This is a genomic window from Citrobacter sedlakii NBRC 105722, from assembly GCF_000759835.1.
In the GTDB taxonomy this organism is placed as follows: Bacteria; Pseudomonadota; Gammaproteobacteria; order Enterobacterales; family Enterobacteriaceae; genus Citrobacter_A; species Citrobacter_A sedlakii.
In genome coordinates, this window is sequence record NZ_BBNB01000009.1 from 112,490 (window position 1) to 170,160 (window position 57,671).

Sequence of the window (57,671 nt, forward strand, 5' to 3'; positions counted from 1 at the left end):
GGTGAAACGCTACATCGCCAAGTACACCATTAACCCGGCGCTGACTCACGGTATCGCCCATGAGGTCGGCTCCATTGAGGCCGGAAAACTGGCGGATCTGGCGCTGTGGTCGCCGGCGTTTTTCGGTGTCAAACCCGCCGCCATTATCAAGGGGGGAATGATCGCCTGCGCGCCGATGGGCGATATTAACGCCTCGATCCCCACGCCGCAGCCGGTGCACTACCGGATGATGTTCGGCGCATTGGGCGCTGCGCGTCATCACACCCGGTTAACCTTTTTATCCCAGGCCGCCCACGACAGCGGCGTCGCTCAGCAGTTGAATTTACACAGCGCCACCGCGGTGGTGAAAGGCTGCCGGACGGTGAAAAAAGCCGACATGATCCACAACAGCCTGCAACCCGATATCACCGTCGACGCCCAGACCTACGAGGTGCGCATTGACGGCGAACGCATTACCAGCGAGCCGGCAGACGTGCTGCCGATGGCGCAACGTTACTTTTTATTTTAAGGAGCCGACATGCTGCTATTAACGCAACGGGTTGAGACGACAGCGCAAGCCACCGCCACCCTGACGCTGCCGATTGATATCCGCGTAAAAAGCCGGGCCAAAGTGCGACTGAACGACGGGCGCGAGGCGGGATTGATGCTGCCACGCGGCCTGCTGTTACGCGGCGGCGACCGCCTGCGTAGCGAAGACGGGATGGAAGTGGTGGAGATCATCGCCGCCCATGAAGCGGTTTCGGTGGTGCGCTGCGCCAACCCGTTTCTGCTCGCCAAAGCGTGCTATCACCTCGGCAATCGCCACGTACCGCTGCAAATTTTGCCGGATGAACTGCGCTATCATCACGATCATGTGCTGGACGCCATGCTGCGCCAGTTCGATCTTGACGTGACCTTTGCGCATTTACCGTTTGAGCCGGAAGCGGGCGCCTACGCCAGCGAGTCCCACGGGCATAACCATCATCACGGTCATGCGCACTGATGCGTGACGCCCGCCAGCAGTTGCGCCTGCTGCAGCTCGCCAGCAGCAGCCTTCCGGTGGGATCGTTTACCTGGTCTCAGGGGCTGGAGTGGGCGGTGGAGAGCGGTTGGGTCAACAGCGTCGATGCCTTCGCCCGCTGGCAGCGACAGCAAATGGAGCACAATTTTTTCACCGTCGACCTGCCGTTGTTCGCCCGGCTTTATCGCGCCTGCGAGCAGGACGATATCACCGCCGCCCGCCGCTGGACGACGTACCTGCTGGCCTGTCGGGAAACCCGCGAACTGCGTGAAGAAGAGCGCAGCAGAGGCGCGGCGTTTACGCGGCTGGTGGTGGACTGGGAACCGGAAAGCCCGCCCGCGTGGCGCGCGCTGTTCGCTGACAGCCAGCTCTGCGGGATGGCCTGGCTTGGCGTACAGTGGCGGCTGCCGCTCGCCGATCTGGCCTTAACGCTGGGCTACAGCTGGATCGAAAGCGCCGTGATGGCGGGCGTCAAGCTGGTACCTTTTGGTCAGCAGGCGGCGCAGCGGCTGATGATAACCCTCAGCGAACATTACGCACAGGGTATAACGCAGGCGTTGTGCTGTCCGGATGAACACCTCGGCTCTGCTACGCCGCTGGCGGCTATCGCCTCTGCCCGTCACGAAACCCAATACTGCCGATTATTCCGCTCCTGAGGAGAGACAATGAGTGAGTACAAACATCCCCTGCGCGTCGGCGTGGGCGGCCCGGTAGGATCGGGCAAAACCGCCCTGCTGGAAGCGTTATGCAAAGCCATGCGCGACACCTGGCAACTGGCGGTGGTCACGAACGACATTTACACCAAAGAGGATCAGCGCATCCTGACAGAAGCGGGCGCGCTTGAGCCGGAACGCATCGTCGGCGTCGAAACCGGCGGCTGTCCACACACCGCCATCCGTGAAGACGCCTCAATGAATCTGGCGGCAGTGGATGCATTAAGCGCGAAATTCGGTAATCTGGATCTGATCTTCGTCGAAAGCGGCGGTGACAACCTGAGCGCCACGTTCAGTCCGGAGCTGGCGGATCTGACGATCTACGTGATCGATGTAGCTGAAGGAGAGAAGATCCCACGCAAAGGCGGCCCGGGGATCACTAAATCTGACTTTCTGGTGATCAACAAAACCGATCTGGCCCCTTACGTCGGGGCGTCGCTGGAGGTGATGGCGCGCGACACCAACCGCATGCGCGGCGCGCGTCCGTGGACCTTTACTAACCTGAAGACGGGCGACGGTTTGGAGACGATTATTGCGTTTCTGAAAGAGAAAGGGATGCTGCGAATCTGACTAAAAGGGCCTGGCGATAAGCCAGGCCTTCATGGTTATTTGCAGCTGTTATTGGATGTGCCCTGTTCACGCCATGCGCCCCACTGGCCGCCCGTTCCCGGTGTTTCCTGTCCCGGGTTGACATACCACTGGTTGAACCAAATTTTACCGTTGTAAGATACTTTGGTGCATTTGGTCGGATAGGCTATTTTGCCGTTATAGGCTGGCGCCGTATTGGTCGCCGGCACGTCATCATTTGCCGGCGCGTCGTCATTCGCCGGCGTATCGTCTTTTGTCGGCGTGTCTTCCTTCGCTGGCGTCGCAGGTTTACTTACCATGATGGTCATGCTGTCCTGCGCGGTACGGCCATCCGCCCCTGTTGTTGTCAGCGTAAAGGTAGCCTGCCCTTCCGTATTGGCAGGAATCACCGCATAGGCATGAGCATTGTCGATGCTGTTCACCTGCACGCCGTTCAGTTTTTCCTCCAGGAAGAAGGTGCCCACACCTTTTGTTACGCTCCAGTTATACGATGTCGCGTTCAGGCTCTTGCTGCCGTCCAGAGGATAGGTGCTTACGCCAGTGGTTGGGGAAACCATAGTGTAGTCTGCTCCTGCGGCAGCGGTAGGAGCAGGAATAGCAGGAATATCGCTGCCATTCTTCAACGCCAGGATCCGGGCGACAGCACGCGCCATATCGGGTTGCGTGCCGACCTTCGCCGAGTCGCCATTCGCAATTGGCGTGCCGGTCTCAGCCAGGATTTGACGCATCTGGCGCGGTGTTACGGTGATCCCGTTCGCTTTGGCAATACCTGACAGGCTGGCCACCACGCCTGCCACAATAGGCGTTGCTGAAGATGTCCCGCCAAAACTTCCGGTATAATTTGCATTGGTTCTGTTATAGAGATTGCCATAGCCCGTCGTTGTGACATCACTACAGCCTCTTGATGAACTGGTGACACGCGACCCATAGGTGCTAAAGTTCGCTTTTTTACCGTCTTTTGAACAGAATGCCCCGGCGATAATCGCGCCTGAATCACGCACTTGCGTATCCCAACGACCATTAAAGGCGGGAGAGTCCAGATTAATATTGCCATTCCCTGCGGAAGTAATCACAAACACGCCTTTATCCGTGAGCGCCTTGATGACGTTGAAATAACTGTCCAGATATTCAATGGGAATATAACAGGCTGATTTACAGGTCCCGGTAATTTCTCCGCCATACGTCTGCATATTTAACGAGACAACATCACCCGCTTTTAATAACGGAATAACATTAAAGAGATTCGACGCAGGCCAGGCCGCATAGCCCACTTTGCTTTTATAACTTAGACCACGAACACCAGAACCAATATCGCGCGCAGCTAAAATACCAACAGAAGCCGTATTATGTTCCCGCTCATTGCAGGTATCTTTATTTGGTCCCTGAACGAATGAAGCAGGTGGTAAATTCACATGATTTGCATTCCAGCCGCAGTTCTCAGAAGAAACAATAGTGATATCCTCACCCTCGTTCCCTATATACTGATTAACGCTGTCGCGGTTCACCCCGCCAATATAATAACCAGAACGCTTGTCATCCGGGGCTTTTAAATAATCCTGCTGCTGTCGATAATCGGGCACAGACACGGCCGACAGGCCGCTGTTCACTGTCGATTTTAATAGGGTTGAAGACTGACCCGCTTCTTGCTTTTCTGCCTGAAAACCTACGGGCATAGCTTCAGGATAAACAGTCTCAACATCCTGATTTTGTTGAATAGTGTTGATCACATGTTCGATATAATTTCGATCTTGCTTTTTATTTTCTGGCAGCTCAATACGCAGATAACGATCGAATCCATACCGTGCGTTTAGCTCCGCAATTTCAGCTGCGCGTTCGCGGCTCAGGTTGTCCGCGTGGTACATGCGGGTGGCGACGAGTGCGGGATCGTCAAGTTTTAACGGGGAGGTTTGAGATTTACCCGGTTTTAGCTTAACGACAATAGCGTCATACGAAACGCCTTCCTGAACCTCTTGCGCCTGATGTACGTGCTGTAAGGCGGTGCCGGTTTGAGCGTAAGCCGCACAGGTTACTGCTGCGCAAATTAACATTGATAAAATGCTTTTTTTCATGTTAGCCGATATTCCTTTATGACATGATCTGTGTTGTTCCTTTTTTCAGCCTAAAATAGTCATTACCCAACGGCCAAGTAGAGCTTTCTTTTAAATAATAAGAAAATTCTTTTTCTTTCGCGCCGAGCTAAAAAACAGAGGCGTTACACAAGTCAACTCATAAAAAAGATAAAAACGGTCAAAATAAAAAAATCGCATATCGACATTAATGCAAGCACATTTTTATATGAAAGTGTTCTTTTAATTTTACTCACCAACGTATGGTGCTTATAAAATATTCGCCTTCTTATGCTGGAGAACGTGATGTCAGTAAAAATAGCGATTGCCGATGAGCACCCCCTGATCCGCCGGGGTATACGTGCAATGATTGAAGGGTTAGACAGATCCTGCGCAAGCTCTGGTTCCCATTTCTCGCTGCTGGAAGACGTCGGATCGACCTCTTCCTTGCTTACGTTGCTGGCAGGAGAAACTCCCGACATCCTGCTGTTGGGATATATGCTTAACACCGCACAACACCTTCATCCGCACTGTGATTTGGACGGACTGGCGCTGATTAAAAAATTGCACCAGAAATACCCTGCGTTAAAAGTGGTGCTGATAGCCCCGTTTAAAAGCCCGCAGCTTATCCGGCTGACGCTTGAAGCCGGGGCAAAAGCCTATGTCAGTCACGCCCTCAGTGAGACAGTCCTGCGCGATACGCTTAATTGCGTCATAAAAGATGAGGTCTACATCGAACCGTCGCTAATGAAAGGCTTCCTTCAAAGCGAGGAGTCGCTCTCCGCCAGAGAAATAGACGTGTTGCGTTTTCTGTGCAAAGGGGGAAATCTGACGGATGTCTCTCGTCAGATGCACCTGAGTATTAAAACCGTAAGCGCGCATAAAATACGGGCAATGGAGAAATTGCGGGTGAAAAATGACAGTCAGCTCTATTGCCTGCTGGCCAGATCCCGGATATTAGATATTATGACCTGACATCCGGGATGACACGCCGCCTCAGGCGGCAGGCAACTCCGCCAGCGGCCAGCGCGGACGCACGCTGACGCCCAGGTCGGCCAGCGCGCCCGCTTTAAAACGCACCATACCGGCATAGGCGATCATCGCGCCATTGTCAGTGCAAAATTCCGGGCGGGCGTAAAAGACTTCGCCACGGCGTTTTTGCATCATCTCTGCCAGCTTCGCGCGCAGGGTGCGGTTAGCGCTGACGCCCCCCGCCATCACCAGACGTTTGAAACCGGTTTGATCCAGCGCGCGTTTGCATTTGATCATCAGCGTATCGACGACCGCGTCTTCAAATGCGCGGGCGATATCGGCGCGGGTCTGATCGTCATCGCCATTGCTGCGAATGGTGTTAGCAGCAAAGGTTTTCAGGCCGGAAAAGCTGAAGTCCAGCCCAGGGCGATCGGTCATCGGGCGTGGGAAGACAAAACGCCCGGCGGTACCCTGTGCGGCCATTTTCGACAGCATCGGACCACCAGGATAGTCCAGCCCCAGCAGCTTCGCGGTTTTATCAAACGCTTCGCCAGCGGCATCGTCAATCGACTCGCCCAGCAGGGTATACTGACCGACGCCGGTCACGCTGATAAGCTGCGTATGGCCGCCGGAAACCAGCAGCGCCACAAACGGAAATTCTGGCGGGTTATCTTCCAGCATCGGCGCCAGCAGATGCCCTTCCATATGGTGTACAGGAATGGCCGGCACGTTCCAGGCGAATGCCAACGAACGTCCAACCGTTGCGCCCACCAGCAGCGCGCCAACCAGACCCGGACCGGCGGTATACGCCACCGCGTCAATCTCTTTGGCGTTCAATCCGGCTTCTTTCAGCGCCGCCTGGATCAACGGTACCGTTTTGCGGACGTGATCGCGTGAAGCCAGCTCAGGCACCACGCCGCCGTAGTCAGCGTGTAATTTCACCTGACTATACAATTGGTTGGCTAACAGACCTTTTTCGTCGTCGTAAATGGCGATGCCGGTTTCATCGCAGGATGTTTCAATTCCCAGTACACGCATGACTTGTTTTACCTCACTCTGATACCGCGCAGTTTAGGTCGAATGCGGGTCGATGTATACCCTGCGACCTGACTTCGTGTATACTCTGGCCCCTTACAAAAGTCCCTTTCAAAAAAGGCCGCGGTGCTTTACAAAGCAGCAGCAATTGCAGTAAAATTCCGCACCATTTTGAAATAAGCTGGCGTTGATGCCAGCGGCAAACCGATTTAATCAAAGGTGAGAGGCACATGCCGGTAATTAAAGTACGTGAAAACGAGCCGTTCGACGTAGCTCTGCGTCGCTTCAAGCGTTCCTGCGAAAAAGCAGGTGTTCTGGCGGAAGTTCGTCGTCGTGAGTTCTATGAAAAACCGACTACCGAACGTAAGCGCGCTAAAGCTTCTGCAGTGAAACGTCACGCGAAGAAACTGGCTCGCGAAAACGCACGCCGTACTCGTCTGTACTAATCTGTTGAGGGCCAGGGCTCTCAATTCAGACAGAGTTGTAGTTGTAAGGCCGTGCTTCCGAAAGGAATGCGCGGCTTGTTTTCGTTTATGAATCAGCAATTACACAACATCATTCACCCTGTATCAAAGCGGCAAGTGAGTGAATCCCCGGAGCTTAGAGAAGTCAGTAACTGGGGGTGAACGAGCGCAGCCAACGCAGAGACAGTTTGAAGGATGAAGTTTACTAACGGGGCTTATGGCTGGACGAATCCCACGCGTATTTATTAATGACCTGCTGGCGCGCACCGACATCGTCGATCTGATCGACGCGCGGGTGAAGCTCAAAAAGCAGGGCAAGAATTATCATGCGTGCTGTCCGTTCCATAACGAAAAAACCCCCTCTTTCACCGTAAACGGTGAAAAACAGTTTTATCACTGCTTTGGATGCGGCGCGCACGGCAACGCGATCGATTTCCTGATGAACTACGACAAGCTCGAGTTCGTGGAAACCGTCGAAGAGCTGGCGGCAATGCACAATCTTGAGGTTCCATTTGAAGCAGGCACTGGCCCCAGTCAGATAGAGCGCCATCAACGGCAAAGCCTTTATCAATTGATGGACGGTCTGAACACGTTTTATCAGCAATCTCTGATGCAACCCGCCGCTACCCCTGCGCGCCAGTATCTGGAAAAGCGAGGACTCAGTAGCGAAGTGATCGCGCGTTTTGCTATTGGTTTTGCGCCCCCCGGCTGGGACAACGTCCTGAAACGGTTTGGCGGCAATAGCGAAAATCGCCAGTCACTGGTCGACGCGGGCATGTTGGTCACCAACGATCAGGGACGCAGCTATGACCGCTTCCGCGAACGGGTGATGTTCCCCATTCGCGACAAGCGTGGCCGGGTGATTGGCTTTGGTGGTCGGGTGCTGGGCGATGCCCTGCCGAAGTACCTCAACTCCCCGGAAACCGATATTTTTCATAAAGGCCGTCAGTTGTATGGTCTGTATGAAGCGCAGCAGGATAACGCCGATCCACAGCGACTGCTGGTTGTGGAAGGTTATATGGATGTGGTGGCGCTGGCGCAATACGGCATTAACTACGCCGTGGCGTCGTTGGGCACCTCGACCACCGCCGATCACATTCAGCTCCTGTTTCGCGCGACCAACACGGTGATTTGCTGTTATGACGGCGACCGGGCAGGACGAGACGCCGCCTGGCGCGCGCTGGAAACCGCGCTGCCGTATATGACCGATGGTCGTCAGCTACGCTTTATGTTCCTGCCTGACGGCGAAGACCCGGATACGCTGGTGCGTAAAGAGGGTAAAGAAGCGTTTGAAACCCGGATGGAGCAGGCGTTACCGCTCTCCGCGTTTTTGTTTAACAGCCTGCTGCCGCAGGTCGATTTGAGCACCCCGGACGGACGCGCGCAGCTCAGTACGCTGGCATTACCGTTAATCACTCAGGTGCCGGGCGAAACGCTGCGCATTTACCTGCGCCAGGAGTTGGGCAACAAGCTGGGCATCCTTGACGACAGCCAGCTTGAACGATTAATGCCAAAATTGTCTGAAAATGGCCCTTCCCGGCCCGCTCCACAGCTAAAACGCACGACCATGCGTATACTGATAGGACTGCTGGTGCAAAATCCGGAACTGGCGCCACTGGTCCCACCGTTGAACGGTCTGGATCATAATAAGCTGCCCGGACTTGGCTTATTTGCAGAACTGGTCAACACTTGTTTGTCCCAACCAGGTCTGACCACCGGGCAACTTTTAGAACACTATCGTGGCACAAATGATGCGGCCACCCTTGAAAAACTGTCGATGTGGGACGATATAGCAGATAAGGACATTGCTGAAAAAACCTTCACCGACTCACTCAACCATATGTTTGATTCGATGCTTGAGCTGCGCCAGGAAGAGTTGATTGCTCGTGAGCGCACACATGGTTTAAGCAGCGAAGAACGCCGGGAGCTCTGGACTCTGAACCAGGAGCTGGCGAAGAGATAACTGAAAGACAACATCATTCGCGTTGTATCAAGGGCAGCATGAAATGCATCCCGGGAGTGTAAAGCTCGGGAACTCAGCGCCCCCAGGGACAATGTAAATGAGGAAGTATTTAACGGCTTAAGTGCCGAATAGCGATCGGGGAGACCCCGACAGCCGCACTGAGAGGCAGCGGCAAAAAAACAAATACGCCCTCGCTTTAAATGTTGGCGGCAACGCTGGCTGACACCAATCAAACGAATTAAGTGTGGATACCGTCTTATGGAGCAAAACCCGCAGTCACAGCTGAAGCTTCTTGTTACCCGTGGTAAGGAGCAAGGCTATCTGACCTATGCCGAGGTCAATGACCATCTGCCGGAAGATATCGTCGATTCAGATCAGATCGAAGATATCATCCAAATGATCAACGACATGGGTATTCAGGTGATGGAAGAAGCACCGGATGCCGATGATCTGCTGCTTGCTGAAAACACGACCAGTACCGATGAAGACGCAGAAGAAGCGGCTGCGCAGGTTCTCTCCAGCGTAGAGTCGGAAATCGGTCGCACCACCGATCCGGTGCGCATGTACATGCGCGAAATGGGCACCGTTGAACTGTTGACCCGCGAAGGCGAAATCGACATCGCAAAACGCATTGAAGACGGGATCAACCAGGTTCAGTGTTCTGTTGCGGAATACCCGGAAGCCATTACCTATCTTCTGGAACAATACGATCGCGTTGAAGCAGAAGAAGCGCGTCTGTCCGATCTGATCACCGGTTTCGTTGATCCAAACGCGGAAGAAGATCTGGCGCCTACCGCCACCCACGTCGGCTCAGAACTGTCTCAGGAAGACATGGACGACGATGAGGATGAAGATGAGGAAGACGGCGACGACGACAGCGCGGATGACGACAACAGCATCGACCCGGAACTGGCGCGCGAGAAATTCGCTGAACTGCGTACGCAGTATGAAGTGACGCGTGACACCATCAAAGCGAAAGGCCGTAGTCATGCGGATGCGCAGACCGAGATCCTCAAGCTTTCTGAAGTGTTCAAGCAGTTCCGTCTGGTACCGAAGCAGTTCGACTACCTCGTGAACAGCATGCGCGTGATGATGGACCGTGTGCGTACTCAGGAACGCCTGATCATGAAGCTCTGCGTTGAGCAGTGTAAAATGCCGAAGAAGAACTTCATCACCCTGTTCACCGGCAACGAGACCAGCGAAACCTGGTTCAACGCGGCTATCGCGATGAACAAACCGTGGTCTGAAAAGCTGCACGACGTGGCCGATGACGTTCACCGCGGCCTGCAAAAACTGCAGCAGATTGAAGAAGAGACCGGCCTGACCATCGAGCAGGTGAAAGACATCAACCGTCGTATGTCCATCGGCGAAGCAAAAGCCCGCCGTGCGAAGAAAGAGATGGTTGAAGCGAACTTACGTCTGGTTATCTCTATCGCCAAGAAATACACCAACCGTGGCCTGCAGTTCCTGGATCTGATTCAGGAAGGCAACATCGGTCTGATGAAAGCGGTAGACAAGTTTGAATACCGTCGTGGTTACAAGTTCTCCACTTATGCGACCTGGTGGATCCGTCAGGCGATCACCCGCTCTATCGCAGACCAGGCGCGCACCATCCGTATCCCGGTGCATATGATTGAGACCATCAACAAGCTCAACCGTATATCCCGCCAGATGCTGCAAGAGATGGGGCGTGAACCGACGCCGGAAGAACTGGCCGAACGTATGCTGATGCCGGAAGACAAGATCCGTAAAGTGCTGAAGATCGCCAAAGAGCCGATCTCCATGGAAACCCCGATCGGTGACGATGAAGATTCGCATCTGGGTGATTTCATTGAGGATACCACCCTCGAGCTGCCGCTGGACTCTGCCACTACCGAGAGCCTGCGTGCCGCCACGCACGACGTTCTGGCTGGCCTGACCGCCCGTGAAGCCAAAGTGCTGCGTATGCGTTTCGGTATCGATATGAACACCGACCACACGCTGGAAGAAGTGGGTAAACAGTTTGACGTTACCCGCGAACGTATCCGTCAGATCGAAGCGAAGGCGCTGCGTAAACTACGCCACCCGAGCCGCTCTGAAGTGTTGCGTAGCTTCCTCGACGATTAATTTCGTCGTCTGTATCACTGACGCCACCTTCGGGTGGCGTTTTTTTTACTGCTCGGTAGATCCTGCATCGGGGCAATACTATCCCGCGCTACAATCCGCGGGTGATCAGCGCCTCGTCCAGCTCCCTGAATGCCTCGACCAGTTTATCCAGCGTAATGCGGCTCAGCCCGCTGGTATTGGGTAACACCCACACCTCGGTGGCGCCAATGGTGATGCCCTGTTTTCCCCATTGGACGCCCCGCTGGCTGAATCCCTGTTCAAACGCCTGCTTACCTAAAATGGCCAGCGCCTGCGGCTGATAATCTTCGATCTTCGCGATCAGATTACGCCCACCGTCATGCAGTTCTTTGCGCGTCACTTCATTCGCCTGAACCGTAGGCCTGTCGACCAGTTTAGTGACGCCGCAGCGAAAGTCTAACAGCCGTTCCGCCTCTTCCGGCTTAAGCTGGCGGTCGGTAAATCCGGCCTGATGAATCACTTTCCAGAAACGATTTGCCGGATGCGCAAACGGAAACCCCGTTCCCGCCGACGAAAGCCCGGGATTGATGCCACAGAACACCACCCGCAGCCCCGGGGCCAAAATATCCTTAACCATATTTTCTCCAGAACAATACAACACGAGAAAAGTATAACGGATTGAAAATACGTTGTTTAATAAAACAGCACCTGTGCGGTTATGGCTGGATTGCAGGAGGGAGTTACTTTATAATTCACCGCCACGGCCCCTTAGCTCAGTGGTTAGAGCAGGCGACTCATAATCGCTTGGTCGCTGGTTCAAGTCCAGCAGGGGCCACCAAATTTTAGCTATAAAATCATTAAGTTAAGCCACTCGAAAGAGTGGCTTTTTTGTTTGTATAAGTCAGCGTCCCCTTTTTGCCCCCCATTGGTGCGCATTCTCTGATGCTTCAGAACATCCCCTGCGACACCGTTTATAAAAACACGATCACGCCGGTGTATACGTCCAAACTACCGCAGACGGAATACGTGGAAAAGCAGCCTTTGGTTACGGGTAATGCGAAAAAGAAAGCGCCCCGTGCCGCAGAAGCTGTGCTGTGATTTCGAAGTACGAATTTCAGTTCTCCGCAAAGCAGTCAGTGCCCCATCAATCTCAACGCCTTGTTCACTGTGTTCTCGCTAATGGATTAAGCGACGCGTGACCGCCAACGAAAATCTGTGCACGTTCTCTAACCATGTTTTTGAAATTTTCTACAAGGGTTAGAGCCTGTTGTGTCAAAGGCATGAGAATGAGTGCGAAGGCCGGACTGACGATTGCTGTCAGCACATCTGACGCCTGTCTGTTAAAGCATTACTTTCTCGCCATTTCAGCGGGATGAAAAAATACATTAGCCTCAGTTATCATATGCACAAAATTAATAATGTTATTTACAAAATCTTACTAATGCCTTATTTTCACGATCAATTTTCATACAATCTTTACTTAAGGACAAGCAATGGGCAGGAAGCCAGTTCGCGGATTTTCCGTCGTGACGCGCCTCTTCTGTATCTCCATTCTGGCGGTAGCGTGCGTGCCACAGCGGCACCGCTCTCTCCGGCTGACCGCGATACTATTCAACAGCAACAACAACAGTTACTTGAGCAGAACCAGCGTCAGCGTGATGAACTGGAGCGCAGCACACCGCTACCCCGCTCGTCTGCGCCTGTCGTGCCGCCGACCACTGAAGGCCCATGTTTCACTATTTCCCGTATTGAGGTGCATGGCGCCACCCTTCTCTCTTCACGCGATGCGAATACCGTTACCGCACCCTGGCTGAATCAGTGCCTGGATATGACCCGCCTGACGCAGGTCACTAACGCCGTCTCCGACTGGTACATCAGCCGCGGATATATCACCAGCCGCGCCTTTTTGACTGAGCAGGATCTCTCTTCCGGCGTGCTGCATCTGACTGTGCTGGAAGGCCGGTTACAGCAAATCCGCCTGGAAGGCGTACCGCAGCGGACGCTCGCCATGACCTTTACCGGGCTGGAAGGAAAAATCCTTAACCTGCGCGACATCGAACAGGGTATGGAGCAATTAAACCGCGTGCGGCAGGTTCCGGTGGAGATTGAAATCCAGCCAGGCGACAAACAGGGCTGGTCAATGGTCAATCTCACCGCCGCCCCGGAATTTCCGCTCAGCGGTTCGGTAAATTTCGACAACAGCGGGCAGAAAAGTACCGGCACCGGGCAGTTCAGCGGCGCCCTGACCGGCAATAACCTGCTCGGGCTGGCGGATAAATGGTTTATCAGCGGCGGACGCAGCAGTGATTTTTCAAAGTCGCATGATGCGCAGAATTTTGCCGCAGGTGTCAGCGTGCCTTACGGCTACGGTCTGCTCGATTACAGCTACAACTGGAGCAATTACCTCAACACCATTGATAACAACGGCTGGCCGTGGCGCTCGACCGGTGACAGCGAAACACACCGGCTTACCGGTTCGTGGGTGGTGTTCCGCAACGGCGATATCAAAACCGGTCTTACCACCGGCATGACGCACCGCATCAGCCGCAATTATCTTGATGACGTGCTGCTGGAGTCCAGCAGCCGCAAGCTCTCCAGCGTGATGCTCGGCATCAATCACACGCAAAAAATGTTCGGCGGTGTGGCGACCTTCAACCCGTCTTTTACCCACGGCGTGCCGTGGCTGGGCGCGGAAGACGATCACGATAAATACGGCGATGTGCCAAAAGCGGAGTTCCGCAAATGGAGCCTCAACGGCAGTTTCCAGCGCCCCGTCGCGGCCGATCTCTGGTGGCTCAGCAGCGTTTACTTTCAGTGGTCACCGGACCGGCTTTACGGTGCCGAACAGCTCACTCTGGGGGGAGAAAGCTCTGTCCGCGGTTTTAAAGAACAGTATCTCTCCGGCAACAATGGCGGTTATCTGCGAAATGAGCTGAATTACTCGCTGTTTACCCTGCCATGGATGGGGCAAATCAGCGTGATGGCAGCGCTGGATGGCGGCTGGCTGAAACAGGACGACCAGGATCCGTACGCCAGCGGCACGCTGTGGGGAGCGGCTGCCGGGCTGACCAGCGCGAACCGCTGGTTTTCGACACAGTTTACCGTGGGAACTCCCGTGAAATACCCGGACTGGCTGGCACCGGATCATCTCATTATTTATTACCGCATGGCGGTGGCGTTTTAAGGGACAAAAACGATGGATAACAATCAGACCCGTTTTTCTCAGCGTGTACTGAGCTGGCTGTTAAGTACCCTGCTGGCAACGCAACCGCTGCTGCCCGCGGTGGCAGCGACCGTCACCCCCACCGGTAACACGACGATGGACAAGGCCGGAAACGGTGTGCCGGTGGTAAATATTGCCACGCCGAACGGGGCCGGGATATCCCATAACAAATACGGTGAGTATAACGTCGGGAAGGAAGGTTTAATCCTTAACAACGCCACCGGTAAGCTGAACCAGACGCAACTGGGTGGGCTCATTCAGAGTAACCCGAACCTGAAAGCCGGGCAGGAAGCCAGGGGCATCATTAACGAAGTCACCGGCGCTAACCGTTCACAGCTTCAGGGGTATACCGAAGTGGCGGGAAAAGCGGCGAACGTGATGGTTGCCAACCCGTACGGTATTACCTGTAACGGCTGCGGATTTATCAATACCCCAAACGTGACGCTGACCACCGGGAAACCGGTACTGGATGCCAGCGGCAACCTGCAGTCATTTGATGTTACTAAAGGCAGCATTACCATTGAAGGTAAGGGGCTCGACGGCAGTCTCAGCGACTCGGTATCCATTCTTACCCGCGCCACGGACATTAACGCTGCCCTGCACGCGAAAAACCTGACGGTGATTACCGGGGCCAACCGCGTAACCGCGGACGGACGTGTCAGCGCGCTGAAAGGCGAAGGTGAAGTGCCGAAAGTTGCTGTTGATACCGGCGCACTGGGCGGGATGTACGCCAACCGTATCCGACTGGTCTCCAGTGATAGTGGGGTCGGGGTGAACCTCGGTAACCTCAACGCCCGCAGCGGCGATATTACGCTGGATGCGAACGGCAGACTGACCGTCAATAACAGCCTTGCCACCGGCGCCATCAGCGCAAAAGGCCAGAACGTCACCTTAACCGGCGACCATAAAGCAGGTGGTAACCTGACTGTCAGCAGCCAGAGCGACATAGCGCTCAGTAACGGAACGCTCAACACTGACAACGACCTCAGTCTGACTGCCAGCGGTAAAATCACTCAACAGAATGAAAAACTGATGGCCGGGCGGGATGCCACGTTGCGGGCAACCACCCTTTCTCAGGACGGCAACAGCCAGACCGATGCCGCCCGGAACATTGCCCTGAATGCCAGCGAAAGTGCGGCAACACAGGGGCGCGTGACCGCCGGGCAGAACCTGAGCGTCACTACCGGCACACTCAGCCACAACGGCGAACTGGTCGCCGGTAATGCCCTGTCGCTGAATGCTGCCAGCCAGACGCTGAACGGTGCGATAAACGCGACTGGTGATATCACGGTGCAGGGACAGAATCTCAACACCACAACCGCCTCGCAGATGCAGGGGCGCAACGTCACCATCAACGCCAAACAGGCCACGCTGGCCGGAACCCAGGCGGCAAAAAGTCAGCTAAACATCACCGCCAGCGAACGCCTGACCCACAGCGGTAAAAGCAGTGCGGCAGCCCTGAACATCACCGCCCCGACACTCGTTAACCAGGGGGTGATGACAGCCGACGCGCTGAACACACAGTCGCAGACGCTGACCAACAGCGGTTTGTTACAGGGTGATTCGCAGCTGCTGCTGAACACACATCAGCTCGACAACCAGCAAACCGGCACGCTGTACAGCGCCGCGAACCTGACGCTGACCGTTCCTGGTATCGTCAACAATGGCCTTATCGTCAGCGATACCGGACTGACCGTGCAGACAACAACTCTCTCCGGCGACGGTCTGTTGCAGGGAACCGGGGCTCTGACGCTGCGTGGTGACACGCTGGCCCAGGGCAGTGCAGGACGCTGGTTAACTGCGGGCGTACTGGATATCACCGCCGGGCAGCTCGCCACTGCCGGTACAGTACAGGGTGATAACGCCACGCTGACCGGCACGGACTGGAACCACAGCGGCAGCCTGCTGGCGACCGGCACACTCGTGACGAACACTGGTTCGCTTGTCAGCACCGGCGATATCATGAGCCAGGGCAGTGCCACACTGACGGCGCAGAAGACAGACAACCGGGGCAGACTGTTGTCAACTGAGAGTCTCAACCTCACGGGAAACACGCTCAGCAACAGCGGCACGATTCAGGGTAAAACGCTGACAGTGCGCCAGGACAGCATCACCAACAGCGGCACGCTCACCGGGATCGCTGCGCTGACGCTTGCCGCCCGTATGGAGATGGCATCACCTCAACTTGCGCTGATGAATAACGGGGGATCACTGCTGACCACCGGTGATTTGACGATCACCGCAGGCGGTATTACCAGTTCAGGACAATGGCAGGGCAAACGGGTTCTGCTCACCGCAGACAGTCTGACAAACAGCGGTGCGATCCAGGCGGCGGACAGACTGACTGCACGTCTGACAGGTAATCTCGCCAGTACCGCGGGCAGCAAAATCACCTCGAACGGTGAGATGGCGCTCATTGCACTGAATTTAAGCAACAGCGGACAATGGATCGCGCAGAACCTGACGCTGTCGGGCGACACGCTGACCAACGCGGGTGACATCACCGGCGTCAGTGGTCTGGCGGTTTCGCTGAACGGCATGCTGACCAACCAGACTGGCGGCAAAATGCTCAGCGCCGGTGCGCTGACACTGCAATCCGCAGGCACCAGTAACGCCGGGCAACTGCAGGGCAAAACCACAACCGTCAATACCGCGTCGCTCGCCAACAGCGGTCGCGTGCAGGGGGAATCGCTCGACCTGAACATCAGCAACGAGCTGAACAACGCCGTGAATGGCGTGTTGCTGAGTCAGAATGCGCTCAGCCTGTCCACCGCGACACTTGATAATAAAGGTATGCTGCAGGGCGGTGGCGCAACCACGCTTAATGCTACCACGCGTGCACAGAACGACGGCAACATCCTCTCCGGCGGTAAACTCACGCTGACCACACCGCAACTGACCACCGGCAGCAACGGTCTGATCCAGGCGCTGACGCTGCTGGTGAATGTCGTGCAGACTGTTAACGGCGGGAAGATGGTGGCGACCGGTAATGCCGAACTGCGTGGAACAAGCCTGACCAACACCGGCACGCTGCAGGGTGCAAACCTGCAGGTGCAGAATAATACACTCACCAATAGCGGCACTGTACTGGGTACCGCCGCACTCACCGTGAAAGGCAATACCGTTAATAACCAGGCTGGTGGCAGACTGTTCAGTTCCGGAAATCTGTTGCTCGACAGCAACACGCTCACCAGCGCTGGCCAGGTAGTGGCGCTCGGCGATACCACCCTGAAACTGGTTAACGTCCTCACCCACAGCGGCACCCTGGCAGCGGGCAATCTGCTCTCCGTGACCTCTCAGGCAGCCATTGCCAATAACGGTGTGATGCAGGGTAATGGCCTGTTGCTCAGCGCAGGCGGAACCTTAACGAACAATGGACAACTGACCACCGGCACGGCTGGCAGCACGTTCAGCGCGCAGAGCATTCTGTTTAACGGGGCCGGAAGCCTCTCGGCGGGCGGTGACGTACAGATGACCTCACGCGGCGATATCACGGTAAATGGTTTTCTCGGTACGGCAGGCAACATGACGATGAACGCCGCCGGAACGCTGTTGAACACCGCACTGATTTATGCCGGTAACAATCTCAACCTTTTTGCTGCCCGGCTTCACAACGTTTATGGCGATATCCTGGCAGGCAACAATCTGGTGATGCAGAAAAATGCGGCGGGTGCGGCGAACACAGAGATTATCAATACATCAGGAAATATCGAGACCCTCAGGGGCGATATGACAATGAAGACGGGTCATCTGCTGAATCAGCGGGATGGTCTGAAAGTTACAGAAACACATATTAATGGCGGACAAACCCTCCCGGGCGTGGGAGACGCCACTCTGTCTGTGGATATCAGTCTGCTGCCAGAGGGCAGTTACGGCATATTAAAGAGAATTCGTGATTACGAAACAGGCCCATGTGGAACACACAGTGCCTGTAACTACTTCCATGTTATGCAGTATTACTATGCAGCTTTTGAGGATACTGCCGATCAACGGTTTATTACCAACCAGACAGGGACGACGGTCACAAGCAGCGGTGGTGCTGCACGTATCGCTTCAGGAAAGAACCTTGTAATCGAAGCTGGAAACCTGAGTAATCTTGCCAGTAATATCCTTGCCAGTAAGGATATTTCACTGACAGGGAATGTACTCAATAATCAGAGCTGGCAGTCAGGTATATCAACGGAGTATTTAGTTTATAGTTATGATCCCGGTTATATCGGTTACGCCACCGATACAACAGATCATCTCCCTGAAAAATACTCAGAAGATGCAGAAACTGGTCGGGAAAATCGGTTACCGGAAAGCACTACGCTGAATTATATCCTGAAGGGTCACGAAACTGAGGTGACGGAAGGTGAGCATTTCCGTTCTGTTATCCAGGCAGGCGGCAATGTTAATGCCACTTTCACCAGTGATATCAGCAATACCAGTGCCACCGCCAGTGCCGGACAGATTAGTAACACTATCACCACCCCGTCACTGACACCGCTGAGTCAACAGACCGTAAGTGATGCGGAAAAAACGCAATCGCTCACAAACGCGGACATTGTCGCAGTCAATTCCCCTGAATGGCGCGATGAAGTCAATGATGCACTGCAAAACCTGAGTGGTGGCAATTCGCTGGATAATTCAGATACCAGCGCTTATCCCCTCCCCTCGGGCAATAACGGCTATTTTGTCACGTCCACCGACCCGGACAGCCCGTATCTTATTACCGTTAACCCGAAACTCGACGGACTCGGTCAGCTTGACCCCAGCCTGTATGGCGATCTTTATGCACTGCTGGGCATACACCCGGGCGATGCTCCACATGAAACGAACCGGGCATTTACTGATCAGAACCAGTTCCTGGGTTCGTCGTACTTCCTTGACCGACTCGGTCTCAGGCCGGACCACGACTATCGTTTCCTTGGCGATGCGGCATTTGATACCCGTTACGTCAGCAACTATGTTCTGAATCAGACTGGCAGCCGCTATATCAACGGTCTCGGCTCTGACCTCGACCAGATGCGATACCTGATGGATAACGCCGCCACCACGCAGAACTCCCTCGGCCTGCAGTTTGGCGTCGCACTGACGGCTGCGCAGATCGCCGCGCTCGATCAGAGCATCCTGTGGTGGGAATCCGCGACTGTCAATGGTCAGACGGTGATGATCCCGAAAGTCTATCTGTCACCGAAAGACGTTGCCGTGCAGAACGGCAGCGTCATCAGCGGTAACAACGTTCAGCTGGCAGGTGGTCGCGTTATCAACGATGGCAGTACCCTCACTGCGCAAAACGCCCTTGCTATCGACAGCAGCAACAGTCTCGACAACCTGAATGCGGGGCTCATAAGTGCGGGCGGCAGCCTGGACCTGAGCGCCATCGGCGATATCAGTAATATCGGCTCAGTCATCAGCGGTCAGACCGTTGCTCTGGAGAGCATCAGCGGCAGCATCAATAACATCACCCGGACTCAGCAGTGGAGTGCGGGCAGTGACAGTCGCTATGGCAGTGTGCATGTCAGCGGTACGGACACCGGTCCGGTGGCGACCATTAAAGGCACTGATTCACTCTCACTGGATGCAGGGAAAAACATTAACATTACCGGGGCAACTGTCTCGTCTGGTGGCATCCTTGGAATGTCTGCGGGTAATGATATCAACATTGCCGCAAACCAGATAAGCGGGAGCAAAAGTCAGTCCGGTTTCTGGCGCACTGAAGACAACAGTTCATCATCCACCACTTCACAGGGCAGCAACATCAGTTCTGGCGGTAACATGGTGATGGTGGCAGACAACGATCTGAATGTTACCGCCTCATCCGTCTCCGCCGGTAACAGCGCCCTGCTCTCTGCGGGTAACGACCTGAACCTGAACGCAGCGAGCAACGGAAAAACCAGCCGCACGGGCGGCAGCGAAAGCCATCAGAGTAGCGCAGACAGAACCACCGTTTCAGCGGGCAACAATGTGACGCTGGTAGCCGGGCGGGACGTTACCAGCCAGGCGGCAGGCATTGCGGCGGAAGGGAATGTTGGTATCCAGGCCGGACGTGACGTCAGTCTTCTGGCAGAAGAGTCCGTGACCGGCAGCAGCTCACACTCGAAAAAGAAAACCGTTATCGACGAATCCGTACGCCAGCAGAGCACAGAAATAGCCAGCGGCGGCAACACCACGATTATCGCCGGACGTGACGTGAACAGCGAAGCCGCACAGGTGACCGCCAGCGGCGATATCGGCGTGGCGGCTGGTCGTGATGTGAACCTGACCACTGCGACGGAAAGCGATTATCACTACAAGGAAGAGACGAAGACCAAAAAAGGATTCCTCAAAAAAACCACTACGCACACTATCGACGAAGAGAGTGCGACGTACGAGAAAGGATCGTCACTCAGCGGAAATAACGTCTCTGTCACTGCCGGAAATGATGTGACGGTGAAGGGATCCTCGATCATTGGTGATGGTGATGTTGCCCTGAAAGCGGGTCATGATGTCAACGTCGTGGCCGCGACCGACGAGCAGTCTTCGTATCATCTGAAAGAGAAGAAAAAGAGCGGCCTGATGGGGAGTGGTGGTATTGGCTTTACCATCGGAACAAACTCCACCCGCCACCAGGTTAACGAAGATGGCACCACGCAAAGTCAGAGTGTCAGTACCGTCGGCTCCACGGGCGGCAATGTCAGCATTATTGCGGACAGCAAAGCGCATATCAGTGGCGCAGATGTTATCGCGGACAAAAACCTGAACGTGATTGCTGGGGAAATTGTCGTTGACCCGGGTAATGATCTGGTTCGCCGAAAAGAAACGTATGAACAGAAGCAAAGCGGCCTGACGCTGTCGGTTTCGTCTGCCATTACTGATGCGGCAATGGCGGCGAATAACGCTATCAAGCGTGGCAGCGAAGTCAGCGACAATCGTCTGAAGACACTTTATGGCGTAAAAGCCGCGCAGGATATGTGGGTGGCCGGTTCTGGTGCGGCTTCTGTGGCGGGTGGTGCTGCCGGCGGAGACATGAATGCCGTTCGCGTGGAACTGAATATCGGCTCCAGCAAAAGCACGTCCACTTCTGAACTGAAACAGAATGAAGTCCGCGGCAGTACCCTGACAGCGGGGGGCGACGTGAATATGGTCGCTACCGGACAAAAAGGAACCAGCGGTGATTTACACATTGTTGGCAGTGGCGTCACGGGAAATAACGTTACGTTAGTGGCACAGAACGATCTGTTGCTTGATGCCGCCTCCAACACTAGCGAGCAAAAAAGCTCAAACAACAGCAGCGGTTGGGCAGCGGGTGTCCATGTTTCTGTCGGGAACGAAACCGGTATTGGTGTTCAGGCAAGTGGCTACCAGTCTAAAGGTGGCGATAACGGCAAAACGACCGAGTACGTAAATACCCGCGTTAACGCCCGCAATGAACTGAGCATGAGCAGCGGACGCGACACAGTCATTGCCGGTGCGCAGGCGCTGGGCGATAAAATATCGGCAGATGTGGGCCGTGACCTGCTGGTGAGCAGCCTCCAGGATACCGATGATTACACCAGTTGGCAGAAGGATGTCAGCGGCGGAGCCAGCTTTACATTCGGTTCTATGAGCGGTTCAGCCTCACTCAGCATCAGTAACAGTAAAACCAAAAGTGAGTATGCGAGCGTCGGCGAGCAGAGCGGCCTGTTTGCAGGGGATAAAGGTTTTGATATCACCGTTGGCAAACACACGCAGCTGGATGGTGCCGTTATCGCCAGCACGGCGACGGCAGATAAAAACTCGCTGGATACGGGCACGCTCGGCTGGCGTGATATCAACAACAGCGCCGAATACAGCTCAGACACAAAAGGCATCATCGGCGGGTATGCAGGCGACAGGAACGGAAGCGGCGGTGGCGCAATCCCTATTATCGGCATCGGGGTGCATGATGATGCGTCCGGCACGACCCATTCGGCGATTGCAGACGGCACGATTACCATTCGCGACAAGGAAAATCAGCAGCAGGATGTGGCAGATCTGAGTCGCGATACGGATAAAGCCAATGGTCATATTGACAAGATCTTCGACAAAGAAAAAATCCAGGAGCAGCAGGAGCTGGCGGGCCTGTTCGGTCAGATGGCTAACCAGGCAGCAGGCGATCTCGGGGCTCAAATGGGCTGGGGTGAGTACAGCGCAGAGAAAGCTGCTATTCACGGGATTATCGGTGCGCTTCAGGCGAGTCTAGGCGGCGGTAATGCTCTTGCGGGTGGCGTGGCAGGTCTCAGCAGCGAAGCCTTCGGCAAAATGGTGCAGGACTATCTGGGTAGCCACACCTCACTCGGCGAACGTGAGAAAGGGGCGATTGTTCAGTGGGCTGCTGCGGTAAGCGGCGCTGCTATAGGTGGAGTCATTGCCGGAACGAACGGAGCACAGTCGGGTGCGGCGACTTCAGTGGATTCAGTGCGATGGAACTATCTCAATCATAAAGAGGCCGAGCGTAAGAAGCAGGTTGAAAATCAACTTGAAAGCGGGGATTTAACTGCAGACGAGCGTCAGACGCTGACGCAGGAACTGGCTGATATTAACGCCATGGATAAAGCCCGAGATCAGCAAATTTTGGATGTGTGTACTCAGGGCAATAAGAGCAGCGCAGGCTGTGGACAACTGGTTGTACAAGCACAGAAAGCACTGGAAGGATATGGCGACAGCGCGGCGGGCTACAGATTGTCATACAAGGACATTTTCCCGCAGGACTACAGCAATGCCGCTGCGATCATGGAAGGCCTTGATTCTGGGAGCATCACACGCGATGCGGCAATTAAGGGTATCGTTGATAGTACAGGTAAGAAGTGGGACGAAGTTGCTAAGGCCTATGATGATGCAATGCAGACGCATGCAATTGTAAGCATCATTGCAGGGATGAAAGGGGTTGATACTGTTGTCCCAAAAACAACTGTGGTTGAAACTGCTTCCGGCCAAAAAGTCACTATAAAAACAACAGGTAATGTCTCTGAGGTGACTTATCCTGATGGGATTAGTTTCAAAATAAACCAGCCAGCTCACCTCTCAACACTAGATGGGTATTCGCAGAAAAAAGGTATCACTGGCGCGCACAATGCAGAACAATTCTATGCAGCGGCAAAAGAATATAATGTAAAAATTGTTAGTGAAAAGCCTACTGAGACCAAGGGGATAACTCAAGTGACTTATCAGATACCGTCCTATGATAGGGCCGGTAATGTGACGGGATATAAAGCAGCAGAATTACCTAAAACTATTTATGATCCTAAGATTTTTACCGACAGCAAAATGCTGGAGTTAGGACAGCAAGCGGCCGCCAAAGGATATGAGGCAGCGATGAAGCAAGGGCTGCAAGCATATGACGCTCAAGCAGGCGGTGTTAATTTCAGAGTATATATTGATAAAACTACAGGTATGGTCAATAATTTCCATCCTCAGTGAAAGGAAAAAAAATGGACAAGGAATTATTCGGACAACCATATGACAACAGTGATCCGCACTGGATTATTAAGTCTTACTTTGATCGAATGTACGGAAGTGGATTATTTATTAAGGCGATTGGGTACATGGCCGAAAAAAATAGTTTCCATGTAGATGGTGCATACTGTAGCTTTCCTGACATGGGCAGTTGTTATGATGAAGAACATTTCGAAGGAGTGGAGTTTGCATATGGATACCCTCCAGAAGATAACGATACAATCGTTGTTAGCGAAAGTATTTGCTATAAATACCTTGCAATTGCGTGCAACAAGTATTTGAAATTACATCCAGAAGATAATTTAAAAGTCAATGCTATTTTAAAAAAATCACTGATGCATGATGGTTAATTGGCGATTCAAAGCAGACGCTTAAAAATAGTAAAGATCCGGCAGAGCGTGAAAAGGCGCAGCAGAAGTATGATGCATTACTTGGAAAAGATATTACCAGTGACAAGAAAGTTATTGATGCCTGTGGTAATGGCAATGCGGGAAGTTCAGCGTGTGCAGGAGCAAGACTGAAAGTCATTGCGTCAAAAGAAGGGTATGAAGATGGCCCTTATAACTCGAAATATAGCCAACATTACACTGATGCGTATGGTCAGATAGTCAATATCCTCGATATCACTAGTGTTGATGCACAGAATCAGCAGCAGGTGAAAGACGCCATGATTAACTATTTCATGGTCACCAAAGGGGTGGACCGTCCATATCAGTACATTACCAGTACAATGTTAATACTGGTAATGTACTGATATGGAAATTGTTACACCACAAAGGAATCCGTTACAACCAGGTCATTCACTGACCGATGGATGTAAAAAATGAAAATAAGAGACACTCGAGACCCATTGGGCAGGATCGTTGATATCTTTAGCATTTATTGGTTTGGTAATGAAACTTATTTTTTAGGTTTCCTGAAAGGATATGGTGGGTTGATGGCATATAGAGCGACTCAAGTATCAATGATCGCTCCTGAAATAGATTTTCAGGCAATATATTTCAAAAACGGCATTTATCACTGGGCTCTAATTAAAGAAAACTTGCTTGATGATATCATCGAACGTGATGAAATTGCCTACAAGCGATTCTTGGAAATATTGAAATACGAAGGGCATGTTGATGAAGATTTTTATTAACTGATTCTATTAGATAAAAATAATAAAAAAGGAGATCCCAACAGTTAATCTCTTAACCGTCTATGTCTCCTGACTCCCAGCCTGCGCTATACCAGGCTTTTGAGGACGCAAGATATAACGCAGGCTATTTACCCGGAGGGGCTTCACCGGGGCGGAGCAGTGTGCTCTTCGAGTTATCGTTGACAGCCAATCATAGAACAGAAAGAGCTATCTGGATGTATCGGCATCACTAATGACCAGCTCCACTTCCAGTTCTTACAGGTTGCACCATAACTCTCTATAAACTGATTTCTGCTCAATACTTTTCCCATATTTATTTTCCCTCCACATATCAATGTATCTAACAATAAAAGCGCTGACAATAATAACAATCAACAAGGATTACTGGATTTTTTCCATGGCATTATGGATCACTTTCTCAGACCTTCATCAACCTAGATGGAGGACTACTCTCTGAGTTAGGTCAAAATGAAATCCTCCGACGTCATACTTTTGCTTCTAAAAGGTACTTACAATAAATTACATGAGAAAGGCAAGTCCTTCAGAGCCCTGATTCAACAGCATCTTGTTAACTGGTATTCTGCCAAACTTGAAGGTTGTAATGCCAAAAGCTTAGAGAAGCTCGGTCAGGGAAAAGCTTGTTATCGTTAATAAGGCGAGCTATCTTTCGAAGCCATCAGGTTTGCTTTGAGTAGTCCTTCGACCTGCGACAACTGACTCACGGATATTAGCCAAAATCATTGTCAATTCGATTTCTCGGCGAGCTTACTCTTAGTCCTTGTTGTTCTTTCTTGTTGACTCCAAATCCCTACAATAAACTGGAAACTGGCTCTGCATGAGCTGTGTCGTACTGCCAACAAGAGTTGATCGTAACATTACTGTTCAACGTATGGCTACTCATGTTTTTTAATTAATAATTATTGACACCTACTGCATTACACATTAAATACATATCGAATAACCATCCAAGAAAAAAATTTAATTAACTACAAAATAATCACAAATAAATTTTGGTGTAATTTCCATCGCACAATGATAGAATAGCTGAAAAATATGAGGGTTTATAGATGTATCAAAGAAACATAGAGCAATTAAAAGCACATGCTGTGAACTGGTGGCCTCAAGAAATTGTAGATGGACAGTCTACAACAAGTATAATTCCTCAGTTGATAGCAAGCCAAGATGATTTTATATCAATATTATCACTTTATAAAGATCATAATCCTTCAACATTATTCACACTTATTGAAACAAGTGGCATGCCTGCGAATCTTTTCCTAAAGCACTTATGCGTTATTCTTGACTACGGCGGTGAACCAATTCAGCGTTTAGGTAGAGAGTTTGATACCATATTTGACATAGATTCATCATCAAATAAATATTTGATGCACATTTTCCTTGATACGCAAGAGATAGTGTATCCCTTTGAAACATTGCCTGTAAAATCGCTAAATAACGCAAAACTAAAATTAGATGGCGATAACCTTCAAAACCCATATAAATTAAATCCTCTATACAAAGACATGATAATGATTTTGATGTATGGTGCATTTTGTTCATCATCTGCTCATGCAAACCTTAGTGCATGCGATATGGCTGCAAGAGTAGGAATGAAAGATATATTAGACGAATACATCAAACAACGTTATATATACGTAAGTAAAATTACTGGAGGAGCAAAAGCTAATACCAATGGACAACTATTACAGAAATATGTGAGGAAATTTATTTCAGATAATCTAGGCGAAGATTATTCTGTAGTGAGTAATGGCAAAATACTTCTCCACACAGATAGTGGGGATATAAATAGCTCTTTTGATATAGTAATAAGAAAGGGCAGTAAAATCATCGGTATTGAAATAAGCTTTCAAGTTACTACTAACAGTACCATTGAACGTAAGGCAGTAAGCGCTCATAATAGAATGGTTGATATGCATAACAATGGATACCACATCGCCTATATTATTGATGGGGCAGGAAATTTTCAACGGAGATCTGCGGTATCGATGATTTGTGAGTATAGTGATTGTACTGTTGCATTTTCAAATGAAGAACTGTCGTTATTATGCAATTGGGCTAGAGAGGCTTTAAGTGATTAAATTTATTGATCTTTTCTCCGGGACAGGTGGAATTCGATTAGGTTTTGAACAAGCGATGGATCAGCTATCTATAGAGCATGAATGCGTATATAGCTGTGAAATTGACAAAAAGGCTTGCCTTTCTTATCAACTAAATTTTGGTGAAAACCCTTATGGTGACATAACTAAAGTTGAAGCCAGTACATTACCTAATTTCGATTTTCTTTTAGCTGGTTTTCCTTGCCAGGCTTTCTCTCATGCAGGGCAAAGAAAGGGCTTTGAAGACACTAGGGGTACGTTATTTTTTGATGTCGCAAGAATACTCAAAGAAAAAAAACCCACATTTTTTTTATTAGAAAATGTTAGAGGTTTACTCAGCCATGATAAAGGTAATACTTACAAGGTCATTGAAAACACCTTAAAAGAATTAGGATATGGCGTTGACTTCTTGCTACTTAACAGTAGTTCTTTCTCTGTACCACAAAATAGAGTGCGAATTTATATTTTTGGTGTGCTTAACTCAGAACCTAAGATGACACTTAGAACTGATGTTGGTGCTGCTGATTCACATGATTTTAAAAATAAAATCAACGAATTTAACAATGTAAAATTCATTAAAGATATATTAGATCCTTTTGTTGATGAAAAATATATTTGCAGTTCAGGTTTTCAACAAATGATCAAGAATGCAATCCCTAACCTCAACGAAATCCATGGATATCGTCTTATTGACTATCGAGGAGGTAAATCTCTTCATTCATGGGAGCTTGGGATAAAAGGTATATGCTCCCCTAAGGAGATTGAATTCATGAATATGTTAATCTCTAATAGACGTAAAAAAACATTTGGCACACATAAAGATGGGAAAAGTTTATCAAAAGAGCAGATCATGACTTTTTATCCATATAGTGATTTTGATGAGATTTCAGACGCATTGATTACTAAAGGTTACCTTTCAAAAAAAGATGGGTTATATAATCCCGTATGTGGAAATATGTCCTTTGAAGTTTTCAAATTCCTTGATCCTGAAAGCATTAGTATCACATTAACAGCTTCAGATAGTAATCGGCTGGGTGTGTATTATAACAATATATTAAGAAAAATAACGCCAAGAGAATGTGCTAGAATACAAGGCTATCCTGAGTCATACGTTTTACTTGAGGATGATAATGCAGTTTACAAACAAATGGGGAATGGTGTTTCAGTTCCTGTAATTAAAGCGGTCGCATTAGATTTCATACAAAATAATGTCATTACCTCTTTGGTTAAAAAAGCCGTATAACTTTAAACAGCTTCACTCAAACTAGTTAAAAATCACATATACATAATAAAGAGGTAAACCTATATGCCTCTTTATTATTTAAAAGAACTCAAGCCCCCATCCTGTAAATATTATAAAAACCACACTCACAATTTCTAAGACAGATAAATTTATGTTTATATCTCTTTCTAAATACCAGCATCCTGCTTAGATTTATAGGTTAACACTTCTATTATAAGAACTTTATATAAAATTAATTGGAAGTATGTGGAGAGGGGTACATATTAACGTTAAAATCACCACTCTAACAAAAATAATCGGGCTTTACGCATGGCGTTCTCCTCCGGGAACATAATCAGTATGTAGGAAGATCTCTAAAAGTGAATGGTTCGTTTTGCAGGGATGCTTACATGAAGCCCTTCATGCACCTGCATTAAAAGCGCTCCCAGAAGCGGGCAGGCGTGGCGGGGAGAGCATTGCGCGCTGATGCAGAGATAATTTTGTTCATACGACTAAGGGGCTCGATTAGCTCGAGCTCCTATTGGTCATAAAGAGTAGAAAAAATTAATGGAATTTATTAATTTAAATCAATCACCACCCTCTTCATCTGAAAAAATAATTTCAACCCCGTTCGATGCATTATTTTTATAATACTTACCCGTAGTCGAATATATAAATAATTTCCTTGAAGTTTCTTCAATTCTTGTCTCTGCGCTACCAGAGAATTGATATAACTTTCTAATTTTCTCATGATATTGAGCAGCAAGTTTCTGTGCAACCTTTTCTCCGTCAAATTTTCTCGCGAGTTCCACATGACCTTCTGAAAGAGTCACTATCGGATATCCGTCAACAAGTTTAACTTTTCCACCATCAAGTCGAGAAAGTATTTCTTCAGCCTCAATGAATAATTTCATTGCATCAGATTTTGATTCGCACCTTAAAGACATAATTATTTTTTGCTGAGCTAAAGCATGTTCAATTTGGGGCGAATTAGGAAATGCCTGACTTGCAACCCTTAATTTATCATACGCATCATCCTGCATATTAAAATATCTAAGCGCCAGGCCATACTGCATTAAATACAATCCTTCATGCTCCAGCTTTTTCTCAAATTTATTGTATAAATCAAGTATTTTAGCCTTATCACCTTTCAGTAGCTTTCTTAAGTTCTTAGAATTAACTAAAGATTTATAAATCATACCCTCAGTCTTACTAACATTTTTCACAATAGGGTAGTCATATACGGTAAACGACTCAATATAGGCTGACAGAATATTAGAAAGATATTGAGTTTCAACTAAGTTATCAAAAATCTTCTCAATATATGCATAATGCCTTGTCTCAACATATCCATTTTTGAAAGCTAAAATCCCATCCATTTGAGATGTAAGTAATTTAATATCTGCATCAAGACCTAAATTTATTAATGCTCTTGTTAAAGTGGACTCGTGAGCACTAACGCGCTGATAGGTAGCGATACCACTTAGAATCAGTAGCGCTCTATGGCTTTCAGAAGGGATATTATGGAAGTCACGATGTATAATCTTCTCGAAACCCTCACCAAATGTCGTTTCCATTAGCCCAATTAGTAATTGTTTTCTTGAATTAGTAATTAAACGCTTAATTCTTTCCGACGGTGTCAGCTTTTCAAGATAAGTCCAATTTCCATACAACCTGACTTTTTCTAGAATTTTTGTCGCATCTGATCGAGTAATCGAAGAAACATCTTTAGTGACATAACGCGTTGGCTCAAAGTACTCCTTGCCTCGGTAACTCCAAATGTGCTTGCTTTCAAAGCCAACAAATACACACTTCATGCTTTTTCTTTGGTTAAAGATTTCACCAATAACTTGAGCGGAATCAGCCACCCTTTCCAAACAAATATAATATCGACCACTTGTCTTCGTTTCCATAACAGAAACAAGATCTTTCAAATTGGCATTTATGTTATCAACAAAATATACAGGATAATTTTTTTCAGATAATTTCAATGCAACTTGTTTTAGAAGTGTTGATTTGCCAGAACCCGCTGATCCGAAAATACAATAAAGATTCTTTGAGTTATCTCCATTTATTTGAAGCTCAATATCCTTAAGGATGTTTTTGGCATTATCAAGAAATGCCGGAACACCATCCAATATATCTTTCCAAGTTGGCTTAAATCCTTTGTAGAAAGTTCTAATCGGACTACCAGAATCTCTTTCATTAATCATTAATATGTTGGATCTAGTTATAGCAATTACATTTTTGAATGCATCCATATAACTTTTTTGATCTTGCTCGCCAACAACATTATATTCAGGACGGCTTTTTATTAATGTATCACTTGGGGTATTTGGCTTTGGTATTTCACGTTTAAGCCACTCAACAAAATCCCCAATCGTGGCATTAATATGCTCAATGTTGGAAGTCATTAAGCTTGCCTTAGCTATTTCGGAAGCTGTGGGTGTAAGCACATAACTCCGCTGTTCAGTACTATGTGTTTTACCTTTATATCTTTCAACTTGGTGATAGAATAGCGGCTCTTCCAATTTTGAACCAATGAATATAAATTTATAATTAAAGAAATCACTCCCTAATTCATTGTACCACAGTGGAGCCTGTGCTGATGCAGCTCCATATTCCTGAGGTGAGAAAATATACCCCTGACGAAAGTGATGTGAGTCCCCATTCAACTTAATATAATCCAAGTTTTTGAATAATTGATCTTGGGGATAAACTTTATCGTTCCTATCTCGTATATATATATGCTGGGGGGAATTTGAGAGTAAACTTTTTTCAAAAGCATCATCTATATTTAAAGTATATATTCTAGCAAATGTATATCTAGCTAGGACATTATACTCATCGGAAGGGATGCAATTTCTAAAATATTTATCAAATATTGATTCCAGTCTTGATCCAAGTTTTGATGAACAAGCAGAGTAAACCATTGGCAAAGATTCATTATTGTAATCGAAATCTGCTTCTTTGCATAAAATCTTAGCCAGATCGAAACCCAATGGTATAGCTTCACGACTACTTGTTAAAGAACCAAATGATGCTCCCGCCCCCAAAAGAAGCATTACTCTGCCTTCAAGAATGGCGTTTTTAATGTCGTTATTCATAAAATCTCCATTTTAATAAATTGTTCTTAAAATCATAGAATAAGAGAAGTATCGGAAAGATGGGTCAATTCTTAAGAATTTTTTTCGCAAAATCAAAGGGTGATAAGTACTCTTTGACTATATCATCGAGATAATCCGCCCACCACTGGACCATTAACCGACGCTCATCTAAATGCTCTGAAGTGTGAATATAGGCAGCGCGTACATTGTTACGCTCAGAATGGCTTAACTGACGTTCTATCGCGTCATCGCTCCACAAATCTGACTCACCTAAAGCACCTCGTGCCATAGTTCTGAAACCATGCCCACAAACTTCAGTTTTTGTGTCATAGCCCATCGTACGTAATGCACTGTTTACCGTATTCTCACTCATAACTTTAGTTGAGTCATGATCTCCCGGAAAAAGAAGCTCTTTATCACCACTGATTTGCTTAAGCCGCCCTAACAAAATCATAGCTTGTCGACTAAGCGGAACGATATGCTCCTCTTTCATCTTCATGCCACGGTACGAATAACGCACACCTTTAATTTCTACTCGTTTTGCAGGAACGCGCCAAAGAGATTTATCGAAATCAAACTCTTCCCAACGTGCAAAACGTAACTCACTAGAACGTACAAAAGTGAGCAATGAAAGCTCAACCGCGATTTTTGTCATTACACGGCCACGATATGCAGCAAGACGAGAAAGAAACTCAGGTAACCTGCTTGAGGGTAAGGCGGGGTAATGTCGCGCTTTGGTTGTCGATAGCGCACCGGCCATATCACTGGCTGGATTTGAGTCGATGTAATCGTTCTGTACGGCATAACGCATGATTGCCGTGACACGCTGTTGCAAGCGCTGAGCGACGTCATGCTTTCCACTGGCATCAACTTTTCAATCGGGGCTAACAGGTGGCCGGTTTTGAGCTGGCGAATGTCGGACGAACCGATATGAGGGAAAATATAAAGCTCAAGATACCGAAGAACACGCGATCGATGGTCTTCACTCCAGCGCTTGTTACTTGCATGCCATTCACGAGCAATGGTTTCGAACGTATATGCCCCCGAATTCTCGGCCTGAGCTTCTTTCTGTTCGGCTTTTGGGTCAATGCCCTGAACTAACAGCTTTTTAGCTTCGTCGCGCTTTGCTCTTGCCTGAGCAAGCGTCACAGTCGGCCACACACCAAAAGCGAGACGATCCTCTTTCTTGTCAGAAGGACGTCTGTATTTCATGCGCCAATATTTAGACCCCTTGGCCGAAACCTCAAGATACAAACCGCCGCCATCGGCCATTTTGTAGGTTTTGTCTTTTGGCTTCGCGGTCTCGACTTGTCTGGCGTTGAGCTTCATTTGGGGGCATATTTCTAATCGAAGTTAAGATGCCCCCAATTATGCCCCCAATGGCATCCGGATTTCAACGGACTACCTCGGACGACTCAGGACGGAAAAATCGCTAAAATCATTGATTTTAAAGGGTTTAGTGGACTTTCTCGGATGGTCTTGGAAGTACTAATGGTGCCGAAGGCCGGACTCGAACCGGCACGTATTTCTACGGTTGATTTTGAATCAACTGCGTCTACCGATTTCGCCACTTCGGCACTGAAGAGGTATGCGGAAAACGTTGTGGATTATACCTGTCGCTCGCAACCATGCAAGCAGTAGCATCTGCCTTGTTCACTAAGTGTTGAAAAAATCAGCATACCTTCCCCTCCTGACGCCATTATCCCCCCTTCTGCGAAGCATCGCGGTTTTCCATGCTCTACACTTCCAGTTCAACACCACACGAGGGAAACACGATGTCGATGATAAAAAGCTATGCCGCGAAAGAAGCGGGCAGCGAACTCGAACTCTTTGAATATGATGCGGGTGAACTCAAGGCAGAAGATGTCGAGGTACAGGTGGACTACTGCGGTATCTGCCATTCCGATTTGTCGATGATCGATAACGAGTGGGGTATGTCGAGCTACCCGCTGGTGGCGGGACATGAGGTGATTGGTCGCGTGGCGGCCCTCGGCAGCGCGGCGCAGGATAAAGGGCTGAAGGTCGGTCAGCGCGTTGGCATTGGCTGGACAGCGCGCAGCTGCGGGCATTGCGACGCCTGTATCAGCGGTAACCAGGTCAATTGTCTGGAAGGCGCCGTCCCTACCATTTTGAATCGCGGCGGCTTTGCCGAGAAAATTCGCGCAGACTGGCAATGGGTGATTCCGCTGCCGGACAGCATTGATATTGAATCCGCAGGCCCACTGCTGTGCGGCGGCATCACGGTATTTAAACCGCTGCTGATGCACCACATTACTGCCACCAGCCGTGTTGGGGTAATCGGTATTGGCGGGCTCGGGCATATCGCCATCAAGCTCCTGCATGCGATGGGTTGCGAAGTGACCGCGTTTAGCTCCAATCCGGCGAAAAAGCAGGAAGTATTGGCAATGGGTGCCGATAGCGTGGTGAACAGCCGCGATCCCGAAGCGCTGAAAGCACTGGCTGGACAGTTCGATCTGATCATCAACACCGTCAACGTCGATCTCGACTGGCAACCGTATTTTGAAGCGCTGGCCCACGGCGGCAACTTCCACACCGTCGGTGCGGTGCTGAAGCCGCTGCCTGTCCCGGCGTTTACCCTGATTGCTGGCGATCGCAGCATCTCCGGCTCGGCAACAGGTACGCCTTTTGAACTGCGTAAGCTAATGAAGTTCGCCGGTCGCAGCAAGGTTGCGCCCACCACCGAACTGTTCCCCATGTCGCAAATCAACGAGGCTATCCAGCACGTTCGTGAAGGCAAAGCCCGTTATCGCGTGGTGCTTAAAGCCGACTTTTAATCGCTTCTACCGGGCGGCATTCGCTGCCCGGTCCTCTTCTCCTCTTTGGAACCCTCCTCGCAATCTGTTGAATAAAGCGGTGAAGAGTGCCGCACGGTTGCCTATACTCGACGCAGGATAAACGGAGGAAATCTCATGAGCGCACCCTTGTTAATTGCCCGCACGCCGGACACCGAACTGTTTTTACTGCCTGGTATGGCGAACCGTCACGGCCTGATTACCGGGGCGACAGGGACAGGGAAAACCGTCACGCTGCAAAAGCTCGCCGAGTCGCTATCCGGCATCGGCGTACCGGTATTTATGGCGGATGTTAAAGGCGATCTCACCGGGGTGGCTCAGGAAGGACAAGCCTCCGAGAAGTTGCTTGCCAGGCTGCAAAACATCGGCGTCAGCGACTGGCAGCCGCATAATAACCCGGTGGTGCTGTGGGATATCTTTGGCGAGAAGGGACACCCGGTACGCGCCACGATCTCGGACCTCGGACCGCTACTACTGGCGCGCCTGCTGAATCTCAATGAGGTGCAGTCCGGCGTGCTGAACATCATCTTTCGCATTGCCGACGATCAGGGATTCTTACTGCTCGATTTTAAAGACCTGCGGGCAATTACCCAATATATCGGCGATAACGCGAAATCCTTCCAGAATCAGTATGGCAATATCAGCAGCGCTTCCATCGGCGCGATCCAGCGCGGCCTGTTGACTTTAGAACAACAGGGGGCGAACCATTTCTTCGGCGAGCCGATGCTCGACATCAAAGACTGGATGCGCACCGATGCCAGCGGTAAAGGGATCATCAATATCCTTAGCGCCGAAAAACTCTACCAGATGCCGAAACTCTATGCCGCCAGCCTGCTGTGGATGCTCTCTGAGCTTTACGAGCAACTGCCGGAGGCGGGCGATCTGGAAAAACCGAAGCTGGTGTTCTTTTTCGACGAAGCGCATTTGCTGTTCAACGATGCGCCAGAGGTGCTGCTGGATAAAATCGAACAGGTGATCCGCCTCATCCGTTCGAAGGGCGTTGGCGTCTGGTTCGTCTCACAGAATCCCGCTGATATCCCGGATAACGTGCTCGGTCAACTGGGCAATCGTGTCCAGCACGCCCTGCGGGCCTTTACGCCGAAAGATCAAAAAGCGGTGAAAACCGCCGCGCAAACCATGCGCGCCAATCCAGCGTTCGACACGGAAAAAGCCATTCAGGAACTGGGCACCGGCGAAGCGCTGATCTCCTTCCTGGATGCCAAAGGTAGTCCATCGGTGGTGGAGCGGGCAATGGTGATTGCCCCCTGCTCGCGTATGGGGCCAGTCACTGACGACGAGCGCAACGGGCTGATAAACCACTCTTCACTCTATGGAAAATATGAAGAAGAACGGGATCGCGAATCGGCGTTTGAGTTGCTGCAAAAGGGTGTTCAGGCCGCGACTGAAGAGCAAAACGCGCCTGCAGCGAAAGGCAAAGAGGTAGCGGTTGACGATGGTATCCTGGGCGGGTTGAAGGATATTTTGTTTGGCAGCACCGGTCCGCGCGGCGGCAAGCGCGACGGCGTGGTACAAAGCGTAGCGAAAAGCGCAGCGCGACAGGTTACCAATCAGATCATTCGCGGGATGCTGGGAAGCCTGTTGGGCGGCAGAAAGCGTTAGCCTGACGGACACTGAACGCTGCACCCATTGTGCCCGGCAAGCGTAGCGCCACCGGGCAATCACAAGGATAAAACTGCGGTTACGACTTGCGCATCATCAGCCACAGGCTTATCAAGAAGAACGAAGCGCTCGGCAACAGCGCGCCGACAACCGGCGGTATACCGTAAACCAGTGTCAACGGGCCGAAGATCTGGTCCAGCACATAAAAGACGAAACCAAAGCTGATGCCGGTGACCACACGCACGCCCATCGGTACGCTACGCAGTGGACCGAAGATAAACGACAGGGCCATCAGCATCATTACCGCCACGGACAACGGCTGGAAGATTTTGCTCCACATATTGAGCTGGTAGCGTCCGGCGTCCTGGCCGCTCGACTTCAGATACTTCACGTAGTTGTGCAGGCCGCTAATGGAAAGCGCATCCGGGTCCAGCGCCACCACGCCCAGTTTGTCCGGCGTGAGGTTGGTTTTCCATATACCGCTCACCGTCTGAGAGCCAGTAATCTGTTTAGGATCCTGCAGGTTCGACTCGTCCACCTGCGACAGACGCCAGACCTTCTCGTCCGGGTCGAACGTCGCGGAGGCCGCGTAGCGAACAGACTGCAAACGGCGCTGATCGTTAAAGGCATAAATACTGATGCCGCCTAACTCTTCTTCACCTTTTACCCGTTCGATATAAACAAAACTGTTGCCGTCTTTCGCCCATAACCCCTGCTGGGTGGAAAGCAGCGAACCGCCGTACATCGCCTGCGCACGGTAATTACGCGCCATCTGTTCGCCCTGCGGCGCAACCCATTCGCCGATAGCCATGGTCAGCAGCACCAGCGGAATCGCGGTTTTCATGACGGAAAGCGCGACCTGCATCCGGGTGAAGCCGGAGGCCTGCATCACCACCAGTTCGCTGCGCTGTGCCAGCATGCCGAGGCCCAGCAGCGCGCCAAGCAGCGCGGCCATCGGAAAGAAGATCTGGACATCTTTCGGCACGCTGAGCAGGGTATACATCCCGGCGCCCAGCGCATCGTAGTTCCCCTGCCCGGCCTTTTTCAGCTGGTCGACGAACTTGATGATGCCAGAGAGCGACACCAGCATGAACAGCGTCATCATGATGGTGGTAAAAATGGTTTTACCGATATAGCGGTCAAGGACACCAAATGGCTGCATCACACCGCTCCTTTACGTGAAAAACGGGCGCGCAGTCGGCGCACCGGCACGGTATCCCACAGGTTCAGGCCAATGGCTAACGCCAGATACACCAGGTTGACCAACCACATCCAGATAGCCGGATCCAGCTTGCCTTTACCGCCGTTGGATTTCAGCGAGGTCTGGATCAGGAAGAACATCAGGTACAGCAACATCGCCGGTAACATCGAGAGCACACGTCCCTGGCGCGGGTTTACCACGCTCAGCGGCACAACCATCAACGCCATCATAAATACTGTGAATACTAATGTGATACGCCAGTGCAGCTCGGCACGGGCGCGATCGGTGTCGGTCGTCCACAGCGTGCGCATGTCCATCTGGTCGGTATCGTTCGGATCCAGCGCAACCGCCTGATGACCGATAATCGCCCGATAATCCTGGAAGTCAGTAATACGGAAATCGCGCAATAGCGCGGTGCCTTCGAAGCGGGTGCCTTTATTCAGCGTGACCACCTGGGAGCCGTCGCGCAGTTGGGTCAAGTGTCCGGAATCTGCCACGACCACGGATGGACGCGCGTTGCCTTTCGGGCGAATTTGCGCCAGGAAGACATCCTTAAAGTCGCTGCCGTCTACGCTTTCGATAAACAGCACCGAGCTGCCATTGGTCGCCTGCTGGAATTGTCCCTGCGCCAGCGCGGCCATACCCGGGTTGGCTTTGGCTTCCGCCAGCACTTCGTCCTGATGTTTTGACGACCACGGTCCCGCCCACATGACGTTGACCGCGGCGATGATCCCGGTGAACAGCGCCAGTATCATGGCGGCTTTGACCAGCACCGCCTTGCTCAGACCGCAGGCGTGCATGACCGTAATTTCGCTTTCGGTATAGAGTTTGCCCAGCGTCATCAAAAGCCCGAGGAACAGGCTGAGGGGCAGGATGAGCTGCGCCATTTCAGGTACGCCAAGCCCCAGAAGCGAGAGCACCAGATTTGCCGGAATGTCACCGTCAACCGCCGCGCCGAGGATCCTCACCAGCTTCTGACAGAAAAAGATCAGAAGCAGGATAAAGAGAATCGCCAGTTGGCTCTTGAGCGTCTCCCGCACCAGATATCTTATGATTATCACTTTAAATACGCCCGTAAAAACTCGTCTTTTGCAGGAATTTAGCTTGTTTCATGGCTTATCCGTCATTTATTCTCTTGAGTCGTCGAAATCGTCGCTAAAATTATTATACTCAGCGGATTCGCCGCTCAGAACGCGTTCTGACGTGCCAATGCCGTAATAACGTTAAGATTAACACGAAGTCACCGCAACAGCGGACATGAGTTACGAAAGCTTGCAATTCTAACCGCAGGTGCCGCCGTTGTCTTTAAGATTCAGGAGCGTAGTGCATGGAGTTTAGTGTAAAAAGCGGTAGCCCGGAGAAACAGCGGAGTGCCTGCATCGTCGTGGGCGTCTTTGAACCACGCCGCCTTTCTCCGATTGCAGAACAGCTCGATAAAATCAGCGACGGGTACATCAGTGCCCTGCTGCGCCGTGGCGAACTGGAAGGAAAACCGGGGCAGACGTTGTTACTGCACCATGTTCCAAACGTTCTGTCCGAGCGTATCCTCCTCATCGGTTGTGGCAAAGAGCGCGAGCTGGATGAACGTCAGTATAAGCAGGTTATTCAGAAAACGATAAATACCCTGAATGATACCGGCTCAATGGAAGCCGTCTGCTTCCTGACAGAACTGCACGTCAAAGGCCGCAACAATTACTGGAAAGTGCGTCAGGCGGTGGAAACCGCGAAAGAGACCCTTTACAGCTTCGATCAACTGAAGACCACCAAAAGCGAGCCGCGTCGCCCGTTACGTAAAATGGTCTTTAACGTCCCGACCCGCCGCGAACTGACCAGCGGCGAGCGCGCCATTCAACACGGTCTGGCAATCGCCGCCGGGATTAAAGCGGCGAAAGACCTCGGCAATATGCCGCCAAATATCTGTAACGCCGCCTACCTGGCGTCACAAGCGCGCCAGCTGGCTGACAGTTACAGCAAAAACGTTGTAACCCGTGTCATTGGCGAACAGCAGATGCGCGAACTGGGGATGTGCGCCTATCTCGCGGTCGGACACGGCTCCCAGAACGAATCGCTGATGTCGGTCATTGAATACAAAGGCAGTCCGGACGAAGACGCGCGCCCGATTGTGCTGGTCGGGAAAGGCTTGACCTTTGACTCTGGCGGTATCTCCATCAAACCAGCCGAAGGCATGGATGAGATGAAGTACGACATGTGCGGCGCAGCGGCGGTTTACGGCGTAATGCGTATGGTCGCTGAACTGCAACTGCCGATTAACGTCATTGGCGTGCTGGCGGGATGTGAAAACATGCCGGGCGGTCGCGCCTATCGTCCGGGCGACGTGCTGACAACCATGTCCGGTCAGACCGTCGAAGTGCTGAACACCGACGCCGAAGGCCGTCTGGTGCTCTGTGACGTGTTAACCTACGTTGAGCGTTTTGAGCCGGAAGCGGTGATTGACGTCGCGACCCTGACCGGCGCCTGCGTGATTGCGCTGGGCCACCACATCACCGGACTGATGTCGAACCATAATCCGCTGGCGCACGAGCTTATCGGCGCGTCCGAGCAAGCGGGCGATCGCGCATGGCGTCTGCCGCTGGGTGACGAGTTCCAGGAGCAACTGGAGTCTAACTTTGCCGATATGGCGAACATTGGCGGACGTCCGGGTGGGGCGATTACCGCGGGCTGCTTCCTGTCGCGCTTTACCCGTAAGTACAACTGGGCGCACATGGATATCGCCGGTACAGCCTGGCGCTCCGGAAAAGCAAAAGGCGCAACCGGTCGTCCGGTAGCACTGCTGTCGCAGTTCCTGCTGAACCGTGCGGGTTTTAACGGCGACGAGTAATTGTCGTCTGTTGCCCGGAGGCGCTAAGCTACCGGGGCGACGTAGAAATGCTGATTGCAGGCCGGATAAGCATCGCGCCATCCGGCTTTGCATATAAATCCACAACAAGAAGCCCCTATATGAGAAACGCAACGTTCTACCTTCTCGACAACGACAACACCGTAGACGGCCTCAGCGCCGTCGAACAGTTGGTGTGTGACATTGCCGCAGAACGTTGGCGCAGCGGCAAGCGCGTACTGATCGCCTGCGAAAACGAAAAGCAGGCGCTGCGTCTGGATGAAGCCCTATGGGCAAGACCTGCGGAAAGCTTTGTTCCGCACAATCTGGCCGGGGAAGGCCCGCGCGGTGGCGCGCCGGTCGAAATCGCCTGGCCGGAAAAGCGCAACAGCAGCCCACGCGATCTGCTCATCAGCCTGCGCGTCGGCTTTGCAGATTTTGCCACCGCTTTCACAGAAGTGATAGACTTCGTTCCTCACGAAGATTCTCTGAAACAATCCGCACGCGAGCGCTACAAAGCCTACCGCGTGGCGGGTTTTAACCTGAATACGGCAACCTGGAAATAATGGAAAAGACATACAACCCGCAAGATATCGAACAGCCGCTTTACGAGCACTGGGAAAAGCAGGGCTATTTCAAACCCAATGGCGATGAAAGCCAGGAGAGTTTCTGCATCATGATCCCGCCGCCGAACGTCACCGGCAGTTTGCATATGGGTCATGCTTTCCAGCAAACCATCATGGACACCATGATTCGCTACCAGCGTATGCAGGGCAAAAACACCTTGTGGCAGGTCGGCACCGACCACGCCGGTATCGCAACCCAGATGGTGGTTGAGCGTAAAATTGCCGCAGAAGAAGGGAAAACCCGTCACGACTACGGCCGTGACGCCTTCATTGATAAAATCTGGCAGTGGAAGGCGGAATCCGGCGGCACGATCACTCGCCAGATGCGCCGTCTCGGCAACTCCGTAGACTGGGAGCGCGAGCGCTTCACCATGGACGAAGGTCTTTCCAATGCCGTGAAAGAAGTGTTCGTCCGTCTGTACAAAGAAGACCTGATCTACCGCGGCAAACGTCTGGTGAACTGGGACCCGAAGCTGCGCACCGCGATCTCTGACCTCGAAGTGGAAAACCGCGAGTCGAAAGGCTCCATGTGGCATATCCGCTATCCGCTGGCCGACGGCGCCAAAACCGCCGACGGTAAAGATTATCTGGTGGTCGCAACCACCCGTCCGGAAACGCTGTTGGGCGATACCGGCGTGGCCGTGAACCCGGAAGATCCGCGTTATAAGGATCTGATTGGCAAGTTCGTGGTGCTGCCGCTGGTGAACCGCCGTATTCCGATTGTCGGCGACGAACACGCCGACATGGAAAAAGGCACCGGCTGCGTGAAGATCACCCCGGCGCACGACTTTAACGACTACGAAGTGGGCCGTCGTCACGCTCTGCCGATGATCAACATTCTGACTTTCGACGGTGACATCCGTGAAAGCGCGGAAGTGTACGACACCAAAGGCAACGAGTCTGACGTTTACTCAAGCGATATCCCGGCTGAGTTCCAGAAGCTGGAACGCTTCGCCGCACGTAAAGCGGTGGTTGCCGCTGTAGACGCGCTGGGCCTGCTGGAAGAAATTAAACCGCACGATCTTACCGTGCCGTACGGCGATCGCGGCGGCGTGGTTATCGAACCGATGCTGACCGACCAGTGGTACGTCCGCGCCGACGTGCTGGCCAAACCGGCGGTAGAAGCGGTTGAAAACGGCGACATTCAGTTTGTGCCGAAGCAGTATGAAAACATGTACTTCTCCTGGATGCGCGATATTCAGGACTGGTGTATTTCCCGCCAGCTGTGGTGGGGTCACCGCATCCCGGCGTGGTACGACAACGAAGGCAACGTTTATGTCGGCCGCAGCGAAGACGACGTGCGTCAGGAAAATAACCTGTCCGCCGACGTTGCGCTGCGTCAGGACGACGACGTCCTGGATACCTGGTTCTCTTCCGCGCTGTGGACCTTCTCCACCCTCGGTTGGCCGGAAAACACCGACGCGCTGCGTCAGTTCCACCCAACCAGCGTGATGGTATCCGGCTTCGACATCATCTTCTTCTGGATCGCCCGCATGATCATGATGACCATGCACTTCATCAAAGATGAAAACGGCAAGCCGCAGGTACCGTTTAAGACCGTCTATATGACGGGGCTTATCCGCGACGACGAAGGCCAGAAGATGTCCAAGTCCAAGGGTAACGTGATCGATCCGCTGGATATGGTGGACGGCATCTCCCTGCCGGAACTGCTGGAGAAACGTACCGGCAATATGATGCAGCCGCAGCTGGCAGAGAAAATCGCCAAACGCACCGAGAAGCAGTTCCCGGACGGCATTGAACCGCACGGCACCGACGCCCTGCGCTTCACCCTGGCGGCGCTGGCGTCAACCGGTCGCGACATCAACTGGGATATGAAGCGTCTGGAAGGCTACCGTAACTTCTGTAACAAGCTGTGGAACGCCAGCCGCTTTGTCCTGATGAATACCGAAGATCAGGACTGCGGTTTCAACGGCGGTGAAATGACGCTGTCGCTGGCAGACCGTTGGATCCTCGCGGAATTCAACCGGACCGTAAAAGCGTACCGTGAAGCGCTGGACAGCTTCCGCTTCGACATTGCCGCAGGCATTCTGTATGAATTCACCTGGAACCAGTTCTGTGACTGGTATCTTGAGCTGACCAAGCCGGTAATGAACGGCGGTACAGAAGCAGAACTGCGCGGCACCCGCCATACGCTGGTGACCGTACTGGAAGGTCTGCTGCGCCTGGCGCATCCGATCATTCCGTTCATCACGGAAACCATCTGGCAGCGCGTGAAGGTGATTTGCGGCATTAACGCAGACACTATCATGCTCCAGCCGTTCCCGGCTTATGACGCCTCTCAGGTTGACGAAGCGGCGCTGGCGGATACCGAATGGCTGAAGCAGGCGATCGTGGCTGTACGTAATATTCGCGCGGAAATGAACATCGCGCCGGGCAAACCGCTGGCGCTGCTGCTGCGCGGTTGTAGCGAAGATGCCGTTCGTCGCGTGAACGACAACCGTAGCTTCCTGCAAACGCTGGCGCGTCTGGAAAGCATCACCGTACTGCCTGTGGATGATAAAGGTCCGGTTTCCGTAACCAAGATTATCGACGGCGCCGAGCTGCTGATCCCAATGGCGGGCCTGATCGACAAAGAGGCCGAACTGGCGCGTCTGGCGAAGGAAGTGGCGAAGGTGGAAGCCGAAATTGGCCGTATTGAAGGCAAACTGGCCAACGAAGGCTTTGTGGCGCGCGCACCGGAAGCGGTGATCGCCAAAGAACGTGAGAAGCTGGAAGGCTACGCCGAAGCGAAAGCCAAGCTGATTGAGCAGCAGGCGGTGATTGCCGCACTGTAAGCAGACAGCCGGACAACGAGGCAGAATGTCTTGTCCGGCTCACAAGATTAAAGCCGGAGAAGCGGTCACGCCATCCGGCTTTTTTTTACATAAAATAGAGCGTCGGCATCACGCCGCGGGACAGGCGCGACACCAGGCCGTTATCTAGCCGCTCATCGCTGTCGCTCAGCGCCAGCGTATCCAGATCGCCCACCACGCAAGTGTTCTCCGCCAGCCATTTAATCACCCACACGCGCAGCAGCGGATAGGCCAGCCCGCCGGTAATCCCTGAAATCAGATACAGGCCGCCCAACCGGTACACCATCCCATGCCAGCTCAGCGTAGAGCGAAAACGGATATGTCCGTCGGCAAGTTGCAGGTTATTGAGGAAATGGTTACGAAACGCGACGATGAGATAGCTGGTCGATACCGCAAAGCCCAGATAATAAATAATCTGCATCATCATAATCTGTCGTTGGTATTCGATAAGAATTAGCGTCTCTATCTCGTCTTCCGACATCCCCGTCACGTCCAGTTCTGCGGCGGATTTGATCAACGCAACGGCCATAAAACCGATCACCGTGAGAAACGGAATTAACGCCGCCATTGCCAGAATCGCCGACTTAATGCAGTGCCGGAGGTTAATCTGTACCGAAAAACGGTGGATGCCAAAACTGCCTCCCTCGCCCACCATTGTCATCAGGCGACTGTAGAGAAAGCCGCTGATCGTGCCCATTCCCGCCAGCGATATCAGACCCAGCGCAATCGCCGAAAAAATAATTTCGCCCAAACTTTCGCGCGGGCAAACCCGGTACAGGCAATAAACCACCACGACCAGTGCCAATATCAACAATACCGGCAGAAACAGCAGATTCCACATCGCCTTCACAGAAGAAAATCGAAAGCCAAAGCGAACGCCGTTCAGCGAGGTCATCATCGCCTGACATTGCAGATTTTTCATCATCAGTATGGGAAGCGATAAGATCAGCAGCGCCAGAATCATCGCGCCAACCGCAACGTACTCCATGCTAATAAATCCGACGCCTGCGATATATATCACCACCAACATCAGCCAGCTCAGAAATATATCGCCACCTTTCATGTTCCAGCTAAAGGGTTGGCCGTTTAGCGTCATGTTGGCATAAATATAGCGGCGGCATTTCATTAGCGCCCAGGGCAAATAAATACCCAGCGTAATTAAAACCAGTAATGAATTGACAAGACAAATAAGAAAATAGCTACCGCCATCGCCGCGAAAATGAAAACGATGAGACGGAGGCTCACTCTTTATAAGATTTTCCTGCATATTAGATCCCTGAAAAATTGTTCCTTAAAAATGCACATAATTAGCAGGCAATAGTTTACCTGTAAAAGAATAATACCTTATTCATGTTTTAATTTACATAATTCCTCCGCGCGATAAGGCGCTTGCATCACTTAGCGGAGGGTGCTATTAGTGCGGATTATTTGCGTAATTTATCCGGATTGTACAATGAATGCTGTCGACTCTTCCCCCACCTTACGTCGCCTGACGGCTAACGATAATCAGGCGATTGCCGCCGTTATCCGCCAGGTTTCCGCCGAATATGGCCTTACTGCTGACAAAGGCTACACCGTTGCCGATCCGAATCTGGATGCGTTATATCAGCTGTATTGCCAGCCGGGTCACGCCTACTGGGTGGTGGAGTGTCAGGGTGAAGTGGTGGGCGGCGGCGGGATTGCGCCGTTGACCTGTAGCGAACCGGACATTTGCGAGCTGCAAAAAATGTACTTTCTGCCGACCATTCGAGGGAAGGGGCTCGCTAAGAAACTGGCGCTGATGGCGCTGGACCACGCCCGTGAGCAGGGATTCAAACGCTGTTATCTCGAGACCACGGCTTTTCTGCGCGAAGCCATCGGCCTGTACGAACATCTAGGGTTTGAGCATATCAGCGAGCCGCTGGGCTGTACCGGGCACGTCGACTGCGAAGTGCGGATGCTCAAACCCCTGTAAGCGCCGCTACTGCATTTCAGGTGATACCGAAAGTCGAATGACGCCAGCGGCGTTGGCTGCTGGCAACGCCAGAACTTCCGTCCACATGTCCTGCACCAGATTGCAGGCAATTTTCTCTTTGCCTATCCCTTTCTGCGGTTCCGCCATAATTTGCAAATCATCGCCATAGCGTTGCGCCAGCGTCGGCACCACGTTGCGCAGGTCCTGCAACGCCTGTTGCTTTTCGGCATCCGTCACCGTGTGTTTATTCGGCCCATAGGCTGCACGCATCATCGCCACGTCACTGTCCATCCGGCGTTTGATGATCTCGGGTGAAATCATCCGCATCGGATTAATGCCGCCCTTCACCGCCGGAAAGAGGAAACGAAAACACGCGTCATCCCCCTTTTTCTGCACAGCGGCAATCTGCTCCAGATTGATTTTCATGTAGTTAATGACGTTATCATCCGGCGCGTTTTGCAGGCGCGCCATCTGAATCTGCAATATCTGCGGTTGCACAGTATCAATTAATTGCTGCTCAGATTTTCCTTCTTTACGCATCTGAACAGCCTGATCGCGGATACGATTCCAGAGTTCAGGCTCCTGCTCTTTCAGAACCTGCATGGTCGGCAGCGTGGTCATCGCCTCATTAAACTGCTGTTCTTCGCTCTGCCCCGTCGCCGCTTTTTCGCGTGGGATCAGATAGTGAACGTCAAATAAATTCCACGCCACGATCGCCACAATAAAAATTACCGCGCCGGAGACTTTCCCGACCCACCCCTTTTTACGAAACAGGCCAATGACGATAGCGAGAATCGCGCCAACGTAGCCTGCGAGTATGACATGTGTCCAGTTCATCGGTATTCCTTGCCTGCGCGTGAGGGATCCGCGCGTAAAAGAGAGCCATTTTTCACGTCTTTCGTTGTGATGTCACCTTACGCCAGACAGAACTACCGAAATTAAGAGGCGACGGGAACACCGCTATGGAAGCGAAACACGCAGTCCGGCGAAGCGATCAACGCCGCTTCCACTTCTCCGAAATAGCGCACGCGGGGCGAAATGTCCTCTTGTGACACCTGTTGCGCCAGCGCCAGATAGTCCTGATAGTGCCGCGCTTCGGAACGCAAAGCGAAAGATAGAACGTCTGCAGAGCGTCGTCCAGGTACGGAGCCAGCGCAGCGAAACGTTCGCAGGAGCGTGCCTCAATGTAAGCGCCGCAAATCAGCTTATCGATAAGCGTAAGCGGTTCATGCGTGCGCACTTCTTTCAGCATCCCTTTGGCGTAACGGCTGGCGGTGATTTTCACATAGGGAATATTGCGCGCCTGCATCGCTTCCCGCACCTGCCAGAAATGATGCAGCTCTTCTTTTATCAGCAGTACCATGCTGTCGATCAACCGCTGTCCCCACGGATCGTCGGTTTTCGGCATCACGCTTTTACCAATGTGTTTATTCAGCGCGACGAAATCCGGTTCCGGCCCGTCGCGGAAGGCAAACGCTTCATAAGGCTGAAGCCAGGCGAGCAGCGCTTGCGCCCCCTGTTTATCCGCGACGTACTTACGCACCAGCAGCATCGCCGTTTGCGCTGCTTTCAGCTCGCAGAGCAGATGGTCGGTCAGTAACAGAGGAAGATGTTGCGGGAGGCGCGCCTGGTCAATCCACGCCTGAGGCGTTGGGCAGTGCAGGAAGCGCAGAATCGGAGCGAGTATTTGCGGGTAATCCATGTGTAACCTGTCAAAACAGTGCGGCAACCAGCGTTGCCGCACGTTCAGCGCATTGTGCGATTAGTGACGCACGCCGTCGTCATCTTCATCGACGAAATCGTCGTCGTCGCCTTCACCTTCACCTTCTTCGCCGTTCGGATCTTCAAAGTAGGTGCCCCAGCCGTCGTATTCAACATCATATTTTTCCGCCAGGGTCATCAGTTGTTCAACCTGCGCATCAATCAGTTCGGCATTCAGCGCGCATTCACTGAGGATATCGCAGCAGATCACCGTGTCGCCTTCTTCTACTTCCAGTTCTTCCGGCTCAGTCACTTCATAGCCGAGTTTAAACGCTTCTACCGCCGCTTTTTCCAGGGTTTCGAAGTCGTCTGCGGAAAGGTGATGCTCGATGGTGTACAGCGCGTCCGGGTCGCTGCCATCTTCCAGTAATTCTTCAATAATCAGGCGCGTCTCTTCACGCTGTTCTTCCAGTAGTTCCGGGTTTGCCATAGCTCGTTCCTCATAATGTCCTGCCGATACTCTTATTGTCACACACCGCCGTCATTGCCTCCACCTTTCCAGGAAAGATTTGTTAAACGGGGTTGCAATTGCATAATCATCCATATAAATTGAATTTTAATTCAATAAGTGGCTTATGCCTCAGGAGGGATCTATGTCAGGTTTTTATCAGAAGCATTTTTTGAAGTTACTCGATTTTACCTCTGCTGAACTTACCGCGCTGCTGCAACTCGCAGCCTCCCTGAAAGCTGCCAGGAAAAACGGCACAGAAGAACAGAAACTGACGGGCAAAAATATCGCGCTCATCTTCGAAAAAGACTCGACCCGTACACGATGCTCTTTCGAAGTTGCCGCATATGACCAGGGCGCGCGCGTGACCTATCTCGGCCCCAGCGGCAGTCAAATTGGCCACAAAGAGTCGATGAAAGACACCGCCCGCGTGCTCGGGCGAATGTATGACGGCATTCAGTACCGCGGCTACGGCCAGGAACTGGTCGAAACGCTGGCGGCCTACGCTGGCGTTCCGGTGTGGAATGGCCTGACCGATGAATTTCACCCGACCCAATTGCTGGCTGACCTGCTGACCATGCAGGAGCATCTGCCGGGCAAAGCGTTTAACGAAATGACGCTGGCGTATGCGGGCGATGCGCGCAACAACATGGGCAACTCGATGCTTGAAGCCGCCGCCTTAACCGGGCTGGATCTGCGTCTGGTCGCGCCTGAGTCCTGCTGGCCGGAGGCTGCGCTGGTGGCAGAATGCCAGGCGATGGCGAAGAAAAACGGCGGGAATATCACTCTTACCGCAGACGTTGCCGCAGGCGTCAAGGGCGCGGACTTTATCTATACCGACGTCTGGGTATCGATGGGCGAACCAAAAGAAAAGTGGGCGGAGCGTATCTCGCTGTTGCGCGGCTATCAGGTCAACAGCCAGATGATGGCGCTTACGGGCAATCCGCAGGTGAAGTTTCTGCACTGCCTGCCCGCATTCCACGACGACCAGACCACGCTGGGCAAGAAAATGGCCGCAGAGTACGGGCTGCATGGCGGCATGGAAGTGACCGACGAGGTGTTTGAGTCTCCGGCCAGCATTGTGTTCGATCAGGCCGAAAACCGGATGCACACCATCAAAGCGGTAATGGTCGCGACGTTATCGCAATAATCCGTTGCCGGAGACCGGGCGTGCAATCGCCGCCCGGCCCTGGCGTATTACGCTACCAGCAGCTTAACCACCGCTTTACGCACCTGCGCCGGTGCGCCGACGGCGCACAGCGGCTTGTGGACTTCTCCTGGATAAAAGACGACAAAGTCGCCTTCATTGAGGATCACTGTCTTTTCCTGCTCACCTTCCGGTAAGAAGGCGATATCTTTTTCCGCCAGCCAGTCCGTTTCCGGCGTTCCGGCTGGCAACGTGCTGAAGGTCATCCCTTCCTGCCCTTTTAAAACGATCTGGATATCCAGATAGCGCGCATGATACTCAGCCCGACGCTTTTCAAACGGCTCGGTCATGTCTTCCGATATCAAGTAAAACAGTCGGTTACCGTCAATATCGTGCTTACCCTTTTCTGTTGTTTCAGAGACATGGGCTTTTATGTGCTCAATGGCTTCGCGCAACTCCTGAGGAAGCCAGGATTGCAGATGGTGAATATTGCCGACGATCATCTCATACCTCACAATTAAAACAGCGTTTCATTTTAAATTGTTATACGAGAATTTTTAGCGGAGCACCACCCCCGTCTGACGAAGTTTTGCGTCAGCGCATGTTTATCGGCGGACTTGTTGATGGACTGTTAACAGCTAATTGTAATTTATGCGCTTTTTCTGCATAACTGGTAAACCAGCGTTTTCTTAACGCTGCCTAACCTGCTGTTATTAAATTCTTTACAGGAAAAATCAGCAGCCGATCACACTTCATTTTCCCTGCATTAACGAGCAACATTCTCATAATTATCGCATAGTTTAATTTTAGTCCTAAATAATATAATTAGCATTACGCATACTTATGCAGTAAATTGTTAGCATCCCTTACAAATCAATCGGTTAGCGGAGATAATTTATATATCGCCCCCAACAAATAATTAACACTGCCGCATAAGCCGCCGCATAATTGCGTAGTAATTCAATTTAGATCTTATTGTTTTTGTTATTTCTCAGACCCCCGTCATATATTAATTAAGAAAATACACATATCCCCACTGATGTGAATCCCATCACACAACCCCTCTGAAATTAATTTAATGATGCTTTACGAAAATTATCTGCACTGTCCTGACTGCGAATAGCCTGATTATTTGCAGCCATCACCTTTTTATTCCTGAAACAGAGTGGAAGGTATCGTAATGGAAAAACATTATGTCGGTTCTGAAATCGGTCAACTGCGCAGCGTAATGCTGCATCGCCCAAATCTCAGCCTGAAACGCCTCACGCCATCTAACTGTCAGGCGCTGTTATTTGATGACGTGCTGTCGGTTGAACGTGCGGGTGAGGAGCATGACATTTTTGCCAACACCCTGCGTCAACAGGGCATCGAAGTGTTGTTACTGACTGATTTATTAACACAAACCCTGGATATCGCTGACGCCAGGCGCTGGCTACTGGAGACGCAAATTTCCGATTACCGACTCGGCCCAACCTTTGCCGCCGACATTCGCGCGTGGCTGGCGGATATGCCGCACCGGGAACTGGCGCGGCATTTAAGCGGCGGACTTACGTACGGTGAAATTCCGGCATCCATTAAAAATATCGTGGTGGATACTCACGATATTAATGACTTTATTATGAAGCCACTACCTAACCACTTATTTACTCGCGACACTTCATGCTGGATATATAACGGCGTTTCGATTAATCCGATGGCGAAACCCGCCCGTCAGCGTGAAACCAATAATTTGCGTGCGATATATCGCTGGCACCCACAATTTGCCGACGGCGAATTTATTAAATATTTCGGCGACGAAAACATTAATTACGACCACGCGACGCTTGAAGGCGGAGATGTACTGGTGATTGGACGCGGCGCGGTATTAATCGGTATGTCCGAACGTACCACGCCGCAGGGCATTGAATTTCTGGCTCAGGCGCTGTTTACCCATCGTCAGGCCGAACGGGTGATTGCCGTTGAGTTGCCCAAACACCGCTCCTGTATGCATCTCGACACGGTGATGACCCATATCGATATCGACACGTTTTCCGTGTACCCGGAAGTGGTGCGTCAGGACGTCAAGTGCTGGACCCTGACCCCGGACGGGCGCGGCGGGCTGAAGCGTACCGAGGAGCGCACGCTGCTGAACGCCATTGAAAAAGCGCTCGGCATCGATCAGGTCCGCTTAATCACCACCGGCGGCGACGCCTTTGAGGCCGAGCGCGAACAGTGGAACGACGCCAATAACGTCCTCACCCTGCGCCCCGGCGTTGTGGTGGGCTACGAGCGCAATATCTGGACCAACGAGAAATACGACAAAGCGGGGATCACCGTACTGCCAATCCCCGGCGACGAACTGGGACGCGGGCGCGGCGGCGCACGCTGCATGAGCTGCCCACTGGAACGCGACGGCATTTAAGGAATCGACCATGACACAGAAACCGACTCTGGTTGTCGCGCTGGGCGGCAACGCGCTGCTTAAGCGCGGCGAACCGCTGGAAGCGGATATTCAGCGCAAAAACATCGAACTGGCGGCCAGCACCATCGCGCAGCTCACCCGGCAGTGGCGGGTGGTGCTGGTGCATGGCAACGGCCCGCAGGTTGGTCTGCTGGCGTTACAGAACAGCGCCTATGACCGCGTTACCCCCTATCCTCTCGACATCCTCGGCGCCGAAAGCCAGGGGATGATCGGCTACATGCTGCAACAGGCGCTGAAAAATCAGTTACCACAGCGGGAAATCAGCGTCCTGCTGACCCAGGTGGAAGTGGACGAGCACGATCCGGCGTTTCGCAACCCGACTAAATACATCGGTCCGGTGTATGACGCGGCGCAGGCTGATGCGCTGGAGGCGGAAAAAGGCTGGGTATTCAAAGCCGACGGCAACGCATTCCGCCGCGTGGTGCCTTCACCACAGCCCAGACGCATTGTGGAAAGCGATGCGATTCAGGCGCTGATTGCCCGCGATCATCTGGTGATCTGCAACGGTGGCGGCGGCGTGCCGGTCATTGAAAAAGTGGACGGTTACCACGGCATTGAAGCGGTGATCGACAAAGATCTCTCCGCCGCCCTGCTCGCCAGCCAGATCTGCGCCGACGCGCTGCTGATCCTGACCGACGCCGACGCCGTGTATCTCGACTGGGGTAAACCCACGCAGCGTCCGCTGGCGCAGGTGACTCCGGAATTGCTTAGCGAGATGCAGTTTGACGCGGGGTCGATGGGGCCGAAAGTCACCGCCTGCGCAGAGTTTGTCAGCCGCTGCCATGGCATTGCCGGGATTGGTTCGCTGACCGATGGCCCGGCGATCCTCGCTGGCGATAAAGGCACGTTAATCCGACGCGAAACTGCCGACGCGTAATCCCTTTTATTTCATTCATCTCTTTGTCGACCGGATAACGCAACGCCGTCATCCGGCAACGAAACGCTGACATCGTCTGACGGCGCGGCGCTTGTCAGGCCTACATGATTTAAGGACAGATACATGGCTATTTCACTGAAAAAACGTAATTTTCTGAAACTTCTGGACTTTACTCCGGCGGAAATTCAGTCGCTGATCGATCTGGCAATCGAACTGAAAGCGGCCAAAAAAGCCGGGCGTGAGGTGCAAAAACTGAGCGGTAAAAACATCGCGCTGATTTTTGAAAAAACCTCCACCCGCACCCGCTGTGCCTTTGAGGTTGCAGCCTTCGACCAGGGCGCGCAGGTGACCTATCTCGGTCCGAGCGGATCGCAAATTGGTCATAAAGAGTCGATGAAAGACACCGCCCGGGTACTGGGACGGATGTATGACGGCATTGAATATCGCGGCTTCGGTCAGCAAATCGTCGAGGAGTTAGGGCAATACGCCGGTGTACCGGTATGGAACGGCCTGACCGACGCGTTTCATCCCACACAGATCCTCGCGGATCTGATGACCATGCTGGAGCATGCGCCAGGAAAAACGCTGCCGGAACTGCGCTTTGCCTATCTGGGCGATGCGCGCAACAACATGGGCAATTCGCTGATGGTCGGCGCGGCGAAAATGGGTATGGACATCCGGCTGGTGGCGCCGAAATCATTCTGGCCCGACGAGGCGCTGGTCGCCGAATGCCGCGCTATCGCCAGCACCACTGGCGCGCGCATCACCCTGACAGAGGATGTGGAAGCAGGCGTCTATGACGTCGATTTCCTCTATACCGACGTCTGGGTGTCAATGGGCGAACCAAAAGAAGCGTGGGCGGAACGCGTCAGTCTGATGACCCCTTACCAGGTGAATCAGCAGGTGATTAACGCGACCGGCAACCCAAACGTCAAGTTCATGCACTGCCTGCCCGCCTTTCATAACGAGCACACCAAAGTAGGACGCGAAATCGAAGCGGCTTACGGTCTGAAGGGGCTGGAAGTGACCGACGAGGTGTTTGAGTCCGACCACGCCATCGTGTTCGACGAAGCGGAAAACCGCATGCACACCATCAAAGCGGTGATGGTAGCGACCCTCGGCGACTAACCCTTGCGGGCAGCGGTCGCTACGACGGCGGCTGCCCGTGATATCCGGAGAGAAAATCATGGGTAAATTCAAATTTCCCACCGCGTACACCATCCTGTTTATTCTTATCGCGCTGGTCGCCGTCATGACCTGGATTGTCCCGGCGGGCAAATACCAGATGGCGATGAACGCCACGCTTGGCAAAGAGGTTCCGGTGGCGGGAACCTATGCTCCCACCGAGGCGCATCCGCAGGGCATTACCGCTGTGCTGCTGGCGCCCATTGACGGTTTGTACAATCACGAAACCTACACCGCAGGCGCAATTGACGTGGCGCTGTTTGTTCTGATCATCGGCGGCTTCCTCGGCGTGGTGAACAAAACCGGCGCTATCGACGCGGGCATTGAGCGGGTGACGGTCAGACTTAACGGCAAAGAGGAATGGATGATCCCCATCCTGATGGCGCTGTTTGCCGCGGGAGGCACGATTTACGGGATGGCGGAAGAGTCGCTCCCTTTCTACACGCTGCTGGTACCGGTGATGATGGCGGCGCGTTTTGATCCGCTGGTTGCCGCCGCTACCGTGTTGCTCGGCGCAGGCATCGGCACGTTGGGCTCGACCATTAACCCGTTCGCCACGGTCATTGCCGCCAACGCCGCCGGGATCCCGTTCACCCAGGGAATGCTGCTGCGCGTCATTCTGCTGCTCGTCGGCTATCTCATCTGCGTGGTCTGGGTTATGCGTTACGCGCGTAAGGTACGCAGCAACCCTGAACTGTCGATCGTGGCGGATAAAATGGCGGAAAACCGCGCCCACTTCCTCGGCAACCGTTCCGATACCCTGCTGGCCTTCACCGCCACCCGCAAATGGATTCTGCTGATCTTCGCCGCCTCTTTCGCCATTATGATCTACGGCGTGGCGGTTCGCGGCTGGTGGATGGCCGAAATCTCTGGCGTCTTTCTGGCGGCGGCGATCGTGGTGGGCGTAATCGCCCGCATGGGAGAAGAAGCGTTTACCAGCACCTTTATCGACGGCGCGCGCGATCTGCTCGGCGTGGCGTTGATTATCGGCATCGCGCGCGGCATTGTGGTCGTCATGGATAACGGCATGATTACTCATACCATTTTGCACAGCGCCGAGAATCTGGTCTCCGGTCTATCCACCACGATTTTCATCAACGTCACCTACTGGCTGGAAGTTCTGCTCTCCTTCCTGGTCCCTTCATCATCCGGACTGGCGGTACTGACGATGCCGATCATGGCTCCGCTGGCCGATTTTGCCCATGTGCAGCGGGATCTGGTTGTTACGGCGTACCAGTCGGCGTCGGGGATCGTCAACCTGATCACCCCGACCTCGGCAGTGGTGATGGGCGGCCTGGCGATCGCCCGCGTTCCCTACGTGCGGTATCTGAAATGGGTTGCGCCGCTGTTGCTGATCCTGACGGTGCTCAACATGGCCGTACTGAGCGTGGGCGCCATGCTGTAGCGTTCGAATAATAAAGATAAGGTGCATTTATGAAGGATTACGATGATTACTCCGCCAAAGAGCAGCAGCAACTGGCGGTCTGTCAGCGCCTGATTACCGAAAAAAGTTACCTGTCGCAGGAGGAGATACGCCGCGACCTGCAGGACCATGGGTTTGAAAGCATCAGTCAGTCGACGGTGTCGCGCCTGCTGAAAATGCTTGGCGTCATAAAAATACGAAATACAAAGGGTCAAAAAATTTATTCCGTGAATCCGCAACTGCGCCCTGCGCCGGATGCCGCCCGTTCGATTGCTGAAATGGTGGTCAGCGTGGAGCACAACAGCGAATTTATCCTTATCCATACCGTTGCCGGATATGGCCGCGCGGTCGCCAGAATCCTCGATTACCACGCCCTGCCGGAGATCCTCGGGGTTATCGCTGGCAGCAGTATTGTCTGGGTGGCCCCCCGGGTCGTGCAGCGCACCGGCCTTGTCCACAAGCAGATTAATTACTTACTCAAGATGAATTAGTATTCATTAAAACCGTTTGCTTTGAATAAAATGAGCATTTTTTTGCTTGATCCGTAAACGGAGCTGAGTATAATCGCGGACAATTTGCCGGGAGGAAGCATGGTTCAGTGTGTACGACATTCTGTCTTACCGCGTCTGAAAACAGACGCTGGCCTGCCGTTTTTCTTTCCGTTGCTCACCTATTCACAGCCCCTCAATTGAGGGGCTTTTTTTTGCCCAGGCGTCAGGAGATAAACATGGCTAATCCGCTGTATCAAAAACACATCATTTCCATAAACGACCTCAGCCGCGATGACCTCAATCTGGTGCTGGCGACGGCAGCAAAATTAAAAGCGAATCCACAGCCGGAGCTGCTAAAGCATAAGGTCATTGCCAGCTGTTTCTTCGAGGCTTCCACGCGTACCCGCCTGTCGTTTGAAACGTCGATGCACCGCCTGGGCGCAAGTGTGGTGGGCTTTTCCGACAGCGCGAACACGTCGCTGGGTAAAAAAGGCGAGACGCTGGCAGACACCATTTCGGTGATCAGCACCTATGTGGACGCTATCGTGATGCGCCATCCGCAGGAAGGCGCCGCGCGTCTGGCGACCGAGTTTTCCGGCCAGGTGCCGGTACTGAACGCTGGCGACGGTTCAAACCAACATCCGACCCAAACGCTGCTGGATCTGTTTACCATCCAGGAAACCCAGGGTCGTCTGGATAACCTACACGTCGCGATGGTCGGCGACCTGAAATATGGCCGTACCGTCCACTCGCTGACCCAGGCGCTGGCGAAGTTCGACGGCAACCGTTTCTACTTTATCGCCCCGGACGCGCTGGCGATGCCGCAGTACATTCTCGATATGCTCGACGAAAAGGGCATCGCCTGGAGCCTGCACGCCTCGATTGAGGAAGTCATGGCGGAGGTGGACATTCTGTACATGACCCGCGTACAGAAAGAGCGTCTCGACCCGTCGGAATACGCCAACGTGAAAGCGCAGTTTGTTCTGCGCGCCAGCGATCTGGCGGGCGCGCGTGAAAACATGAAGGTGCTGCATCCGCTGCCGCGCATTGATGAAATCGCCACCGACGTCGATAAAACCCCGCACGCCTGGTACTTCCAGCAGGCGGGTAACGGTATTTTTGCCCGCCAGGCGTTACTGGCATTGGTTCTGACCCGCGATCTGGCACTGTAAGGGAGAATAAACGATGACACACGACAATAAATTACAGGTTGAAGCGATCAAATGCGGCACCGTGATCGATCATATTCCCGCCCAGGTAGGCTTTAAGCTGCTGACCCTGTTCAAGCTGACCGAAACCGACCAGCGCATCACCATCGGCCTCAACCTCCCTTCCGGCGAAATGGGCCGCAAAGATCTGATCAAAATTGAGAACACCTTCCTGACCGCTGAGCAGGTTAACCAGCTGTCACTGTATGCGCCGCAGGCCACCGTGAACCGGATCGACAATTACGAGGTAGTAGGAAAATCGCGTCCAAGCCTGCCGGATCGCATTGAAAGCGTTCTGGTTTGCCCGAACAGCAACTGCATCAGCCATGCGGAGCCGGTTTCCTCCAGCTTTGCAGTGAAAAAGCGCGCGGATGACATTGCGCTCAAATGCAAATACTGCGAAAAAGAGTTTTCTCATTATGTGGTGCTGGCCAACTAATTGGGGTTGGTTATAAATTCCCGGCTCCTTATAATTGTCGGGAACTTTCTTTTACCGCTGTATTCAGGAGAAATCATGAGCAAAACTATCGCGACGGAAAATGCACCTGCGGCTATCGGTCCTTATGTTCAGGGCGTAGATCTGGGCAGCATGATCATCACTTCCGGTCAGATCCCGGTTGATCCAAAAACCGGCAGCGTACCGGAAGACGTGTCCGCTCAGGCGCGTCAGTCGCTGGAAAACGTTAAAGCCATCGTCGAAGCGGCTGGCCTGAAAGTGGGCGACATCGTGAAAACCACCGTGTTTGTCAAAGATCTGAACGACTTCGCGACCGTGAACGCCACCTACGAAGCGTTCTTCACCGAGCACAACGCCACCTTCCCGGCGCGCTCCTGCGTGGAAGTGGCGCGTCTGCCGAAAGACGTAAAAATCGAAATCGAAGCGATTGCCGTTCGTCGCTAACTATTCCGGTTATCTCTTTTTAAGGCAGCACACGCTGCCTTATGTTTTTAAAAATAAAATAGGTTTTTATTTTGACCTTTTTTATCCTCGCTATTTCATGACATCACCGTCGGTCCATTAATACACTTCCTGCCGCACTCGTTGTTTTAATACACTAATGGACTAATAATGAAACTTTCCAAAATCGCGCTGGCGGTAGCAACATTGACCGTTGCTTCTTCAGCGTTAGCACACGGTTATATTGAATCCCCTGCCAGCCGCGCATATATGTGCAAGCTGGGACAAAACGTCGATTGTGGTTCCGTTCAATACGAACCGCAGAGCGTAGAAAAAACCTCCGGCTTCCCGACTGGCGCGATGCCGCCAGACGGACAGCTCGCCAGCGCCGGTATTTCTCAGTATTCTCAACTGGATCGCCAGAGCCTGAACGCCTGGACCAAAAGCCCAATGACAGCAGGTCCACACCAGTTTGTATGGCACCATACTGCGCCGCATAAAACCACGAACTGGCGTTATTACATCACCAAACAAAACTGGGATCCAAATAAGCCGCTGACCCGCGATCAATTTGATTTAACGCCGTTCTGTACCATTAATGGAAATGGCCAGGCGCCGGCGGTCACGCAGTCAATGAACTGTAATGTTCCTGAACGTACCGGTTATCAGGTTATTTACGGCGTGTGGGAAATTGCAGATACGACAAATAGCTTCTATCAGGCCATTGACGTGGATTTCGGTAACAGCGGCAACGTGACTCCGGATGAAACTCCGGGCGTGGTTTCCGAATGGAGCAAAA

At 52.1% G+C, this 57,671-nt stretch carries 42 protein-coding genes, 2 tRNA genes and 3 pseudogenes (2 of these 47 running past the window's edge); 33 read left to right on the forward strand and 14 right to left on the reverse strand.

The annotated features are described in order from the left end of the window. The 4 genes in view from ureC to ureG are tightly spaced (at most 9 nt apart) and all read left to right on the forward strand, a layout consistent with a single transcriptional unit that may run on beyond the window. Positions 1-508: the 3' portion of an urease subunit alpha gene (gene ureC / locus CSE01S_RS13405; protein WP_042289339.1), read on the forward strand. Its footprint begins 1,196 nt before the window's first position; only the last 508 of its 1,704 coding nucleotides appear in the window; the start codon falls outside the window, past its left edge; its stop codon occupies positions 506-508. Positions 509-517: 9 nt separating this feature from the next. Further along, positions 518-982: an urease accessory protein UreE gene (gene ureE / locus CSE01S_RS13410; protein WP_042289341.1), complete on the forward strand. Its 465-nt coding sequence runs from the start codon at positions 518-520 to the stop codon at positions 980-982. Then, a complete protein-coding gene (locus tag CSE01S_RS13415) occupies positions 982-1,656 on the forward strand; it encodes an urease accessory protein UreF (protein ID WP_042289343.1) in 675 nt (224 codons plus the stop codon). Before ureE ends, CSE01S_RS13415 begins: the two co-directional genes overlap by 1 nt. A 9-nt stretch (positions 1,657-1,665) precedes the next feature. Continuing rightward, positions 1,666-2,283: an urease accessory protein UreG gene (gene ureG, locus CSE01S_RS13420; protein WP_042289346.1), complete on the forward strand. Its 618-nt coding sequence runs from the start codon at positions 1,666-1,668 to the stop codon at positions 2,281-2,283. 35 nt (positions 2,284-2,318) lie between these two features. Here the strand turns inward: ureG and CSE01S_RS13425 are convergent, their stop codons facing one another. After that, positions 2,319-4,370, reverse strand: coding sequence for a S8 family serine peptidase (locus CSE01S_RS13425; RefSeq protein ID WP_042289349.1), 2,052 nt, complete (start codon positions 4,368-4,370; stop codon positions 2,319-2,321). A 303-nt stretch (positions 4,371-4,673) separates the two neighbouring features. Here CSE01S_RS13425 and CSE01S_RS13430 point away from each other — a divergent pair, with 303 nt between their 5' ends. Next, the gene (locus CSE01S_RS13430) at positions 4,674-5,342 is read left to right on the forward strand and encodes a LuxR C-terminal-related transcriptional regulator (RefSeq protein WP_042289351.1); all 669 of its coding nucleotides are present in this window, start codon (positions 4,674-4,676) and stop codon (positions 5,340-5,342) included. A 21-nt stretch (positions 5,343-5,363) separates the two neighbouring features. On the opposite strand, the gene tsaD is transcribed toward CSE01S_RS13430, so the two are convergent. After that, positions 5,364-6,377 carry a tRNA (adenosine(37)-N6)-threonylcarbamoyltransferase complex transferase subunit TsaD gene (tsaD, locus tag CSE01S_RS13435; RefSeq protein ID WP_042289353.1) on the reverse strand — a complete coding sequence of 338 codons (1,014 nt, stop codon included), beginning with the start codon at positions 6,375-6,377 and terminating at the stop codon, positions 5,364-5,366. Positions 6,378-6,604: 227 nt separating this feature from the next. On the opposite strand from tsaD, the gene rpsU reads away from it, so the two are divergent. From rpsU to rpoD, 3 genes are all read left to right on the forward strand, one after another. Further along, positions 6,605-6,820, forward strand: coding sequence for a 30S ribosomal protein S21 (rpsU, locus tag CSE01S_RS13440; RefSeq protein WP_001144069.1), 216 nt, complete (start codon positions 6,605-6,607; stop codon positions 6,818-6,820). A gap of 235 nt (positions 6,821-7,055) precedes the next feature. Continuing rightward, positions 7,056-8,801 (forward strand): DNA primase, encoded by a 1,746-nt coding sequence (gene dnaG / locus CSE01S_RS13445; RefSeq protein ID WP_042289356.1) that lies wholly within the window; start codon positions 7,056-7,058, stop codon positions 8,799-8,801. A gap of 258 nt (positions 8,802-9,059) precedes the next feature. Continuing rightward, the gene (rpoD, locus tag CSE01S_RS13450) at positions 9,060-10,907 is read left to right on the forward strand and encodes an RNA polymerase sigma factor RpoD (RefSeq protein ID WP_042289358.1); all 1,848 of its coding nucleotides are present in this window, start codon (positions 9,060-9,062) and stop codon (positions 10,905-10,907) included. 88 nt (positions 10,908-10,995) lie between these two features. Here the strand turns inward: rpoD and mug are convergent, their stop codons facing one another. After that, a complete protein-coding gene (gene mug, locus CSE01S_RS13455; RefSeq protein ID WP_042289361.1) occupies positions 10,996-11,502 on the reverse strand; it encodes a G/U mismatch-specific DNA glycosylase in 507 nt (168 codons plus the stop codon). A 125-nt stretch (positions 11,503-11,627) separates the two neighbouring features. Between mug and CSE01S_RS13460 the strand changes: the two genes are divergently transcribed. The 8 genes and pseudogenes from CSE01S_RS13460 to CSE01S_RS13495 all read left to right on the forward strand — a co-directional run bounded on the left by CSE01S_RS13460 (position 11,628) and on the right by CSE01S_RS13495 (position 28,024). Further along, positions 11,628-11,703, forward strand: a tRNA-Ile gene (locus tag CSE01S_RS13460). 603 nt (positions 11,704-12,306) lie between these two features. Beyond that, a complete protein-coding gene (locus tag CSE01S_RS13465; protein ID WP_084589018.1) occupies positions 12,307-14,049 on the forward strand; it encodes a ShlB/FhaC/HecB family hemolysin secretion/activation protein in 1,743 nt (580 codons plus the stop codon). Between the two features lie 12 nt (positions 14,050-14,061). Next, entirely contained in the window at positions 14,062-23,490 is a 9,429-nt protein-coding gene (gene cdiA / locus CSE01S_RS13470; protein ID WP_052406297.1) for a contact-dependent inhibition toxin CdiA, read from the forward strand. An 11-nt stretch (positions 23,491-23,501) separates the two neighbouring features. Next, on the forward strand, positions 23,502-23,876 hold the full coding sequence (gene cdiI / locus CSE01S_RS13475) for a ribonuclease toxin immunity protein CdiI (RefSeq protein ID WP_042289363.1): 375 nt from the start codon (positions 23,502-23,504) through the stop codon (positions 23,874-23,876). 8 nt (positions 23,877-23,884) lie between these two features. After that, a pseudogene (locus CSE01S_RS23530) lies at positions 23,885-24,232 on the forward strand (DUF6862 domain-containing protein); the annotation flags it as partial. A gap of 117 nt (positions 24,233-24,349) precedes the next feature. Then, entirely contained in the window at positions 24,350-24,664 is a 315-nt protein-coding gene (locus CSE01S_RS13480; protein ID WP_042289366.1) for a hypothetical protein, read from the forward strand. A gap of 1,067 nt (positions 24,665-25,731) precedes the next feature. Next, positions 25,732-26,763, forward strand: a complete 1,032-nt coding sequence (locus tag CSE01S_RS13490; protein WP_042289372.1) for a DpnII family type II restriction endonuclease — start codon at positions 25,732-25,734, stop codon at positions 26,761-26,763. After that, positions 26,756-28,024 carry a DNA cytosine methyltransferase gene (locus CSE01S_RS13495; protein ID WP_042289374.1) on the forward strand — a complete coding sequence of 423 codons (1,269 nt, stop codon included), beginning with the start codon at positions 26,756-26,758 and terminating at the stop codon, positions 28,022-28,024. Before CSE01S_RS13490 ends, CSE01S_RS13495 begins: the two co-directional genes overlap by 8 nt. 566 nt (positions 28,025-28,590) lie before the next feature. On the opposite strand, the gene CSE01S_RS21950 is transcribed toward CSE01S_RS13495, so the two are convergent. The 3 genes and pseudogenes from CSE01S_RS21950 to CSE01S_RS13510 form a co-directional block, all read right to left on the reverse strand. Further along, positions 28,591-31,110, reverse strand: coding sequence for a P-loop NTPase (locus CSE01S_RS21950; protein WP_052406298.1), 2,520 nt, complete (start codon positions 31,108-31,110; stop codon positions 28,591-28,593). Between the two features lie 64 nt (positions 31,111-31,174). Further along, positions 31,175-32,439, reverse strand: a pseudogene (locus tag CSE01S_RS13505) (tyrosine-type recombinase/integrase). 163 nt (positions 32,440-32,602) lie between these two features. Then, positions 32,603-32,687: transfer RNA gene (locus CSE01S_RS13510), tRNA-Leu, on the reverse strand. 198 nt (positions 32,688-32,885) lie between these two features. Here CSE01S_RS13510 and ahr point away from each other — a divergent pair. Beyond that, the gene (gene ahr / locus CSE01S_RS13515) at positions 32,886-33,905 is read left to right on the forward strand and encodes an NADPH-dependent aldehyde reductase Ahr (protein WP_042289377.1); all 1,020 of its coding nucleotides are present in this window, start codon (positions 32,886-32,888) and stop codon (positions 33,903-33,905) included. A 135-nt stretch (positions 33,906-34,040) separates the two neighbouring features. Further along, on the forward strand, positions 34,041-35,543 hold the full coding sequence (locus tag CSE01S_RS13520; protein ID WP_042289380.1) for a helicase HerA-like C-terminal domain-containing protein: 1,503 nt from the start codon (positions 34,041-34,043) through the stop codon (positions 35,541-35,543). A gap of 79 nt (positions 35,544-35,622) precedes the next feature. Here the strand turns inward: CSE01S_RS13520 and lptG are convergent, their stop codons facing one another. From lptG to ytgA, 3 genes are all read right to left on the reverse strand, one after another. Continuing rightward, positions 35,623-36,705: an LPS export ABC transporter permease LptG gene (lptG, locus tag CSE01S_RS13525; RefSeq protein WP_042289381.1), complete on the reverse strand. Its 1,083-nt coding sequence runs from the start codon at positions 36,703-36,705 to the stop codon at positions 35,623-35,625. Then, positions 36,705-37,805: an LPS export ABC transporter permease LptF gene (gene lptF / locus CSE01S_RS13530; RefSeq protein ID WP_042289383.1), complete on the reverse strand. Its 1,101-nt coding sequence runs from the start codon at positions 37,803-37,805 to the stop codon at positions 36,705-36,707. Before lptF ends, lptG begins: the two co-directional genes overlap by 1 nt. 62 nt (positions 37,806-37,867) lie before the next feature. After that, positions 37,868-37,918 (reverse strand): protein YtgA, encoded by a 51-nt coding sequence (gene ytgA / locus CSE01S_RS23315; protein ID WP_211180521.1) that lies wholly within the window; start codon positions 37,916-37,918, stop codon positions 37,868-37,870. A 153-nt stretch (positions 37,919-38,071) separates the two neighbouring features. Between ytgA and pepA the strand changes: the two genes are divergently transcribed. The 3 genes from pepA (at position 38,072) to CSE01S_RS13545 (ending at position 43,001) form a co-directional block, all read left to right on the forward strand. After that, positions 38,072-39,583, forward strand: a complete 1,512-nt coding sequence (gene pepA / locus CSE01S_RS13535; protein WP_042289384.1) for a leucyl aminopeptidase — start codon at positions 38,072-38,074, stop codon at positions 39,581-39,583. Positions 39,584-39,702: 119 nt separating this feature from the next. Beyond that, the gene (holC, locus tag CSE01S_RS13540; RefSeq protein ID WP_042289386.1) at positions 39,703-40,146 is read left to right on the forward strand and encodes a DNA polymerase III subunit chi; all 444 of its coding nucleotides are present in this window, start codon (positions 39,703-39,705) and stop codon (positions 40,144-40,146) included. Further along, complete coding sequence (locus CSE01S_RS13545) at positions 40,146-43,001, forward strand: valine--tRNA ligase (RefSeq protein WP_042289387.1); 2,856 nt, start codon at positions 40,146-40,148, stop codon at positions 42,999-43,001. Before holC ends, CSE01S_RS13545 begins: the two co-directional genes overlap by 1 nt. A gap of 85 nt (positions 43,002-43,086) precedes the next feature. On the opposite strand, the gene CSE01S_RS13550 is transcribed toward CSE01S_RS13545, so the two are convergent. Beyond that, complete coding sequence (locus CSE01S_RS13550) at positions 43,087-44,286, reverse strand: YjgN family protein (RefSeq protein ID WP_042289388.1); 1,200 nt, start codon at positions 44,284-44,286, stop codon at positions 43,087-43,089. Positions 44,287-44,472: 186 nt separating this feature from the next. On the opposite strand from CSE01S_RS13550, the gene CSE01S_RS13555 reads away from it, so the two are divergent. After that, positions 44,473-44,973, forward strand: coding sequence for a GNAT family N-acetyltransferase (locus tag CSE01S_RS13555; protein ID WP_042289390.1), 501 nt, complete (start codon positions 44,473-44,475; stop codon positions 44,971-44,973). A gap of 6 nt (positions 44,974-44,979) precedes the next feature. Here the strand turns inward: CSE01S_RS13555 and CSE01S_RS13560 are convergent, their stop codons facing one another. From CSE01S_RS13560 to rraB, 3 genes and pseudogenes are all read right to left on the reverse strand, one after another. Then, complete coding sequence (locus tag CSE01S_RS13560) at positions 44,980-45,810, reverse strand: topoisomerase II (protein ID WP_042289393.1); 831 nt, start codon at positions 45,808-45,810, stop codon at positions 44,980-44,982. Between the two features lie 101 nt (positions 45,811-45,911). Beyond that, positions 45,912-46,723, reverse strand: a pseudogene (miaE, locus tag CSE01S_RS13565) (tRNA isopentenyl-2-thiomethyl-A-37 hydroxylase MiaE). 12 nt (positions 46,724-46,735) lie between these two features. Next, entirely contained in the window at positions 46,736-47,164 is a 429-nt protein-coding gene (rraB, locus tag CSE01S_RS13570) for a ribonuclease E inhibitor RraB (RefSeq protein WP_042289396.1), read from the reverse strand. A 163-nt stretch (positions 47,165-47,327) separates the two neighbouring features. Between rraB and argF (CSE01S_RS13575) the strand changes: the two genes are divergently transcribed. After that, positions 47,328-48,332 (forward strand): ornithine carbamoyltransferase, encoded by a 1,005-nt coding sequence (gene argF, locus CSE01S_RS13575; protein WP_042289398.1) that lies wholly within the window; start codon positions 47,328-47,330, stop codon positions 48,330-48,332. 47 nt (positions 48,333-48,379) lie between these two features. Here argF (CSE01S_RS13575) and CSE01S_RS13580 read toward each other — a convergent pair whose 3' ends face one another. Beyond that, positions 48,380-48,832, reverse strand: a complete 453-nt coding sequence (locus tag CSE01S_RS13580; protein WP_042289403.1) for a YhcH/YjgK/YiaL family protein — start codon at positions 48,830-48,832, stop codon at positions 48,380-48,382. 677 nt (positions 48,833-49,509) lie between these two features. On the opposite strand from CSE01S_RS13580, the gene arcA reads away from it, so the two are divergent. The 10 genes from arcA to gbpA form a co-directional block, all read left to right on the forward strand. Next, a complete protein-coding gene (gene arcA, locus CSE01S_RS13585) occupies positions 49,510-50,730 on the forward strand; it encodes an arginine deiminase (RefSeq protein ID WP_042289406.1) in 1,221 nt (406 codons plus the stop codon). Positions 50,731-50,740: 10 nt separating this feature from the next. Next, positions 50,741-51,667 carry a carbamate kinase gene (gene arcC, locus CSE01S_RS13590; RefSeq protein ID WP_042289408.1) on the forward strand — a complete coding sequence of 309 codons (927 nt, stop codon included), beginning with the start codon at positions 50,741-50,743 and terminating at the stop codon, positions 51,665-51,667. A gap of 123 nt (positions 51,668-51,790) precedes the next feature. Further along, positions 51,791-52,795 (forward strand): ornithine carbamoyltransferase, encoded by a 1,005-nt coding sequence (argF, locus tag CSE01S_RS13595; RefSeq protein ID WP_042289411.1) that lies wholly within the window; start codon positions 51,791-51,793, stop codon positions 52,793-52,795. A gap of 58 nt (positions 52,796-52,853) precedes the next feature. Then, a complete protein-coding gene (locus CSE01S_RS13600; protein WP_042289414.1) occupies positions 52,854-54,257 on the forward strand; it encodes a YfcC family protein in 1,404 nt (467 codons plus the stop codon). Positions 54,258-54,286: 29 nt separating this feature from the next. After that, positions 54,287-54,766, forward strand: coding sequence for an arginine repressor (locus CSE01S_RS13605; protein WP_042289416.1), 480 nt, complete (start codon positions 54,287-54,289; stop codon positions 54,764-54,766). 99 nt (positions 54,767-54,865) lie between these two features. Beyond that, positions 54,866-54,967, forward strand: a complete 102-nt coding sequence (gene pyrL, locus CSE01S_RS13610; protein ID WP_042289418.1) for a pyr operon leader peptide — start codon at positions 54,866-54,868, stop codon at positions 54,965-54,967. 35 nt (positions 54,968-55,002) lie between these two features. After that, positions 55,003-55,938 carry an aspartate carbamoyltransferase gene (pyrB, locus tag CSE01S_RS13615; RefSeq protein WP_042289420.1) on the forward strand — a complete coding sequence of 312 codons (936 nt, stop codon included), beginning with the start codon at positions 55,003-55,005 and terminating at the stop codon, positions 55,936-55,938. A gap of 13 nt (positions 55,939-55,951) precedes the next feature. Continuing rightward, positions 55,952-56,413 carry an aspartate carbamoyltransferase regulatory subunit gene (pyrI, locus tag CSE01S_RS13620; RefSeq protein ID WP_012907399.1) on the forward strand — a complete coding sequence of 154 codons (462 nt, stop codon included), beginning with the start codon at positions 55,952-55,954 and terminating at the stop codon, positions 56,411-56,413. A 75-nt stretch (positions 56,414-56,488) separates the two neighbouring features. Continuing rightward, a complete protein-coding gene (gene ridA / locus CSE01S_RS13625) occupies positions 56,489-56,875 on the forward strand; it encodes a 2-iminobutanoate/2-iminopropanoate deaminase (protein ID WP_000047541.1) in 387 nt (128 codons plus the stop codon). A 168-nt stretch (positions 56,876-57,043) separates the two neighbouring features. Continuing rightward, positions 57,044-57,671, forward strand: the start of a protein-coding gene (gene gbpA / locus CSE01S_RS13630; RefSeq protein ID WP_042289422.1) for an N-acetylglucosamine-binding protein GbpA. The gene runs 824 nt beyond the window's last position; 628 of the gene's 1,452 nt are visible here — the first part of the coding sequence; its start codon is at positions 57,044-57,046; its stop codon lies beyond the right edge, outside the window.

Bases quoted from the DNA above. Each gene is read 5' to 3' on its own strand.
- ureE (WP_042289341.1), top strand. From the start codon at position 518: ATGCTGCTATTAACGCAACGGGTTGAGACGACAGCGCAAGCCACCGCC.
- CSE01S_RS13415 (WP_042289343.1), top strand. From the start codon at position 982: ATGCGTGACGCCCGCCAGCAGTTGCGCCTGCTGCAGCTCGCCAGCAGC.
- ureG (WP_042289346.1), top strand. From the start codon at position 1,666: ATGAGTGAGTACAAACATCCCCTGCGCGTCGGCGTGGGCGGCCCGGTA.
- CSE01S_RS13425 (WP_042289349.1), bottom strand. From the start codon at position 4,370: ATGAAAAAAAGCATTTTATCAATGTTAATTTGCGCAGCAGTAACCTGT.
- CSE01S_RS13430 (WP_042289351.1), top strand. From the start codon at position 4,674: ATGTCAGTAAAAATAGCGATTGCCGATGAGCACCCCCTGATCCGCCGG.
- tsaD (WP_042289353.1), bottom strand. From the start codon at position 6,377: ATGCGTGTACTGGGAATTGAAACATCCTGCGATGAAACCGGCATCGCC.
- rpsU (WP_001144069.1), top strand. From the start codon at position 6,605: ATGCCGGTAATTAAAGTACGTGAAAACGAGCCGTTCGACGTAGCTCTG.
- dnaG (WP_042289356.1), top strand. From the start codon at position 7,056: ATGGCTGGACGAATCCCACGCGTATTTATTAATGACCTGCTGGCGCGC.
- rpoD (WP_042289358.1), top strand. From the start codon at position 9,060: ATGGAGCAAAACCCGCAGTCACAGCTGAAGCTTCTTGTTACCCGTGGT.
- mug (WP_042289361.1), bottom strand. From the start codon at position 11,502: ATGGTTAAGGATATTTTGGCCCCGGGGCTGCGGGTGGTGTTCTGTGGC.
- CSE01S_RS13465 (WP_084589018.1), top strand. From the start codon at position 12,307: ATGCCTTATTTTCACGATCAATTTTCATACAATCTTTACTTAAGGACA.
- cdiA (WP_052406297.1), top strand. From the start codon at position 14,062: ATGGATAACAATCAGACCCGTTTTTCTCAGCGTGTACTGAGCTGGCTG.
- cdiI (WP_042289363.1), top strand. From the start codon at position 23,502: ATGGACAAGGAATTATTCGGACAACCATATGACAACAGTGATCCGCAC.
- CSE01S_RS13480 (WP_042289366.1), top strand. From the start codon at position 24,350: ATGAAAATAAGAGACACTCGAGACCCATTGGGCAGGATCGTTGATATC.
- CSE01S_RS13490 (WP_042289372.1), top strand. From the start codon at position 25,732: ATGTATCAAAGAAACATAGAGCAATTAAAAGCACATGCTGTGAACTGG.
- CSE01S_RS21950 (WP_052406298.1), bottom strand. From the start codon at position 31,110: ATGAATAACGACATTAAAAACGCCATTCTTGAAGGCAGAGTAATGCTT.
- ahr (WP_042289377.1), top strand. From the start codon at position 32,886: ATGTCGATGATAAAAAGCTATGCCGCGAAAGAAGCGGGCAGCGAACTC.
- CSE01S_RS13520 (WP_042289380.1), top strand. From the start codon at position 34,041: ATGAGCGCACCCTTGTTAATTGCCCGCACGCCGGACACCGAACTGTTT.
- lptG (WP_042289381.1), bottom strand. From the start codon at position 36,705: ATGCAGCCATTTGGTGTCCTTGACCGCTATATCGGTAAAACCATTTTT.
- pepA (WP_042289384.1), top strand. From the start codon at position 38,072: ATGGAGTTTAGTGTAAAAAGCGGTAGCCCGGAGAAACAGCGGAGTGCC.
- holC (WP_042289386.1), top strand. From the start codon at position 39,703: ATGAGAAACGCAACGTTCTACCTTCTCGACAACGACAACACCGTAGAC.
- CSE01S_RS13545 (WP_042289387.1), top strand. From the start codon at position 40,146: ATGGAAAAGACATACAACCCGCAAGATATCGAACAGCCGCTTTACGAG.
- CSE01S_RS13550 (WP_042289388.1), bottom strand. From the start codon at position 44,286: ATGCAGGAAAATCTTATAAAGAGTGAGCCTCCGTCTCATCGTTTTCAT.
- CSE01S_RS13555 (WP_042289390.1), top strand. From the start codon at position 44,473: ATGAATGCTGTCGACTCTTCCCCCACCTTACGTCGCCTGACGGCTAAC.
- CSE01S_RS13560 (WP_042289393.1), bottom strand. From the start codon at position 45,810: ATGAACTGGACACATGTCATACTCGCAGGCTACGTTGGCGCGATTCTC.
- rraB (WP_042289396.1), bottom strand. From the start codon at position 47,164: ATGGCAAACCCGGAACTACTGGAAGAACAGCGTGAAGAGACGCGCCTG.
- argF (WP_042289398.1), top strand. From the start codon at position 47,328: ATGTCAGGTTTTTATCAGAAGCATTTTTTGAAGTTACTCGATTTTACC.
- CSE01S_RS13580 (WP_042289403.1), bottom strand. From the start codon at position 48,832: ATGATCGTCGGCAATATTCACCATCTGCAATCCTGGCTTCCTCAGGAG.
- arcA (WP_042289406.1), top strand. From the start codon at position 49,510: ATGGAAAAACATTATGTCGGTTCTGAAATCGGTCAACTGCGCAGCGTA.
- arcC (WP_042289408.1), top strand. From the start codon at position 50,741: ATGACACAGAAACCGACTCTGGTTGTCGCGCTGGGCGGCAACGCGCTG.
- argF (WP_042289411.1), top strand. From the start codon at position 51,791: ATGGCTATTTCACTGAAAAAACGTAATTTTCTGAAACTTCTGGACTTT.
- CSE01S_RS13600 (WP_042289414.1), top strand. From the start codon at position 52,854: ATGGGTAAATTCAAATTTCCCACCGCGTACACCATCCTGTTTATTCTT.
- CSE01S_RS13605 (WP_042289416.1), top strand. From the start codon at position 54,287: ATGAAGGATTACGATGATTACTCCGCCAAAGAGCAGCAGCAACTGGCG.
- pyrL (WP_042289418.1), top strand. From the start codon at position 54,866: ATGGTTCAGTGTGTACGACATTCTGTCTTACCGCGTCTGAAAACAGAC.
- pyrB (WP_042289420.1), top strand. From the start codon at position 55,003: ATGGCTAATCCGCTGTATCAAAAACACATCATTTCCATAAACGACCTC.
- pyrI (WP_012907399.1), top strand. From the start codon at position 55,952: ATGACACACGACAATAAATTACAGGTTGAAGCGATCAAATGCGGCACC.
- ridA (WP_000047541.1), top strand. From the start codon at position 56,489: ATGAGCAAAACTATCGCGACGGAAAATGCACCTGCGGCTATCGGTCCT.